Source organism: Streptococcus sp. F2 (genome assembly GCF_056500955.1).
Genome location: NZ_JBWKAI010000019.1, coordinates 1 through 41,911, shown reverse-complemented (window position 1 = coordinate 41,911; position 41,911 = coordinate 1). Strand labels below are relative to the sequence as shown.

General features: G+C 39.6%; 40 protein-coding genes and 1 pseudogene. 37 read left to right on the top strand and 4 right to left on the bottom strand.

Annotated elements, in window-relative coordinates; genetic code table 11:
• Positions 1-424 precede the first annotated feature (424 nt).
• The 11 genes from ACYTR8_RS06985 to ACYTR8_RS06935 all read left to right on the top strand — a co-directional run bounded on the left by ACYTR8_RS06985 (position 425) and on the right by ACYTR8_RS06935 (position 9,721).
• Positions 425-943, top strand: a complete 519-nt coding sequence (locus ACYTR8_RS06985) for an adenine phosphoribosyltransferase (RefSeq protein ID WP_003054649.1) — start codon at positions 425-427, stop codon at positions 941-943.
• Positions 944-1,159: 216 nt separating this feature from the next.
• Positions 1,160-1,843: a DnaD domain-containing protein gene (locus ACYTR8_RS06980; protein WP_111716829.1), complete on the top strand. Its 684-nt coding sequence runs from the start codon at positions 1,160-1,162 to the stop codon at positions 1,841-1,843.
• Positions 1,840-2,496, top strand: coding sequence for an endonuclease III (gene nth / locus ACYTR8_RS06975; RefSeq protein ID WP_111716826.1), 657 nt, complete (start codon positions 1,840-1,842; stop codon positions 2,494-2,496). The genes ACYTR8_RS06980 and nth overlap by 4 nt, the downstream gene beginning before the upstream one ends.
• A gap of 80 nt (positions 2,497-2,576) precedes the next feature.
• Positions 2,577-3,263, top strand: a complete 687-nt coding sequence (locus ACYTR8_RS06970; protein ID WP_479641917.1) for a tRNA (adenine(22)-N(1))-methyltransferase — start codon at positions 2,577-2,579, stop codon at positions 3,261-3,263.
• Positions 3,253-4,041 (top strand): Nif3-like dinuclear metal center hexameric protein, encoded by a 789-nt coding sequence (locus ACYTR8_RS06965; protein WP_443597528.1) that lies wholly within the window; start codon positions 3,253-3,255, stop codon positions 4,039-4,041. The genes ACYTR8_RS06970 and ACYTR8_RS06965 overlap by 11 nt, the downstream gene beginning before the upstream one ends.
• A gap of 17 nt (positions 4,042-4,058) precedes the next feature.
• On the top strand, positions 4,059-4,880 hold the full coding sequence (locus ACYTR8_RS06960) for a ZIP family metal transporter (RefSeq protein ID WP_443597527.1): 822 nt from the start codon (positions 4,059-4,061) through the stop codon (positions 4,878-4,880).
• 10 nt (positions 4,881-4,890) lie between these two features.
• Entirely contained in the window at positions 4,891-6,000 is a 1,110-nt protein-coding gene (locus ACYTR8_RS06955) for an NAD(P)/FAD-dependent oxidoreductase (RefSeq protein ID WP_443597526.1), read from the top strand.
• Positions 6,001-6,058: 58 nt separating this feature from the next.
• Entirely contained in the window at positions 6,059-6,928 is an 870-nt protein-coding gene (rfbA, locus tag ACYTR8_RS06950) for a glucose-1-phosphate thymidylyltransferase RfbA (protein WP_479641916.1), read from the top strand.
• Positions 6,928-7,521 (top strand): dTDP-4-dehydrorhamnose 3,5-epimerase family protein, encoded by a 594-nt coding sequence (locus ACYTR8_RS06945; protein ID WP_111716812.1) that lies wholly within the window; start codon positions 6,928-6,930, stop codon positions 7,519-7,521. The genes rfbA and ACYTR8_RS06945 overlap by 1 nt, the downstream gene beginning before the upstream one ends.
• 243 nt (positions 7,522-7,764) lie before the next feature.
• A complete protein-coding gene (rfbB, locus tag ACYTR8_RS06940; RefSeq protein WP_111716810.1) occupies positions 7,765-8,808 on the top strand; it encodes a dTDP-glucose 4,6-dehydratase in 1,044 nt (347 codons plus the stop codon).
• 250 nt (positions 8,809-9,058) lie between these two features.
• Positions 9,059-9,721: a lysostaphin resistance A-like protein gene (locus ACYTR8_RS06935; protein WP_479641915.1), complete on the top strand. Its 663-nt coding sequence runs from the start codon at positions 9,059-9,061 to the stop codon at positions 9,719-9,721.
• Between the two features lie 89 nt (positions 9,722-9,810).
• On the opposite strand, the gene ACYTR8_RS06930 is transcribed toward ACYTR8_RS06935, so the two are convergent.
• Positions 9,811-10,002, bottom strand: coding sequence for a hypothetical protein (locus ACYTR8_RS06930; protein WP_479641914.1), 192 nt, complete (start codon positions 10,000-10,002; stop codon positions 9,811-9,813).
• A gap of 195 nt (positions 10,003-10,197) precedes the next feature.
• Here ACYTR8_RS06930 and ACYTR8_RS06925 point away from each other — a divergent pair, with 195 nt between their 5' ends.
• From ACYTR8_RS06925 to ACYTR8_RS06915, 3 genes are read left to right on the top strand one after another with little or no spacing between them, the layout of a single operon-like run.
• Entirely contained in the window at positions 10,198-10,677 is a 480-nt protein-coding gene (locus ACYTR8_RS06925) for an NUDIX hydrolase (protein WP_003058929.1), read from the top strand.
• Positions 10,678-10,725: 48 nt separating this feature from the next.
• Entirely contained in the window at positions 10,726-11,907 is a 1,182-nt protein-coding gene (locus ACYTR8_RS06920; RefSeq protein WP_111716806.1) for an AI-2E family transporter, read from the top strand.
• Positions 11,897-13,144, top strand: a complete 1,248-nt coding sequence (locus tag ACYTR8_RS06915; protein ID WP_269761061.1) for a tetratricopeptide repeat protein — start codon at positions 11,897-11,899, stop codon at positions 13,142-13,144. Before ACYTR8_RS06920 ends, ACYTR8_RS06915 begins: the two co-directional genes overlap by 11 nt.
• A 62-nt stretch (positions 13,145-13,206) precedes the next feature.
• On the opposite strand, the gene ACYTR8_RS06910 is transcribed toward ACYTR8_RS06915, so the two are convergent.
• Complete coding sequence (locus ACYTR8_RS06910; RefSeq protein WP_269761060.1) at positions 13,207-14,859, bottom strand: Rqc2 family fibronectin-binding protein; 1,653 nt, start codon at positions 14,857-14,859, stop codon at positions 13,207-13,209.
• 350 nt (positions 14,860-15,209) lie between these two features.
• On the opposite strand from ACYTR8_RS06910, the gene trpX reads away from it, so the two are divergent.
• The 14 genes from trpX to ACYTR8_RS06840 all read left to right on the top strand — a co-directional run bounded on the left by trpX (position 15,210) and on the right by ACYTR8_RS06840 (position 31,621).
• Positions 15,210-16,205 carry a tryptophan ABC transporter substrate-binding protein gene (gene trpX / locus ACYTR8_RS06905; protein ID WP_269760455.1) on the top strand — a complete coding sequence of 332 codons (996 nt, stop codon included), beginning with the start codon at positions 15,210-15,212 and terminating at the stop codon, positions 16,203-16,205.
• Between the two features lie 17 nt (positions 16,206-16,222).
• On the top strand, positions 16,223-17,092 hold the full coding sequence (locus ACYTR8_RS06900) for an ABC transporter permease (RefSeq protein WP_111716730.1): 870 nt from the start codon (positions 16,223-16,225) through the stop codon (positions 17,090-17,092).
• A complete protein-coding gene (locus tag ACYTR8_RS06895; protein ID WP_111716728.1) occupies positions 17,089-17,847 on the top strand; it encodes an ABC transporter ATP-binding protein in 759 nt (252 codons plus the stop codon). Before ACYTR8_RS06900 ends, ACYTR8_RS06895 begins: the two co-directional genes overlap by 4 nt.
• 212 nt (positions 17,848-18,059) lie before the next feature.
• Positions 18,060-19,721 carry a ribonuclease J gene (locus ACYTR8_RS06890; protein ID WP_479641913.1) on the top strand — a complete coding sequence of 554 codons (1,662 nt, stop codon included), beginning with the start codon at positions 18,060-18,062 and terminating at the stop codon, positions 19,719-19,721.
• A gap of 93 nt (positions 19,722-19,814) precedes the next feature.
• Positions 19,815-20,600, top strand: coding sequence for an alpha/beta hydrolase (locus tag ACYTR8_RS06885; protein WP_479641912.1), 786 nt, complete (start codon positions 19,815-19,817; stop codon positions 20,598-20,600).
• Between the two features lie 29 nt (positions 20,601-20,629).
• On the top strand, positions 20,630-20,920 hold the full coding sequence (locus ACYTR8_RS06880) for a hypothetical protein (RefSeq protein WP_479641911.1): 291 nt from the start codon (positions 20,630-20,632) through the stop codon (positions 20,918-20,920).
• Positions 20,921-20,997: 77 nt separating this feature from the next.
• The gene (locus ACYTR8_RS06875; protein WP_479641910.1) at positions 20,998-22,905 is read left to right on the top strand and encodes an ABC-F family ATP-binding cassette domain-containing protein; all 1,908 of its coding nucleotides are present in this window, start codon (positions 20,998-21,000) and stop codon (positions 22,903-22,905) included.
• Positions 22,906-23,189: 284 nt separating this feature from the next.
• Positions 23,190-24,158 (top strand): thiamine pyrophosphate-dependent dehydrogenase E1 component subunit alpha, encoded by a 969-nt coding sequence (locus tag ACYTR8_RS06870; RefSeq protein WP_037584959.1) that lies wholly within the window; start codon positions 23,190-23,192, stop codon positions 24,156-24,158.
• A gap of 58 nt (positions 24,159-24,216) precedes the next feature.
• Positions 24,217-25,215, top strand: coding sequence for an alpha-ketoacid dehydrogenase subunit beta (locus tag ACYTR8_RS06865; protein ID WP_003051182.1), 999 nt, complete (start codon positions 24,217-24,219; stop codon positions 25,213-25,215).
• Positions 25,216-25,394: 179 nt separating this feature from the next.
• Positions 25,395-26,804 carry a dihydrolipoamide acetyltransferase gene (locus ACYTR8_RS06860; protein ID WP_479641909.1) on the top strand — a complete coding sequence of 470 codons (1,410 nt, stop codon included), beginning with the start codon at positions 25,395-25,397 and terminating at the stop codon, positions 26,802-26,804.
• Positions 26,805-27,130: 326 nt separating this feature from the next.
• Positions 27,131-28,894: a dihydrolipoyl dehydrogenase gene (lpdA, locus tag ACYTR8_RS06855; RefSeq protein ID WP_479640279.1), complete on the top strand. Its 1,764-nt coding sequence runs from the start codon at positions 27,131-27,133 to the stop codon at positions 28,892-28,894.
• 230 nt (positions 28,895-29,124) lie between these two features.
• The gene (locus tag ACYTR8_RS06850) at positions 29,125-29,439 is read left to right on the top strand and encodes a PadR family transcriptional regulator (protein ID WP_003051169.1); all 315 of its coding nucleotides are present in this window, start codon (positions 29,125-29,127) and stop codon (positions 29,437-29,439) included.
• Positions 29,436-30,548 (top strand): DUF4097 family beta strand repeat-containing protein, encoded by a 1,113-nt coding sequence (locus ACYTR8_RS06845; RefSeq protein WP_111716715.1) that lies wholly within the window; start codon positions 29,436-29,438, stop codon positions 30,546-30,548. Before ACYTR8_RS06850 ends, ACYTR8_RS06845 begins: the two co-directional genes overlap by 4 nt.
• 83 nt (positions 30,549-30,631) lie before the next feature.
• Positions 30,632-31,621 (top strand): lipoate--protein ligase, encoded by a 990-nt coding sequence (locus ACYTR8_RS06840; protein WP_269760051.1) that lies wholly within the window; start codon positions 30,632-30,634, stop codon positions 31,619-31,621.
• Between the two features lie 104 nt (positions 31,622-31,725).
• Here the strand turns inward: ACYTR8_RS06840 and gatD are convergent, their stop codons facing one another.
• Positions 31,726-32,517: a lipid II isoglutaminyl synthase subunit GatD gene (gatD, locus tag ACYTR8_RS06835; RefSeq protein ID WP_479640277.1), complete on the bottom strand. Its 792-nt coding sequence runs from the start codon at positions 32,515-32,517 to the stop codon at positions 31,726-31,728.
• Positions 32,517-33,860: a lipid II isoglutaminyl synthase subunit MurT gene (gene murT, locus ACYTR8_RS06830; RefSeq protein WP_479641908.1), complete on the bottom strand. Its 1,344-nt coding sequence runs from the start codon at positions 33,858-33,860 to the stop codon at positions 32,517-32,519. The genes gatD and murT overlap by 1 nt, the downstream gene beginning before the upstream one ends.
• 103 nt (positions 33,861-33,963) lie before the next feature.
• Here murT and cdaA point away from each other — a divergent pair, with 103 nt between their 5' ends.
• The 9 genes and pseudogenes from cdaA to ACYTR8_RS06785 all read left to right on the top strand — a co-directional run.
• Positions 33,964-34,815 (top strand): diadenylate cyclase CdaA, encoded by an 852-nt coding sequence (cdaA, locus tag ACYTR8_RS06825; RefSeq protein ID WP_003056621.1) that lies wholly within the window; start codon positions 33,964-33,966, stop codon positions 34,813-34,815.
• On the top strand, positions 34,812-35,768 hold the full coding sequence (locus ACYTR8_RS06820; RefSeq protein ID WP_111716708.1) for a CdaR family protein: 957 nt from the start codon (positions 34,812-34,814) through the stop codon (positions 35,766-35,768). The genes cdaA and ACYTR8_RS06820 overlap by 4 nt, the downstream gene beginning before the upstream one ends.
• Positions 35,769-35,821: 53 nt before the next feature.
• A complete protein-coding gene (glmM, locus tag ACYTR8_RS06815; RefSeq protein WP_479641907.1) occupies positions 35,822-37,177 on the top strand; it encodes a phosphoglucosamine mutase in 1,356 nt (451 codons plus the stop codon).
• Between the two features lie 122 nt (positions 37,178-37,299).
• The gene (locus ACYTR8_RS06810; protein ID WP_111716702.1) at positions 37,300-37,941 is read left to right on the top strand and encodes an N-acetyltransferase; all 642 of its coding nucleotides are present in this window, start codon (positions 37,300-37,302) and stop codon (positions 37,939-37,941) included.
• A gap of 61 nt (positions 37,942-38,002) precedes the next feature.
• Positions 38,003-39,133, top strand: coding sequence for a radical SAM family heme chaperone HemW (gene hemW, locus ACYTR8_RS06805; protein ID WP_479641906.1), 1,131 nt, complete (start codon positions 38,003-38,005; stop codon positions 39,131-39,133).
• A gap of 10 nt (positions 39,134-39,143) precedes the next feature.
• Positions 39,144-39,896, top strand: coding sequence for an acyl-[acyl-carrier-protein] thioesterase (locus tag ACYTR8_RS06800; RefSeq protein ID WP_111716697.1), 753 nt, complete (start codon positions 39,144-39,146; stop codon positions 39,894-39,896).
• Positions 39,896-40,660 (top strand): TIGR01457 family HAD-type hydrolase, encoded by a 765-nt coding sequence (locus ACYTR8_RS06795; protein ID WP_479641905.1) that lies wholly within the window; start codon positions 39,896-39,898, stop codon positions 40,658-40,660. The genes ACYTR8_RS06800 and ACYTR8_RS06795 overlap by 1 nt, the downstream gene beginning before the upstream one ends.
• The gene (locus ACYTR8_RS06790) at positions 40,660-41,289 is read left to right on the top strand and encodes a TIGR01906 family membrane protein (RefSeq protein WP_479641904.1); all 630 of its coding nucleotides are present in this window, start codon (positions 40,660-40,662) and stop codon (positions 41,287-41,289) included. Before ACYTR8_RS06795 ends, ACYTR8_RS06790 begins: the two co-directional genes overlap by 1 nt.
• Positions 41,290-41,748: 459 nt before the next feature.
• Positions 41,749-41,911, top strand: a pseudogene (locus ACYTR8_RS06785) (IS30 family transposase); the annotation flags it as partial.

Sequence of the window (41,911 nt, the reverse complement as noted above, 5' to 3'; positions counted from 1 at the left end):
GTGAATGGCAGACTTGACCGAGATTTTCGTTTAGAAACCCATACCATACGAGGACTTAAGAAGATGAACGTGGCAGTCAGTATGAGTTTTTTGGTTATGATTGGTTTTGCGCTGTCAAAACTCAAAGTAGGACAAAGAGAGCACTTAGGCAGCTGGGTAGTTTAACCGTTCGAAAAAATTGCTGTAACTACAAGGAATTTTTGCGCCCTTTTTCGTGTATTTTCGAAAATCTTCTGCTTTCTAAGTTAGGAAGTAGTAGCTTTTTTATGAATGTAGACTTGTTTTTTGAAATGGCGCAAACTCCTTAAGTGAAATAGTAACTACGGGAATGATTCCGTAAAAGTCTTATTTTACGAAAAAAAGTTTTCGTGATATAATGAAGAGTATTTTATTTTTGGCAGCTTGCCACTAGAAAGAATTAATTATGGATTTAACAAATTACATTGCATCAATTGAAAACTACCCTAAAGAGGGTATTACTTTCCGTGACATTTCCCCTTTAATGGCGGATGGTAAGGCATATAGCTACGCTATTCGTGAAATTGCTCAGTACGCTTGCGACAAAGACATTGACATGATTGTCGGCCCAGAAGCGCGTGGCTTTATCATCGGTTGCCCTGTAGCAGTAGAACTTGGTATCGGTTTTGCACCTGTTCGTAAGCCAGGTAAATTGCCAAGAGATGTGGTGTCCGCTGATTATGAAAAAGAATATGGTCTTGATACCTTAACCATGCACTCAGATGCTATCAAACCAGGTCAACGTGTGATGATCGTTGATGATTTATTAGCAACTGGTGGAACAGTAAAAGCAACTATCGACATGATTGAACAACTTGGTGGTGTGGTTGCAGGTTGTGCCTTCCTTATTGAGTTGGATGGTTTAAACGGCCGTGATGCGATTGGCGACTATGATTGCAAAGTCTTAATGCAATTTCCTGGATAATAAAAAAACACGACTCAAAAAGTACTAGAAGAGAGCATGTAGTAAATGATATGAAAAGTGACAACTTCGAAAGTTTCTTGCTGCAAGATAAGCGTATTGGCTTTGCTCTTTTCGAGTAGAGTATAATAGATTAGTCAACTGAACGAGTTTAGGTCTCTGAAATCAGTGAAGTAGCAAACGATACAGAGATTATCCTAGTCTCTTGATAGAGGAATTATGAGTTTTTTAGAACATTATAAGTCAGGTAACTTGGTCCTTCCAAGTGCCTTGCTTTTTCATTACAAAGATATTTTTAAGAGCTCAGATGATTTTTTGGTCTGGCAATTTTTCTATTTGCAAAATACGACAAAGCGTGATGATTTAGCGCCTAGTCAGATTGCTAATGCCCTTGGTAAATCGGTTGCAGATATTAACAAGGTCATTTCATCTTTGACGAGTCAAGAACTCTTGGATATGAAAACCATTGAGTTGGCCGGTGAGATTGAGATTATTTTTGACGCTAGTCCAGTCTTGGCAAAACTAGATCAACTATTGGCTAGTCAAGCTTCTACCAATTCTGAACATCAAACAGAACCTAATCATTTCAAACAGTTAGTTGATGAGTTTGAACGAGAATTAGGGCGTTTTTTGAGTCCTTTCGAGTTAGAAGATTTGGAAAAATCCCTTCGTGAGGATAAAACAGATCCAGACTTGATTCGAGAGGCCCTCAAAGAAGCTGTTTTCAATGGTAAAACCAATTGGAAATACATTCAAGCTATCTTACGTAATTGGCGAAAAGAAGGCATTGTTAATCTTAGACAAGTAGATGAGCGTAAACGGGCAAGAGAAGATCAGAATGCTTCTCAGGTCAACGTATCTGATGATTTTCTGGCAGCCATGAACCTTTGGAGTGACTCATGAGAATAGGAAAGGAACGCTTACGTAAAGTTTTAGCCTTAATTGCTGAGATGTTCCCTGAAGCTAAAGGGGAGTTGGACTGGGAAACTCCATTTCAACTCTTAATTGCTGTGATCCTATCAGCGCAGACCACTGACAAGGCAGTTAATAAAGTCACACCAGCCCTTTGGGCTAGATATCCTGAAATAGAAGATCTAGCCTCTGCAAATGTGACTGATGTTGAAAATTGTCTGCGAACCATAGGCCTCTACAAAAATAAAGCTAAAAATATCATCAAAACAGCTCAAGCTATGTTAACCGATTTTGGTGGACAAGTGCCAAAAACACACAAAGAACTAGAATCTTTGCCAGGAGTTGGTCGTAAAACCGCTAATGTTGTCTTGGCAGAAGTATATGGTGTGCCAGCAATTGCAGTAGACACTCATGTCTCAAGGGTTGCCAAACGATTGAATGTGTCAGCTCCTGATGCAGATGTGACTGAGATTGAGCAAGATTTGATGGCTAAAATCCCTAAAAAAGATTGGATTATCACGCATCATCGTTTGATTTTCTTTGGCCGCTATCATTGCTTGGCTAAAAATCCAAAATGTGCGATTTGTCCCATCCAAACTTATTGCAAATACTATAAGGATACTTATGGGAAAAAGAAAGCCTAGAAAGCCTAATCTTAGGCTTTCTTTTGTTATGATGAGAATTTTGCTATAATAAAAGCATTACAATTTAGAAAGAAGTCAAGATGGAAAGTCATTTATCAAACCGTTTAGCCCAAGTTGCAGCATATGTTCCTAAAGGGGCCAAGCTTTTAGATGTTGGCAGCGACCATGCCTACCTTCCTATATTTTTAGTGGAGAGCAATCAGATTTCTGCAGCTATCGCGGGTGAAGTGGTCAAAGGACCATATGAGTCTGCACTTAAAAATGTTAGTCAGTCAGGTCTTCGCGATCAGGTTGAGGTGCGTTTAGCTAATGGATTAGCAGCTTTTAAAGAGGTTGACCACGTAACAGCCATTACCATTTGTGGTATGGGAGGGCGTTTAATTGCTGATATTTTAGAAGCAGGTAAGGAAAAATTGCAGGGCATTCAACGCCTGATTTTGCAACCTAATAACAGAGAGGATGATTTACGGACCTGGTTATTAGCTAACGCTTTTAGGATAGTTGCCGAAACGATTATGACTGAAAATGACAAATATTATGAAATTATCGTAGCTGAGTCTGGCAGCCAGAAACTATCAGCCAAAGACTTACGATTCGGACCCTTCTTAAGTCGTGAACAGTCGGCTGTTTTTATTGGAAAATGGCAGCGAGAGCTGGAGAAGTTAGCTTACGCCTTGTCCTGTGTTCCAGAAACTAATCGGGATGATCGCGCAGCTATTCAACAAAAAATCAACCAAATAGAAGAGGTGATCAATCATGAAAGCTAGAACCCTAATTGATGCCTACGAAGCCTTTTGTCCCTTAAATCTCTCGATGGAGGGGGATGTGCGTGGGTTACAAATTGGTAGTCTTGATAAGGATATCCACAAAGTTATGGTTACCTTAGATATCCGTGAACAAACCGTAGCTGAGGCTATTGCCAAAGGTGTTGATTTAATCATTACCAAGCATGCTCCGATTTACAAAGGGGTTAAAGACCTTGTCTCTTCCCCTCAGCGTGATATTCTTCTAGATTTGGTTAAGCATGATATTGCTGTGTATGTCAGCCATACCAACATTGATATTGTACCAGGTGGGCTAAACGATTGGTTTTGTGATCTGCTAGAAATCAAGGAGACGACTTATCTATCTGAAACAAAAGAGGGGTTTGGCATCGGTCGTATCGGAACTGTTGAGCAGCAATCGTTAGAAGAATTGGCAAGTAAAGTCAAACGAATCTTTAACTTAGATGCGGTGCGGCTCGTGCGCTACGATAAAGCAAATCCTTTGGTGTCAAAGGTTGCCATTTGTGGTGGAAGTGGTGATGATTTTTATCCTGCTGCCTTACAAAAAGGTGCAGATGTTTACATTACAGGGGATATTTATTACCATACAGCGCAGGAGATGTTGACAGAAGGGGTAATGGGAATTGATCCGGGGCATCACATTGAAGTGCTGTTTACGGAGAAAATAAGGGAGAAACTCCAAGGCTGGAAAGAAGAGAACGATTGGGATGTCAGCATTATTTCAAGTGAAGCTTCAACCAATCCGTTTAGCCATTTGTAGGAGATTGAGGAATTAAGATGGATTGGCTATTTTCGCAAAATCTAGTATTATTAGCATTTTTAGCAGGACTTTTTACTTGGGGTTGTACTATTTTAGGAGCAGCTATTGTCTTCTTTTTCAGGAACATTAGTCGTAAATTATTAGATATTATGATGGGCTTTGCGGCTGGTGTCATGATTGCGGCATCTTTTTGGTCGCTTTTAGAACCATCTATTGCCTATGCAAAGGCTGACGGTAGGGTTTGGTCTTGGTTTCCAGCGGCTTTTGGTTTTTTACTTGGTGGTCTTTTTATTAGATCCATAGACGCCATTGTACCGCATTTGCATCTCGACAAAGAGGTCTCAGATGTGGAAGGTTTGCAGCCTCCTAAAAAATTGTCTAAGACAGCTCTGTTGTTTTTAGCCATTACGATTCACAATATTCCAGAAGGTTTGGCAGTTGGGGTGACTTTTGGAGCCTTGGCTTACGGTAAGGTCTCAACATCAGCCTTGTTAGGCGCTTTAGGATTAGCGATTGGTATTGGGTTGCAGAACATCCCAGAAGGTGCAGCTTTATCTATTCCTATTCGTGCTGATGGCAAGTCACGTTTAAAAGCTTTTTATTGGGGTGCTATGTCAGCTATTGTGGAGCCAATTGGGGCTGTTGTAGGAGCAGCCTTGGTCTTGTTGATGCTTCCGGTCTTGCCTTATGCCTTATCTTTTGCAGCAGGGGCTATGATTTTTGTGGTGGTGGAAGAATTGATTCCAGAATCGCAGACCAACGGTAACACAGACGTGGCAACCCTAGGGTTAATGCTAGGGTTCGTGATTATGATGGTGATGGATGTCGCATTAGGATAGGATATAACAGATGAAAATAGCCATTATTGGGGCGGGGATTGTAGGATCAACCGCCGCTTATTATTTACAACAAAGTGGTCAAAAAGAAGTTACTCTTTTTGACCATGGTCAAGGACAAGCTACTAAGGCTGCTGCTGGTATTATTAGTCCTTGGTTTTCAAAGCGTCGCAATAAAGTTTGGTACCGCATGGCTCGTTTAGGAGCCGATTTTTATCAAGAGTTAGTCAGCGACTTACAGACTGATGGCTTTGCAACGGATTTTTACCAGCAAAATGGGATTTACTTATTAAAAAAGCAAGAGGAGAAGTTAAAAGATCTTTATCAATTAGCTTTAAGTAGACAAGAAGAATCCTCTTTAATCGGTCATTTGGAAGTAAAAAAACGTGAGGAGATACAAGAAGAGGCATTTCCAGGTTTAGTTGGTTTTGACAGTTGTCTGTACGCTTCAGGAGCTGCTAGGGTTGAAGGGGCTACTTTATGTGAGACGTTACTCAAGGCTAGTGGTTACCCTGTTATTCGGCAGAAAGTCACTCTGAAACAGCAAGGAAGTGGTTATGAGATTGCTGGTCATTATTTTAATCAGGTCATTCTGGCAGCAGGAGCATGGTTACCTGACTTATTGATGCCTTTAGGTTATCAGGTTGATGTGCGACCACAAAAGGGACAACTCTTAGATTATGACGTTCATCATGTCATCAGCGACAATTATCCTGTTGTTATGCCAGAAGGTGAAATAGACCTTATTCCTTTCAATCAAGGTAAGATTTCTGTTGGTGCGAGCCATGAAAATGATAAAGGTTATGATTTGGAGCCTGATTGGCAGGTCTTAGAAAAACTTGAAATGCAAGCTCTCACTTATTTGCCGTTATTAAAAGAAGCTAATCAAAAATCATGTCGTGTAGGGATAAGAGCTTATACCAGTGATTATTCTCCTTTTTATGGTCAGGTTCCAGGATTGAAGAACCTTTATACAGCTAGTGGTTTAGGGTCATCGGGATTAACAGTTGGACCTTTGATTGGCTATGAATTAGCTCAGTTATTGCTAGGATGCGAAGGACTTTTAACGGCTAGCGACTATTCCCCTGAGCCTTACCTTTCGATGTCTACTGGTAAAGCGTGACACTGCTTTCAAAAAATGATAGAATGATAGGGTATATATAAGAATAGGAGCACTACGTATGAAAGGTATTATTCTTGCAGGAGGTTCAGGGACACGCTTGTATCCACTGACTCGTGCCGCATCTAAACAGTTGATGCCCATTTATGACAAACCAATGATTTATTACCCATTGTCAACCTTGATGTTAGCAGGGGTTAAAGATATTTTAATCATTTCGACTCCCCAAGATCTTCCTCGTTTCGAAGAATTGCTAGGAGATGGGTCAGAATTTGGCATTAGCTTATCCTATAAGGAACAGCCAAGCCCAGATGGTTTAGCACAAGCTTTCATTATTGGAGAGGAATTTATTGGTGATGATCGTGTTGCTCTTATTTTAGGAGATAATATTTACCACGGTAATGGCCTCACTAAAATGCTTCAAAAGGCAGCTGCTAAAGAAAAAGGGGCCACCGTTTTTGGTTATCAAGTGAAAGACCCTGAGCGCTTTGGAGTGGTGGAATTTGATGAGAACATGAATGCTATCTCTATCGAAGAAAAACCAGAAGTGCCTAAGTCCCACTTTGCAGTGACTGGGCTTTATTTCTATGACAATGACGTGGTAGAAATTGCTAAAAACATTAAACCAAGTGCGCGTGGTGAGTTGGAAATTACAGACGTCAACAAGGCTTACTTGGATCGTGGTGACCTATCCGTTGAATTGATGGGGCGTGGTTTTGCATGGCTAGACACTGGAACGCATGAAAGTCTTCTCGAAGCGGCTCAATATATTGAAACAGTTCAACGTTTGCAAAACGCTCAAGTGGCAAATCTGGAAGAAATTGCCTATCGCATGGGTTACATCAGTAAAGAAGATGTCCATGAATTGGCGCAGTCTTTAAAGAAAAACGAATACGGGCAATACTTGCTTCGTTTGATTGGAGAAGCTTAATGACAGAAACTTTTTTTGACAAACCATTGGCTTGCCGAGAAATCAAAGAAATCCCAGGCTTACTAGAGTTTGATATTCCTGTTCGTGGGGATAATCGTGGCTGGTTTAAAGAAAATTTCCAAAAAGAAAAAATGTTGCCAATTGGCTTTCCAGAACATTTTTTTGAGGAAGGGAAACTACAAAACAACGTTTCTTTTTCACGTCAGCACGTGCTGCGTGGACTTCATGCTGAACCTTGGGATAAATACATCTCAGTTGCTGATGATGGCAAGGTTTTAGGAGCTTGGGTTGATCTTCGTGAGGGAGAGACCTTTGGAAACGTCTACCAGACAGTGATTGATGCTTCGAAAGGAATTTTTGTTCCTAGAGGGGTTGCTAATGGCTTCCAAGTTCTTTCAGAGACTGTCTCTTACAGTTATCTTGTCAATGACTACTGGGCTCTTGACTTGAAACCTAAGTATGCTTTTGTAAACTATGCTGACCCAAGTCTTGGGATTACTTGGGAAAATCTAGCAGCTGCAGAAGTTTCCGAAGCAGATAAAAACCATCCTCTTCTTAGTGATGTCAAACCACTGAAACCAGAAGACTTATAGGGGAACAACATACTCAGATGATTGGGATTAATCATTTGAGGTGGATATGAGGGGAAGTTAGGCTTCTCTATTTCAGGCAACAAGCCACAACTAAAAATGATGAAAGGAAAGTTCAGTTTCTCTCTTTGAGCTGAACATGGGACTCAAATCTTAGAAAGAGATACCTTTTTAGGAGTAACATCTCCCTTAGAGTTATTTACTTTTAATAGATTTTTTCGGAAACGAAAGGTCCCTTTGTATCTTATGTATAAAAATATTATCGTAACCGGTGGGGCAGGTTTCATCGGTTCTAACTTTGTACACTATGTCTACAACAACCATCCAGAGGTACATGTGACGGTCCTTGACAAATTAACATACGCTGGGAATAGAGCTAATATTGAAGAAATTTTAGGGGATCGCGTTGAGTTGGTAGTTGGAGATATTGCGGATGCAGAATTGGTTAATGAATTAGCCGCAAAAGCGGATGCGATTGTGCATTACGCGGCTGAAAGCCACAATGACAATTCTCTCAACGATCCAAGTCCCTTTATTCACACGAATTTTATTGGCACTTATACCTTGTTAGAGGCTGCGCGTCACTATAATATCCGTTTCCACCATGTATCAACAGATGAAGTTTATGGAGATCTTCCTTTGCGCGAAGACCTTCCAGGACATGGTGAGGGACCAGGTGAAAAATTTACAGCGGATACGAACTACAATCCAAGCTCACCTTATTCTTCAACTAAGGCTGCTTCAGACCTTATTGTTAAAGCTTGGGTGCGTTCTTTCGGTGTGAAAGCAACCATTTCAAATTGTTCCAATAACTACGGACCTTACCAGCACATTGAGAAATTTATTCCTCGCCAAATCACCAATATTTTATCAGGCATCAAGCCAAAACTATACGGTGAAGGGAAAAATGTCCGTGACTGGATTCATACTAATGATCATTCTACAGGAGTATGGGCAATCTTGACAAAAGGTCAAATTGGGGAAACTTATCTGATAGGTGCCGATGGCGAAAAAAATAACAAGGAAGTGCTTGAGCTTATTCTTGAGAAGATGGGGCAACCTAAAGATGCTTATGATCATGTGACTGATCGTGCCGGTCATGATTTGCGTTATGCTATTGACTCTACTAAGCTTCGTGAGGAGCTTGGCTGGGAGCCACAGTTTACTAATTTCTCAGAAGGTTTAGAAGATACCATCAAATGGTATACAGATCACCAAGATTGGTGGAAAGCTGATAAGGAAGCTGTTGAGGCCAATTATGCCAAGACTCAAACAGTTATCCAAAAATAAGATTTAGAGAGAACATACCCCTTAGTGATGTGGGAAGCCCTATCGCTAAGGGGTTTTGCTATTTTGTTTTCCATAGCTCAAATAGTCTTTCTCAATCGTAAAAAGGGAAGAGTAGTAGTTTATTGCTATTGTAATAGTAATATAATACAATAGAGTTCTAGAAGTGAGGAAAATGCGAAGGAGAGAGTATGTTCAAACACCTTTTAAAACAAGATTTAAGTTGGCAAGGAGGAAAAGATTCTCCAATCAAATGGTATTTTGGATTAGGATTACTTATTTTTACCATATTGTGACGATTATTGTTGATCAGTTAGCAGTGGCTCTTATACCGATAGTCTATCAAAATGTGAAACCTGGTACGGTATCCTACCAAGAATTCTTAAACACAACCCCGCTGCCTCTTATTATAGGGCAGGTATTGTGGGCAATCATCGTTTACGGAATTTTTTATGCCTGTGGCATGCGTTTTTTCACTGAAGGAAAATGGCAGAAGTCATTTACCTGGGTGCTATTAGCAGGACTTGTCGCCAACCAAGTTATTCAAATGGTGTCAGAATGGTTACCAATTGGAGAAACTGCTAATCAAGTCCTCTTAAATCAAACTCTTTTTCAAACTTCCTGGCCCAAATTGATTCTTGTATATGTTATCTTAAATCCATTTTTGGAAGAACTTATCATGCGTGGGTTAGTGATGCGATATATCTTGCCTAAGTACCCATATGTAGCAATAATAGTTTCCGCTTGGCTTTTTGCAGGCATGCATTACACCACGAGTTGGATACATAGCTTTTTATATATGGCAAGTGGCCTTGTTTATGCTTATTCTTACTACAAAACCAATCGTTTAATAGTCCCTATCAGTATACATGCGGTCACCAACCTTATTAGCCTTTTATTCATTGCCAATAGTTAAATAAAGATATCAAAAAAGAGGCAAGAACAGCTTTCAAAAACCAGAGATTTTTGAGGCCGTTCTTTTCCTCTTTTTTTGAATAAGATTTCTTATTTGCCAAATAGACCTTTTACTTTCTTGAGAGCATCATTGACCATATCATTGCCTTCCAGCATTGTTTTGGCTTTGTCAAAGTAGTCTCCTAACTCTTTTTTATGGTCCTCAAGAAAGGTTTTAGCAGCTGCAAAATCTTTTTTAGCGATTAACTCCTTGATGTGTTCAAATAATTCTTGTGGGTTCATTTCTTTTCCTCTCTTTCTTAAGTTGCTTTCATTTAATCATAAGACTCTTTTTTTAGCAAGTGTTTGCGTTGAAAGAGTGAGAGGCATCATCTCTTTGTTACCTTGCTTGATTCAACGCTTGTTCCAATCATAAAATAATAGCATATTTTTCAGAGATTGGTATAATAGAAACAAAGATGGAAAGGAAAGAGACAGATGACCCAATTGGCAACTATTTGTTATATTGATAATGGCGAGTCCTTGCTATTATTACACCGCAATAAAAAAGAAAATGATGTCCACGAAGGGAAGTGGATTTCAGTTGGTGGCAAGCTTGAAGCGGGAGAAACCCCAGATGAGTGTGCCCGTCGTGAGATTCTAGAGGAGACCCATTTGACCGTTACAGAGATGGCTTTTAAAGGAATCATTACTTTTCCAGAATTCACACCAGGTCATGATTGGTATACCTATGTTTTTAAAGTAACAGGATTTGAAGGAGACCTCATTTCCGATGAGGAGTCACGTGAAGGCACCCTGGAATGGGTACCATATAATCAGGTATTGGAAAAACCGACATGGGAAGGGGATTATGACATTTTTAAATGGATTTTAGAAGACCGCCCCTTTTTTTCTGCCAAATTTACCTACAATGAAACTAACCAACTTATTGAGAAATCCGTCACCTTTTATGACTGAGTACCATTTACTTACCCTTTAGTTTTCAACAGAAAGGAACATATCTTAATGCCCTTAACACCCAATACCTCTAAAACAGATAGTTTGTTTTATAAGTGGATTTTAAATAATCAAGCAGTGATGGCTCTTGTAATCACCCTTTTAGTTTTTCTAACGATTTTTGTCTTTACGAAAATTTCGTTTTTGTTTACTCCGGTGATTTCTTTTTTTGCGGTCATCATGTTACCCTTGGTCATTTCAACCATTCTTTATTATTTAACCAAGCCCCTCGTTGACTTGATTAATCATTTGGGGCCTAGTCGGACAACCTCTATTTTTATTGTATTTGGCTTAATCATTTTACTCTTTGTCTGGGCGATTTCAGGTTTTGTGCCAATGGTACAGACCCAACTCACCAGCTTTATTGAGGACTTACCTAAATATGTTGGTAAGGTTAATGAAGAAGCCAACAAGCTACTTGAAAATGAATGGCTAGTCAGCTATAAGCCTCAGTTACAGGATATGCTCGCTAATACCAGCCAAAAGGCTCTTGATTATGCGCAAAGCTTTTCAAAAAATGCCATTGACTGGGCTGGTAATTTTGCAGGTGCCATTGCTCGGATTACCGTTGCCATCATTATTTCACCTTTTATTCTCTTTTATTTCTTACGAGATAGTGGCAAGATGAAAAATGGTTTAGTCAATGTTTTACCAATTAAATTACGTGTGCCTATGGCCCGGGTATTGGGGGATATTAACAAGCAATTATCAGGCTATGTTCAAGGGCAAGTAACGGTGGCTATTGTAGTCGGCTTTATGTTTTCTATCATGTTTAGTCTTGTAGGTCTTAAATATTCCATTACGTTCGGGATCATCGCAGGCTTTCTCAATATGATTCCCTACTTAGGGAGTTTTCTAGCCATGATTCCTGTCATCATTATGGCTATGGTGCAGGGGCCGTTGATGTTAGTCAAAGTTCTTGTGATTTTTATGATTGAGCAAACCATCGAAGGCCGTTTTGTGGCACCGCTTGTTCTTGGAAATAAGCTGAGCATTCATCCGATTACGATCATGTTCTTATTGTTGACTGCAGGATCAATGTTTGGCGTTTGGGGTGTCTTCTTAGTCATTCCGATTTATGCTTCTGTCAAGGTTGTGGTGAAAGAATTGTTTGACTGGTATCAAAAAGTTAGTGGCCTGTATGATGAAGAAGTTCTAGTGGTTGAGGAGGTTACTGACCATGTTGAGTAGTGAAAAAATGATTGCTTCCTTGGACCAGCAAGACTTAGCACATGCGGAGAAATATTTTCAAAAGGCTTTGAAAGAAGATGATGCGGAAACCTTGATTGCCCTCGGAGAATATTTAGAAAGTATTGGTTTCTTGCCACATGCCAAACGTCTTTACCTACAATTAGCTGATGACTATCCTGAACTTAATATTAATTTGGCACAAATCGCTGCTGAAGATGATGCTATGGAAGAAGCTTTTCTCTACTTGGACAAGATTCCAAAAGACAGTCCCGATTATTTGTCAGCTCTTTTAGTCATGGCTGACCTCTATGATATGGAAGGGTTGACAGATGTGGCGCGTGAGAAATTACTTCAAGCAGTAGCAATCAGCCCAGAGCCATTGGTTATTTTTGGTTTGGCAGAAATTGACATGTCCTTACAGTATTTTAAGGAAGCTATTGATTACTATGCACAGTTAGATAATCGTCATATTCTTGAATTGACAGGCATTTCTACTTACCAACGCATTGGACGAGCCTATGCCAGTTTAGGTAAATCTGAGGCAGCCATCGAATTTTTAGAAAAAGCAGTAGCGATTGAGTATGAAGATGAAGCTGTTTTTGAACTGGCTACCCTCTTATATGATCAAGAGAATTACCAAAAAGCTAACTTATATTTCAAACAGTTGGAGACCATTAACCCTGATTTTCCTGGTTATGAATATGGTTATGCCTTGAGCCTTCATGAGGAACATAAAACACAAGAGTCCTTGCGTTTGGCCCAGCAAGGACTTCGCAAAAATGCATTTGACAGTCACTTATTATTGTTAGCGTCACAATTATCTTATGAGTTACATGATAGCCAAAATGCTGAAAGTTATCTTCTTCAAGCTAAAGAAGTAGCAGATGATGATGAAGAGATTCTGATGCGACTGGCCACGCTTTATTTTGAAGCGGATCGTTTTGAGGACGTTGTTGCACTTGACAATGATACTATTGACAATGTTTTGACTAAATGGACGATTGCTAAAGCTTATCATGCCTTGGAGCAAGAAGAAAAAACCTTGCCTCTCTATAAGGAAATTGCGGGAGATTTAGCAGAAAATCCAGAATTTTTACAAGACTATGCTTATCTATTGAGAGAATTCGGTGAGCTGACTAAGGCAGTTAAGGTGACTGCCAATTATCTCAATCAAGTGCCTGATGATGTCAATATGCAAGCATTTTTAGACCATCTAAATGATCAATTATCAGAATAACAAAACAGTCCTCTATCTGGGAGTCATTTCCCATCGGAGGACTGTTTTTAGTCTGTTAAGCCTTATGGTAATTTCATGGAGAGGATTTTATCCTCGTCAGGTGTTACACGCAAGGTTCTTTGCCCGGTATAAGTCACAAATCCTGGTTGAGCGCCACTTGGTTTGTGAAGTTTTTTAGCTTCAATCATATCGACTTGAACGAGGTTTGATAATCTAGCTTTAGAGTAATAGGCTGCTAATTCGGCAGCGTCCGTTTTAACCTCGTCACTTGGATCAAGGTTGTCCTTAATAAGGACATGACTTCCAGGGATATCCTTGGCATGGAACCAGAGTTCCCCTTTTTTAGCCATCTTAAAGGTCAGCTCCTCATTTTGAAGGTTGTTACGCCCAACGATGAGAATGGTTTTCCCATCTGTAGCTAGGTATTGCTCAGGCTTTTTGCGTTTGTGTCGTTTGTCACGGTGACGACTTTTCAAAAAGCCAGCTTGATATAACTCTTCCCGAATATCTTCAATATCTTCGATACTTGCTTGGGATAAATTGTAGTCCACGCTCTCAAAGTAAGCAATACTTTGCTTGGTATCGGCAATCAATCCAGATAAGTGTTTGACAGCTTCTTTTAGCTTTTGGTATTTTTTAAAATAACGTTGAGCATTTTGATTAGGTGTTAGTGCCTTGTCTAGGGCAATCTCAAGCTTTTCGCCCGTGTAATAATTGTCTAATACCACGGAGTCTTGGTTATTAGGAACCATACTCAGGTAAGTGGTTAACAGCTCTCCTTTTTGACGGAACAACTCAGCGTTTTCCGTAGCCAAAAGTTCAGCTTCTTGTTTACTTAGTTTGTTGCGATTTTTGTCTAGTTCATTTTGCACACGGTGAATCAAGTCACTCGCTTGCTGATTGATACGGTCACGCTCAGCCTTATCTTGATAAAAGTGATCAAGCATCTCAGATAAAGTCTCAAATGTCACTTGGCTATCTGAGAAAAGAACAGGTGCAAAAGAGGTATTGGTTAAACTTGCTTGAGTAGGTCTAGCAAAAAACTCACGGAACCGTTTTAATTTGTCTGTTGTCAGAAGCTCGGTCAATTCTTTTGCGGTGTCTCGCCCTAAGCCTTGAAAATGGTGTTGTAAGCTTTTAACAGATAGGTCTTGTGTTTGAAGAATTTCAAATAAAGGCACATCAGAAATTGTAAAAGGATTGACAGCACCTGTTTTAGGAGGCTCAATATAGGTAGAGCCTGGTAAAATGGTGCGGTAAGAGTTTTGTGAAAAGCCAACATGTTTAATGGATTCGATGATTTTATTTTCCGAACGGTCCACCAAGATAATATTACTGTGTTTCCCCATGATTTCAATAATTAACGTGGCTTGAATAGCATCGCCAATTTCATTTTTGTTGGACACTTTAAGCTCAATAATACGGTCATTTTCAATCTGTTCTAACTGCTCAATGACTGCACCCTGAAGGTACTTGCGCATAATCATGGTAAAGGTATTAGGGACTTGGGGGTTTTGGAAGTCTGCTTGGGTGATTTGTACCCTTCCAAAAACGGGGTGAGCAGACAATAACAATTTATAATTTTGGCGGTGGTTACGAATGGTTAAAACTAGTTCGCGTTCAAAGGGTTGATTGACCTTTTGAATACGCCCGTAAAGCAAGCACTCTTTTAATTCTTTGGTTAAATGATGTAAGAAAAAGCCGTCAAAAGACATGGTTTCTCCTTTCTGAATTCTAATCTCTTCATTATACCACAAATGCTTGACTAAAAATATGGACGAAAGTGCTTGCAATTTCCTCAATTTAGGTTATAATGTTAAAAAAACAAGAAAGGAAGTCCTGCAATGGCCCAAATACAACATCTAACTAATTGGCAAAGCTGGCATAGATAAGTTGTGTTTATGGATTGGCATAGATACGACTTTTAGAGTACTTCTAAAAAGGTATCTATGCGCTAAGATTGGATTTCACAAGAGCGCCTAGTAGTCATTACTAAGTGCTTTTTCTTTTGAAAAGTATTCTCATCAATCTGTTAACGATATGAAAATGAAATGTGAGGAACAAGATGAAAAACAAGAGTTTAATAGCGACGCTAATCTTACTGACGGTCATGGTGATAGGCTCTCTATTATCAAAAGGCGTGGTAAAAGAAAAAGATGATTTAGCCAGTCAAAAAGACATTAAGATCGGCATCTTACAACTGGTTACCCATGAAGCTCTAGATGACATTGAGCGAGGCATTGAAGATCAACTGCGCAAGCAAACGCCTAAAGGCAAACACGTGACCATTACACTCATGAATGCCGAAGGGGATCAAAGCAAAATTCAAACCATGAGTCGCCAATTAACGCAATCAGAAAATGATTTGGTTATTGGGATTGCCACGCCAGCTGCTCAAGGATTAGCCGCTGCAACTAAGGATATTCCAGTTGTCATGTCAGCTATCTCAGATCCTGTCGGTGCCAAGTTGGTCAAAGATTTGGAAAAACCTGAAGGCAATGTTACGGGCCTTTCCAATAAGGTTCCCGTCAAGCAAACTGTTGATCTGATTAATGAGCTATCACCCGAAGTGAAGAGAATTGGAGTTTTGTATGCTAGCAATGAGGACAATTCTTTGTCTCAAGTGAAAGCCTTCCGCCAGTTAGCTCAGAAAAAAGGTTACCAGGTCGTTCCTTACGCGGTGCCCTCCACCAATGAGGTACCGGCGACCATGTCTGTCATGTTGCGTAAGGTAGATGCTATATTTATTCCGCAAGATAATACGATTGCTAGTGCCTTTTCATCTGTCGTTGCTGCCAGTAAAGTCGCAAAGGTTCCAGTCTACTCTAGCGTGGACACGATGGTAGAAGAAGGAAGCGTAGCCTCTATTTTTCAAAGTCAATATCAATTAGGGGTTGAGACAGCTAATCAAGTACTTCAGCTCCTGAAAGGAAAAGCAGTGTCTGATATCCCTGTTAAAGTCGTTGATGATGGAAAACCATTGATTAATCGAAAAGTAGCAGAAGAACTAGGCATAACGATACCACCTAGACTGTTGAAGACAGCCACTGTTATAGAATAAATGAAGAGAGGAATCCTATGATTATTTCATCAGTTTCACAAGGTCTCTTTTGGGGGATTTTGGGATTAGGTATTTACCTAACGTTTAGAATTTTAAATTTTCCAGACATGACTACCGAAGGTTCCTTTCCTTTAGGAGGTGCTGTTACCGTTACCGCAATAAGTTTAGGGTGGAATCCTTTGGTAGCAACTGTCCTTGGGATGGTTGCGGGAGCTCTGGCAGGTTTATTGACAGGTCTCTTATACACTAAGGGAAAAATCCCAACGATTTTGGCTGGAATCTTAGTCATGACCTCTTGCAACTCTATTATGTTAATGGTGATGGGGAGGGCTAATTTGGGATTACATGAGAGCAGACGTATCCAAGACTACCTGCCTTTTTCAGCAGACGTTAATAGCCTGCTCACAGGTCTAATTGCAGTTGTTGTGGTGATTAGCCTCTTGATTTATTTCCTATATACTAATCTTGGACAAGCCTATATTGCCACAGGAGACAATAGGGACATGGCTAAGAGTTTTGGGATTAAGACCGACCGTATGGAAGTGATGGGATTAGTGGTGTCTAATGCTTTAATTGCTTTATCAGGTGCCTTGGTCAGTCAACAAGATGGCTATGCGGACGTGTCAAAAGGGATTGGGGTTATTGTTATTGGTTTAGCCAGCATTATTGTTGGAGAAGTCCTTTATTCCACAAGTTTAACACTATTGGAACGCTTGATTGCTATTGTCGTGGGATCAATTCTTTATCAATTTTTGATTTCAGCGGTTATTGCTTTAGGTTTTAACACTAATTATCTAAAACTGTTTAGTGCTCTTGTCTTAGCTCTATGTCTGATGGTTCCAGTGTTGAAGCAGCGCTTTTTTAAAGGGATGAGGTTATCACGATGACAGCAATTATTGAATTAATCCATGCGACAGTGGAAGTGAATAACGGTTTTGATGATATTAAAACCATTTTAGACGATGTCTCATTGACGATTTATGAACACGATTTTTTAACGATCTTAGGTGGGAATGGGGCTGGCAAGTCCACTCTCTTTAATGTTATTGCGGGGACTCTCATGTTAACGAGAGGGCAAATCAAGATTCTAGGGCAAGATGTGACGACCTGGCCCGCTGAAAAAAGAGCTCTTTATTTATCACGTGTTTTCCAAGACCCTAAAATGGGAACAGCTCCTCGAATGACTGTGGCTGAAAATCTCTTAATTGCTCGACAAAGAGGTGAAAAACGCTCTTTAGTTTCTCGGAAAATAACAGAGCACTTAGCTAGTTTTGAAGACTTGGTTAAACGAACAGGGAACGGCTTAGAAAAGCATTTGGAAACACCAACCGGTCTCCTATCAGGAGGTCAAAGGCAAGCTTTGAGTTTATTAATGGCAACCCTAAAAAAACCAGAATTATTGTTGCTAGATGAGCATACCGCTGCTCTAGATCCTAAAACAAGTCAGTCTTTGATGCGCTTAACTGATGAATTTGTGACAAGGGATCGTTTAACAGCTCTGATGATTACCCATCATATGGAAGATGCCTTAACTTATGGCAACCGCCTCATTGTGATGAAAAATGGGAAAATCATCAAAGATCTCAATCAAGCTGATAAGGCCCAACTAACTATTGCCGATTATTACCACCTTTTTGATTAATCTTTTCAAACGTGACCATTGGAGAACCTTCATCCAATGGTTTTTTGGATGCTTGTCATGAAGATAATCTGAAAGTACCAAGACTATTTAGCGAAAAACTTCCTGAAATATGATATACTATAAAGGATAGTAGCTTAGCTACATAACAGTAATTCGACTTACTTCGTAAGGACCGTTTGTAATAAAAAAATATAAAATATTAGAGGAGTATCATGACTGATATCAAATTGATTGCCTTAGGAGGGGTCCGTGAATACGGAAAGAACTTCTATTTGGTAGAAATTAACGATTCCATGTTTATTTTGGATGCTGGCCTTAAATACCCAGAAAATGAACAACTTGGGGTTGATTTAGTTATCCCCAATTTAGACTATGTGATTGAAAACAAAGACAAGGTCCAAGGGATTTTCTTGAGCCATGGGCATGCAGATGCCATTGGTGCCTTACCTTATTTATTGTCAGAAGTATCGGCTCCTGTCTTTGGATCTGAATTGACCATCGAGCTGGCAAAATTATTTGTCAAAGGCAATAATAACACTAAGAAATTTAACAATTTCCATGTGGTGGATAGTGAAACAGAAATCGAATTTAAAGATGGCTTGGTGTCCTTCTTTAAAACAACACACTCTATTCCAGAAAGCATGGGAGTAGTGATTGGCACAGACAAAGGAAATATTGTTTATACCGGTGACTTCAAGTTTGACCAGGCGGCCCGTGAAGGTTACCAGACGGATTTACTACGTCTAGCTGAGATTGGGAAAGAAGGAGTCTTAGCTCTTTTGTCTGATTCTGCAAATGCCACTAGCAATGATCAGATTGCTAGTGAATCTGAAGTTGGGGAAGAAATGGACAGTGTTATTGCAGACGCTGATGGCCGTGTGATTGTGGCGGCAGTGGCGTCTAACCTTGTCCGTATCCAGCAGGTCTTTGATTCAGCTGTTGCCTATGGACGTCGTGTGGTCTTAACGGGAACAGACGTTGAAAATATTGTACGAACAGCTCTACGATTGAAAAAATTGATGATTACAGACGAGTGTTTGCTGATCAAACCAAAAGACATGTCTAAGTTCGAAGACCACGAACTTATTATTCTTGAAGCTGGTCGCATGGGTGAGCCTATCAACAGTTTGCAAAAAATGGCAGCGGGACGTCATCGTTATGTTCAGATTAAAGAAGGCGACCTTGTTTACATCGTGACAACGCCAAGTACTGCAAAAGAAGCTATGGTGGCGCGTGTTGAAAACTTGATTTACAAGGCTGGGGGTTCTGTCAAACTAATTACCCAAAACTTACGTGTCTCAGGCCATGCGAATGGACGTGATTTGCAACTGTTGATCAATTTAACGAAGCCTCAGTATCTCTTCCCAGTTCAGGGCGAGTACCGTGATCTAGCTGCCCATGCTAAGTTAGCTGAAGAGGTCGGTATTTTCCCCGAAAATATTCATATTATGAAACGGGGCGATATCATGGTTCTTAATGAGGAAGGTTTCCTCCATGAAGGAGGTGTGCCTGCCAGCGATGTCATGATTGATGGGAATGCTATCGGTGATGTTGGTAATATTGTATTAAGAGACCGTAAAGTCTTGTCAGAAGATGGTATCTTTATTGTTGCTATTACAGTTTCTAAAAAAGAAAAACGCATTATTTCAAAAGCCAAGGTGAACACTCGCGGATTTGTCTATGTTAAGAAAAGTCGTGATATTTTAAGAGAAAGTGCTGAATTGGTCAATAAAACGGTTGAAGCCTATCTCCAAAAAGATACCTTTGATTGGGGAGAATTAAAAGGGAATGTCAGAGATGATTTGTCTAAATTCTTATTTGAACAAACCAAACGACGTCCAGCTATTCTACCTGTGGTCATGGAAGTTCGCTAATGTAAAAGAAGGTTAGGCCTTGATTGCCAGCCTTCTTTGGTTTTAAAGCTATTTGTTTACAAAACATGAGAATCAAGTAAAGGAGCATCTGTTATGGCAAGTATTTCAATTGAATACCATTCAACGATTTTAGAGATGGAGCGTAGGGTTCAGGTTATTTATCCTGATCAATCGGAAATCCCTAAAGAAGAACAAGGGGACAAAGATATTCCAGTTTTATACCTACTACATGGGATGGGAGGCAATGAAAACTCTTGGCAAAAGCGAACGAATATTGAACGCTTATTGCGGCATACCAATTTGATAGTCGTTATGCCTTCGACAGACCTAGGTTGGTATACAGACACGGCATATGGGCTTAACTATTATCAGGCGTTGTCACAAGAGTTACCACAGGTCTTAGCTTCTTTCTTTCCTAATATGACCCAGAAACGTGAAAAAACGTTCGTTGCTGGTCTGTCAATGGGAGGTTATGGAGCCTTTAAGTGGGCGCTCAAAAGCAATCGGTTTTCTTATGCGGCATCGTTTTCAGGAGCTTTGGATTTTTCTCCGGAGACCTTACTTGAGGGACAACTAGGAGAACCAGCCTATTGGCAAGGTGTTTTTGGATCCTTTGAAGACCATAATCTTGAAAGGCATTACCTTAAAACGATGGTAAGCGAGAGTGATCTCAAGACTAAGTTCTATGCTTGGTGTGGTTATGAGGATTTCCTTTTTGCCGCTAATGAAAAAGCTATTGCTGATTTTCGAGCTCAAGGTCTTGACATTGACTATCATAAAGGTCATGGTAAACATGAGTGGTACTATTGGAACCAGCAATTAGAAGTTCTGTTAGAGTGGTTACCGATAAACTACCAAAAAGAAGAAAGGTTATCTTAACCATTTCCTAGTACAACATGAGGTGACGAATGAAACAATTACTGGCAATAATTTTGTGGCTTCCTAAGCTAATAGTGAAACTGTTTTGGCATCTTATCAAAGGGTTTTTACAAACTGTCTTATTAGTAACGATTATTATAGGGCTGATTTATTATTCTAATCACAGTGATTCCGTTTTGGCCAATAAAATCTCGACTGTTACTGAGCAAGTGGTGCAAATTTTTGATACCTTAACACAAAAGCCATCTGCAAAGATGCATCATCAAAGTGATAAAAGGCATCCAACTTTCCTTGCTAGTGCTCAAGAAAATCATCGATGACTTAAAAGAGTTAGATTTCTTTTGGAAACTAGACTGAAAATGTCCTCAAAAGGGCATTTTTTTGTTAGAATGAAAGTATGATTATTTTACAAGGAAACAAGTTAGAACGCTCTTTCTCAGGAGATGCTCTTTTTCAAAACATATCACTGCAAGTTGATGAACGTGACCGCATTGCCTTGGTTGGTCCTAATGGAGCTGGCAAGTCTACTTTACTAAAATTATTGGTCGGTGAAGAAACGCCAACGAGCGGAGAAGTTAATACTAAAAAAGACCTAACCTTGTCTTATCTGGCTCAAAATAGTCGTTTTGAATCAGACAAAACGATATATGAGGAAATGCTCAAGGTTTTCGAAGCATTACGCCAAGATGAAAAGCGTCTCCGTCAGATGGAAATGGATATGGCAACCGTTTCAGGTCAGGACTTAACACGGCTGATGATGGATTATGATCTTTTAGCAGAACGTTTTCGTCAGCAAGGTGGCTTCACATATGAAGCTGAGATTAAAGCCATTTTAAATGGCTTTAAATTTGATGAAAGCATGTGGCAGATGACTATCGCTGAGTTGTCTGGCGGACAAAACACCCGTTTAGCCTTGGCTAAGATGTTGTTAGAAAAGCCAGAACTATTGGTTCTTGATGAGCCAACAAACCACTTAGATATTGAAACCATTGCCTGGTTAGAGAACTACTTGTCCAATTATCAAGGAGCTCTAATCATTGTGAGTCACGACCGTTATTTTCTGGACAAAGTGGCGACCGTGACCTTAGATTTGACGCCTAACGGCTTAGATCGGTATAGTGGTAACTATTCTCGTTTTATGGCCTTAAAAGCTGAAAAACTAGTAGTCGAAGAAAAACAGTTCGATAAACAACAAAAAGAAATTGCCAAGCTAGAAGATTTTGTTCAAAAAAACATTGTCAGGGCCTCTACCACAAAAAGGGCTCAGGCTAGGCGTAAGCAATTGGAAAAAATAGAGCGTTTGGACAAACCCACAAGTGGGCGTAAATCTGCTCATATGACATTTCATGCAGAAAAACCATCAGGAAATGTTGTGCTAAGAGTTGAGGAAGCAGCCATTGGTTATGGAGACCAAGTCTTGTCCGAACCTATTAAAGTAGATATCAATAAGTTGGATGCTATTGCCGTTGTAGGGCCAAATGGTATTGGTAAATCAACCTTGATCAAGTCGATTATTGGACAATTGCCTTTGCTCAAAGGACAACTCAAGTATGGTGCTAATGTCGAAACAGGTTATTATGACCAAACTCAATCGCATTTGACGCCAAGCAACACGGTTTTGGAAGAATTATGGCAGGACTTTTCAACCACGTCAGAAGTCGATATCAGAAACCGATTAGGAGCCTTTCTCTTCTCTGGAGATGATGTCAAAAAATCGGTGTCCATGCTATCAGGTGGAGAAAAAGCCCGTCTTCTTCTTGCGAAATTATCTATGGAAAACAATAATTTTCTTGTTCTGGACGAGCCGACTAACCATTTGGATATTGATAGCAAGGAAGTGCTCGAAAATGCTCTGATAGATTTTGATGGCACGTTACTTTTTGTCAGTCATGACCGCTATTTTATTAATCGTTTAGCGACCAAAGTGTTAGAAATTACTGAAAATGGTTCAACACTTTACTTAGGTGACTATGATTATTACCTTGAGAAAAAGGCAGAGCTAGAAGAATTAGCCCGCCTAGCAGCAGGAGAGGACGTTGAGGAAACAGTAGAAGCCTCTGCCACTGATTATCAGCTACAAAAAGCTAATCAAAAAGAGCGTCGTCGCTTGGCTCGCCGATATGAGGAGATTGAAGCAAGATTGGAAACCATTGAAGAGCGTATTGGTGCTATTCAAGAAGACATGCATGCTTGTAATGATACAATTCAGTTAATGACATGGCAAGAAGAGTGGGACCAATTAGATCAAGAACAACAACTTCTCATGGAAGAATGGGAAAGCATCGCTGAACAAGTAGAATCATAAAAACAAGCTTTAGCATTTTTGCTAGGCTTATTTTTATCGCTTTGAAACTTGTTTGAAGCGGTAAAAGAGGTTTTAAAATGACACATTTTTTGAAGCAAGATTGGTGAAAACGGAAACTGTTATATATTATTTTGCAATTTGTTAGTACAGTTTTGTTTGTGACTTCACAAACTATTACAATTCCATAAAATCAGACAAGATAAGGAAGAAAGCGATTTAATTATTTGCAAATTGTGAAAAAAAGTTTTATCATAGGAAAGTAATATGATAATATGGAGGCCAAAATGGTAACAGTTTCTAAAGAACAACATTTGGATATGTTCCTTAAAATGGAACGTATTCGTGAATTTGATTCACGTATTAATAAACTCGTCCGTCGTGGATTTGTACAAGGGATGACTCACTTCTCTGTTGGTGAAGAAGCAGCTAACGTTGGTGCAGTGGCTCACTTGACTTACGATGATATTATTTTTTCAAATCACCGTGGACATGGTCAATCAATCGCAAAAGATATGGACCTTAACAAAATGATGGCTGAACTTGCAGGTAAAGCAACTGGTGTTTCTAAAGGACGCGGTGGCTCAATGCACTTGGCTGACTTTGAAAAAGGAAACTATGGTACCAATGGTATCGTTGGTGGTGGTTACGCTCTTGCAGTAGGTGCAGCGCTTACCCAACAATATAAAGGAACTAACAACATTGCTGTTGCTTTCTCAGGCGATGGTGCTACTAATGAAGGATCATTCCACGAGTCTGTCAATATGGCTGCAACATGGAAACTTCCTGTTATTTTCTTTATCATTAATAACCGTTATGGAATCTCCATGAGCATTAACAATGCGACAAACACACCGCATTTATACACACGTGCAGAAGCTTATGGTATTCCAGGATTCTACTGTGAAGATGGAAATGACTTGATGGCTGTCTATGAAACAATGGGCAAAGCTGTTGAGCATGTTCGTGGCGGAAACGGCCCAGCTATTGTTGAGGTAGAATCATACCGTTGGTTTGGTCACTCAACTGCAGATGCTGGTAAATACCGTACTAAAGAAGAAGTTGATGAGTGGAAAGAAAAAGATCCAATGATCAAATATCGTACTTATCTGACAAGCGAAGGCATTGCCACTGATGACGAATTGGATGCCATTCAAGCACAAGTCAAAAAAGAAGTTGACGATGCTTATGAATTTGCACAAAATAGTCCAGATCCAGAACTTTCAGTAGCCTTCGAAGACGTTTGGGTTGACTAATATCACCTTGTCAGTAAGAAGCAATCGTATTTGAATAATAAATGGAGAAATAAAAATTATGTCAGAAACAAAATTAATGGCTTTGCGTGAAGCAGTCAACCTTGCTATGACTGAGGAAATGCGCAAGGATGAAAACATTTTCCTTATGGGTGAAGACGTAGGGGTATACGGAGGAGACTTTGGTACTTCTGTTGGAATGATTGAAGAATTTGGTCCTAAACGTGTTAAAGACACACCAATTTCAGAAGCAGCTATCTCTGGTGCAGCTATTGGTGCAGCGATTACAGGACTTCGTCCAATTGTTGACGTTACCTTTATGGATTTCCTTACCATCATGATGGACGCTATCGTGAATAACGGTGCTAAAAACAACTACATGTTTGGTGGAGGCCTTATTACCCCTGTAACATTCCGTGTAGCATCAGGTTCTGGTATTGGTTCCGCTGCGCAACACTCACAATCTCTTGAAGCATGGTTAACTCATATTCCAGGGATTAAAGTTGTCGCTCCAGGTAATGCGAACGAAGCAAAAGGATTATTGAAATCAGCTATCCGTGATAATAACATTGTTCTTTTCATGGAACCTAAGGCTCTTTATGGTAAAAAAGAAGAAGTTAATCAAGATCCTGACTTCTATATTCCACTTGGTAAAGGTGACATCAAACGCGAAGGTACTGACTTGACAATCGTTTCTTATGGTCGTATGTTGGAGCGTGTTCTTCAAGCGGCTGAAGAAGTTGCAGCAGATGGTATCAATGTTGAAGTTGTTGACCCACGTACCCTCATCCCACTTGATAAAGAATTGATCATTGAATCTGTTAAGAAAACAGGTAAATTAATGCTTGTCAATGATGCTTACAAAACAGGTGGATTCATTGGGGAAATTGCAACCATGATTACTGAAAGTGAAGCCTTTGATTACCTTGATCACCCAATCGTTCGTCTTGCAAGTGAAGATGTTCCAGTACCTTATGCACGTGTACTTGAACAAGCGATCTTACCAGATGTTGAGAAAATCAAAGCTGCTATTGTGAAAATGGCAAACAAAGGCAACTAGGCGATAAGACATATGGTTTAGGACAGACCTTATCCCTTAGTCATTTCTTAGATAGATAAGACCTATTGTAAGAAAGGCTACATCGTCTTATCCCTTGTCACAACAGCTTCGTCACTCTTACTTTAGGTAACAAGACGGAGCTGTTGATGGCGCTTATAAAATCGTGAAAGGATGTAGAAATGGCATTTGAAATTATTATGCCTAAGCTCGGCGTTGACATGCAAGAGGGCGAGATCATCGAGTGGAAAAAACAAGAAGGTGATACCGTCAATGAAGGTGATGTCCTTCTTGAAATCATGTCAGATAAAACCAATATGGAACTTGAGGCAGAAGACTCAGGTGTTCTATTGAAAATTGTTCGTCCAGCTGGTGATACTGTACCTGTAACTGAAGTTATCGGTTACATTGGTGCAGAAGGTGAATCAGTAGATACTATTGCTTCAAGTGAAAAAACAACAGAAATTCCAGTTCCTGCTTCAGCAGATGCGGGACCAACAGTAGCTCCAAAAGAAGATGTGGCCAGTCCAGCTCCTCAGGTAGCAGCGACAGCTATTCCGCAAGGAAATGGTGGAAAAGTTCGTGCTACTCCAGCTGCACGTAAGGTTGCAGCAGAAATGGGTATTGACCTTGGCCAAGTTCCAGGAACAGGACCAAATGGGCGTGTCCATAAAGAAGATGTTGAGAACTTTAAAGGTGCTCAACCGAAAGCTTCACCACTTGCTCGTAAAATCGCTGCTGATAAAGGTATCGACTTGGTGACTGTTTCAGGTACTGGCTTTAACGGTAAGGTCATGAAAGAAGACATCATGGCTATTCTTGAAGCTGCTAAACCAGCTGAAGCAAAAGCACCAGCAGCTAAAGAAGAAAAAGTTATTGAGCTTCCAGAGGGTGTGGAACACAAGCCAATGTCAGCTATGCGTAAGGCAATCTCTAAAGGTATGACAAACTCTTACCTTACTGCGCCTACCTTTACGCTTAACTACGATATTGACATGACAGAAATGATCGCCCTTCGCAAGAAGTTAATTGACCCAATCATGGCTAAAACAGGCCTTAAAGTCAGCTTCACAGACTTGATTGGTATGGCAGTGGTTAAAACGTTGATGAAACCTGAGCATGAGTACATGAATGCTTCCCTCATCAATAACGCTAATGATATTGAATTGCACCGCTTTGTGAACCTGGGTATTGCCGTAGGTCTTGATGATGGTCTTATTGTTCCAGTTATCCATGGTGCAGATAAGATGAGCTTGTCAGATTTCGTGCTTGCTTCAAAAGATGTGATTAAAAAAGCGCAAACTGGTAAGTTGAAAGCAGCTGAAAAGTCTGGATCAACCTTCTCTATCACAAACTTGGGAATGTTTGGTACGAAGACATTTAACCCAATTATTAACCAACCAAACTCAGCAATTCTTGGTGTTGGAGCAACTATCCCAACTCCAACGGTTGTGGATGGTGAGATTGTTGCCCGTCCAATTATGGCGATGTGCTTAACCATCGACCATCGCTTGGTAGACGGTATGAACGGTGCAAAATTCATGGTTGACCTCAAGAAATTGATGGAAAATCCATTTGAATTGTTAATCTGATCAATCAGTTTTAAAAAAGAAAAGCATTGATTAATAAAAGGGATTTTGCTAAGTTTAGGCTTGGTGCCCTTTTCTCAAAAATATAGAAAGGATGTAGAACGAGGAGATCTCATGCAAATGAGTGACAAGCAATTGAACCCGAGCGGAAAGCTCGGATAAAAGTGGTAAAAGTTGGCTAATCTTAGCGTCATAGACGTCTGAACTTTCCTCAATTTTTGTTTCGGAAAGTCCGAGTCGTCCTGACGTGGGTGCTTCAACGAGATCAAAGATTTCCGACTTACCGCAAAAATTCAATCGCTTTCTTCTCGCTCTTGGTATCTTAAATTATGGCTGTTGAAATTATTATGCCGAAACTCGGTGTTGACATGGCAGAAGGTGAAATCATCGAGTGGAAAAAACAAGAAGGTGATACTGTCAATGAAGGCGATATTCTTCTTGAAATCATGTCAGATAAAACCAATATGGAACTTGAAGCAGAAGACTCAGGTGTTCTTCTTAAAATTACACGTCAAGCCGGTGAAACAGTACCTGTAACAGAAGTTATCGGTTATATCGGTGCAGAAGGTGAATCAGTTGAGGTTTCTAGCCCCGCTGCTTCAGATGTGAATGTTGCTCGTACAACAGAAGATTTAGAAGCTGCCGGACTTGAAGTGCCAAAAGCACCAGCTCAAGCTGCTTCAGCTGCACCAAAAGCTGCACTTGCTGATGATGAGTATGACATTATCGTTGTCGGTGGTGGACCTGCAGGTTATTATGCAGCTATTCGTGGTGCTCAACTTGGTGGTAAAATTGCAATCGTTGAGAAATCTGAATTTGGTGGAACTTGCTTGAACGTAGGATGTATTCCAACCAAAACTTACCTTAAAAATGCTGAAATTCTTGATGGTATCAAGATTGCAGCAGGACGTGGGATTAACCTTGCCTCAACTAACTATACCATTGACATGGATAAAACAGTTGACTTCAAGAACACTGTTGTTAAAACATTAACAGGCGGCGTTCAAGGTCTTCTAAAGGCTAACAAAGTCACTATCTTTAACGGGCTTGCTCAAGTAAACCCTGATAAGACAGTTACTATTGGGTCAAAAACCATTAAGGGTCGCAATGTTATCCTTGCTACAGGTTCTAAAGTATCACGTATCAATATCCCAGGTATTGACTCTAAACTTGTTTTAACGTCTGACGATATCCTTGACCTCCGTCAAATGCCAAAATCACTAGCAGTTATGGGTGGTGGTGTTGTTGGTATCGAGCTTGGACTTGTTTGGGCATCTTACGGTGTGGATGTTACCGTTATTGAAATGGCTGACCGCATTATCCCAGCTATGGATAAAGAAGTATCTCTTGAACTTCAAAAAATCCTTTCTAAGAAAGGCATGAAGATCAAAACATCTGTTGGTGTCTCTGAAATTGTTGAAGCAAATAACCAATTGACCTTGAAACTTAACAATGGTGAAGAAGTTGTCGCTGAAAAAGCCTTGCTTTCTATCGGACGTGTACCACAAATGAACGGTCTTGAAAACCTTAACCTTGAAATGGATCGTAACCGTATCAAAGTTAATGACTACCAAGAGACATCAATTCCAGGTATCTATGCACCAGGTGACGTTAACGGAACTAAAATGCTTGCTCATGCTGCTTACCGTATGGGTGAAGTGGCTGCAGAAAATGCTATGCATGGCAACACCACTCGTAAAGCTAACCTTAAATACACACCAGCGGCTGTTTACACACACCCTGAAGTGGCAATGGTTGGTTTAACTGAAGAACAAGCTCGTGAGCAATATGGCGATGTGCTTATCGGAAAAAATAGCTTTACTGGTAACGGACGCGCGATTGCTTCAAATGAAGCACATGGTTTTGTTAAAGTTATTGCTGACGCCAAATACCACGAAATCTTAGGTGTTCATATTATTGGACCAGCTGCAGCAGAAATGATTAACGAAGCAGCAACAATTATGGAATCAGAATTAACAGTTGATGAATTACTATTGTCAATTCATGGTCATCCAACTTTCTCTGAAGTGATGTACGAAGCCTTTGCAGATGTTCTTGGTGAAGCTATCCACAACCCACCAAAACGCAAATAATTGTCGTCAAATCTTATATCAGAATAAATAAAATAGCTGTAGACTCATTAGTCTACAGCTATTTCTTATGGAGAAGACGATGTCATCCAATACTCTCTAAAAACTTTCCAGCACTAAGAACTCAATCAAGTTAGAGAGCTTGTTTTAGCTTGACAAAAGCTCATGATAGAGTTATATTTTATATATATTTAAATTAAGCATATAAATAAAATAAATCTATGGAGGTGACCATGTATTATCCAGTACCATCCCCTGTGATTGAGTTCTTAGTATTGGGAATGGTAGGGCAAAAAGCTTCTTATGGCTATGATATCTGTCAGCAGTTGCGGCAATTAACCCCTATCAAGGAATCTACCCTTTATCCTATTTTAAAGAAAATGGAGTTAAATGGGTGGCTATCGACATACACGGAAGCTCATCAGGGGAGACAACGGAAGTATTACCAACCAACTGAGAAAGGGTATGAACAGTTGTTATTTTTGGAGAAGGAATGGCTGCGTTATTCGGCAGCTATCCTAGCTTTGGCAAAAGGAGAAACAAAATGATGAGGCAAGATTTTTTACAGGTATTAGAGCATGACCTAAGCAGTTTACCTGTTCAGGCTAGAGAAGAAGCGTTAGCCTTTTTCACAGAGTATCTGGCAGAAGTAGGAGAGTCCAGTGATGCTCTTGCTGAACTTGGTGATCCCCACCAAGTTGCTCAAGACCTGTTATCAGAGATGAAGGCACAAGGCATTCCCATGGAGATGAGAGAAGTTATGGTGCTTGAAGATAGCAAGGTTGTAGTGACCAAAAAAGTTTCCGTTTTCTTAGAGGATATTGACCTCATGATCAGAGAAGCTGACGTTACTCAGCTAACTTTAGATTATCCTTCTAACCTCTCGACCTTTCTTCAGATAGAACAAAGGGATGAGCAATTTAGTATTAAACAAGTAAAGCCTAGACCAAAACAAAACTTCAGTTTTTTGAACCTAGTAACTAACAAGGTTCCTGATTTTCTATTACATAAACTTACCTTATTAGTTCCCAAAGGACTGACTCTTACAGATCTTACTATTCATCTGGTATCGTCTGATGCCAGCCTAGAAGGTCTTGAGGTCAAAACGTGTCAGCTTACCCTAACCAATGGTGATATTAGAGCAAGAGCTCTTTCTGCTGAGCAATTATCAGGTTTTTTAGCCAATGGAGATATTAGTTTCTTGAATTGTCATTTCCAAGACCTAAAGCTGGAATTAACTAATGGTGATATGAGTTGGCAAGAAAGCCAGAGTGCTAACACTCACCTTATCTGTTATAATGGCGACATTGGACTGACTAACGGGACTTACTCAAATCAACTCATCATTGATAATCAGAATGGGGATACGCACATCCATCAGAGTCAATTATGCCAAGTCGAAATGAGACTAGCTAATGGTGATGTGGCACTTGAAAATAGTACTTTTGAATACATGCTTTTAGAGATGGCTTGTGGTAATGCTGATGTTAGACTTTTACCTCGAGATCAGACAGAAGTAACTATTGATGTGACAACAGATTTTGGAAATTGTCATATTTTTGGTCAACAATCTACAAGTTGCCATTACTATCGTGAAGGGCCCCATCCTCGTCAATTACTCATCACCAATGCTTTTGGGAACATTACCCTCAGTTAGTTGGTCTAGAAAGCTTGTCATTTAGGCTTGTTTTCATTATACTAGAGAAGTAGATTACATATTTTTGAAAGGACTTTTTTCCTATGAAATACATCGTTAACAAAAGTCACAATCCTGCCTTTAACATTGCTCTGGAAGCTTATGCTTTTAGAGAACTAGTGGAAGAAGACGAATTGTTTATCCTTTGGATCAATGAGCCAGCTATTATTATTGGCAAACATCAAAACACCATTCAAGAAATCAATAAAGAATACATTGATGAACATGGTATTCATGTTGTGCGACGTTTATCTGGTGGTGGTGCGGTTTACCATGATTTGAATAATTTGAACTACACCATTATTTCTAACAAAACAGCTGAAGGGGCTTTTGATTTCAAAACTTTCTCACAACCTGTGATTGCGACTTTAGCTGATTTAGGTGTGACAGCTAATTTTACAGGTCGTAATGATATTGAGATTGATGGCAAGAAAATCTGTGGTAATGCTCAAGCCTATTACAAGGGTCGCATGATGCACCATGGTTGCCTTTTGTTTGATGTGGATATGACCGTTCTTGGCGATGCTCTTAAAGTAAGTAAGGACAAGATTGAGTCTAAAGGAGTGAAGTCTGTTCGTGCTCGCGTGACCAATATTTTAAATGAATTACCAGAAAAAATTACCGTTGAGGAATTTTCAGATAAAATCTTGGCTAAAATGAAAGAAACTTACCCAGATATGACAGAATATGTCTTGTCAGAAGATGAGTTAGCTAAGATTGAACAATCTGCCAAAGAGCAATTTGGTAGCTGGGACTGGACTTATGGGAAAGCTCCAGAGTACACTATTGAACGCAATGTTCGTTACCCTGCAGGTAAAATCTCAACCTTCGCAAATGTTGAAAATTCTATTATTAAAAACCTTAAAATCTATGGTGATTTCTTTGGAATCAAAGATGTTCAAGATATTGAGAACCTATTAATTGGTTGTAAATATGAGTACCGGGATGTTCTTGAACGTTTGCAAACGATTGATACGACTCAATACTTCTCACGTATGACCGTTGAAGAAGTTACTAAAGCTATTGTTGCTTAATGGTTTTAAGCACTGAGAAACGTTGTAAGAAGGAAAAACAATAAAACTCCTAAGCGGGATATGTCCTGCTTAGGAGTTTTCGTTTGATGATATGAAAGAAGAACTTAAGCTTTATCAAAGGCAGCTTTACTTTTAATGTCGGCATATTCTTCAGCGACTTCTTGTTTCAGTATATCATCATAGCTAGGTAGTGCAATAGCTGATCCGTACTTTTCTTTGAGAGCTGTTGTTACGAGACGGTAAGCAAGGTTCACGTTGCGTGATAAGATAGGACCGTGGAAATAACTGCCGTAGACGTTTTTATAGTGAACACCTTCAGTTTGGTCTTCCTTATTATTACCATTGCCATAAACCACTCGTCCAAGTGGCTTCTCGTCATCGGATAAAAAGGTACGTCCTTGATGATTTTCAAAGCCATAATAGGTTTCGTTAAATACCTCATTATGGATTTTAATGTCTCCAATAAAACGATTTTGGTGCTGATTAAGGGTGTAGTGTCCCAAAATTCCAAGTCCATCAATTTTAACCCCATTAGCTTGGACATAGTATTGCCCTAGCAATTGGAAGCCACCACAGATGGCAAGCACCACTTTATTATTAGCAATGTAATCCGCTAAAGCAACTTTTTTGCTAGGCAAATCCTTAGCAACGATGGTTTGCTCATAGTCTTGTCCACCACCAAAAAAAACAAGGTCGTAGTAATCTTGGTCAAAGGCATCATTCAGAGAAACAATATCAACGGTAACTCTAGCTCCAAGTTTTTCAGCGACATACTTGAGCATCAAGACATTCCCATTGTCACCGTAGGTATTCATCAGGTTTCCATAGAGATGAGCAATGTTTAGGTCATAGAGGTAGTCAGTGTTTTCTGGAGATTTTAGTGAAGTGTAAGTCATTAGTTCATCTCCTTTTCAACCACATGGCGGTCGGCTAGCAAGCTACGGAATTCTAACATTGCAGTATAGGTTGCTAAAATATAAGCATGTTTGCTTCCTTGTTTTTCAATAGCTTCCATGATTTGCTCGAGCTTTTCAGCTTGTTTTATCTTAGTGTCGTCAAATCCTGTGACTCTAAGTCTTCTGGCAATTTCAGAGTGACGGACACCACCAGCATTAATCTCAGTGATTGGCATTTGTGTAATGAGTTCGAAATTAGCATCCCAAATCCAGCTGGTATCAATTCCATCAGCGTAATTGGCATTTAATAAAACTGATAAGCTAAATGGGTAATCTGCCAATTGAATCATTTCCAGTGCCTGACTGGCTCCAACAGGATTTTTGATAAGCACAAGGGTGCAGGATTTATCTCCAATCTTAAAGGTTTCTTGACGACCGAAAACGGCCTTGCTTTTGTTAAAACCAGCCTTAATTTTCTCGGGAGAAACACCGAAAAATTCAGCAACAGAGACGGCAGCAAGGGCATTGTAAATATTATATAAACCACCGACATTGATTTTGTAATCTTGGCCATCAATGATAAACTCAGAACTGTGATTGGTAATCGTCGTGAGTTCAGTTAATCGATAATCCAACTGTGGTCTCTTGAAGCCACAATTTAAACAAATAAAGTCTCCAAGATTGGCATAGGTATTGAGGTGGTATTGTAGGATATGTTCGCATTTAGGGCATAGGATGCCTTCAGTGTTGTAATGAGCCAATTGTGGGGCATGCTTAGCAGTATCAAAACCATAATACTGAACCGGATTAACTAAGTCTTTTGAAGAGAAAATAGGACTGTCACCGTTGGCTAAGATAGTTGCTTGAGGTGCCTTGCTTGCTCCATCGACAATCATTTGATAAGTGGTATAAATCTCCCCATAGCGGTCCATTTGATCTCTAAAAATATTGGTGTAGACAAAGAGACTTGGTTTGAGGTAATTAGTAATCTTTGGAAGACTTGCTTCATCAATTTCCAAGACAGCAATGTGTTTACCAGATTTTCCTTTTTTAGCTGATAAAAAAGCCGCGGTAATCCCCGTAATCATATTAGCACCGCTCGGGTTGGTAAGTACATCGCCAAATGCTTCTTTCAAGATGCCTACGGTTAAAGCTGTTGTTAATGTTTTCCCATTGGTACCTGTGATGACAACAATCTCATAATCTTTTGAGAGGCTATCTAAAATATCTTTATCGAAGGCTAGTGCTAAACGGCCGGGATAAGTAGAACCGCGCCCTAGTTTCTTTAATATCAATTGAGCTGTTTTGCCGGCACTGAGACCGAGTAATGACTTCATTTTCATGTTTATATTTTAGCATAAGTTTCTCAATTTTAGATAGAGAAAAACGTTACGAATCATGATATAATGTTAATGATATCTATTTTTACATAGAAATGAGAGTTGTATGAGTAATTTATCTAGTATTGACACCAAGTTTTTATTGAGTTTATTTTCTGATCCCTGGATGCTAGCGGTGCATCTCTTGGATATTTTGATTGTGGCCTACCTGATTTATCGTTTTATTAAGGCTTTGACAGGTACCAAAATCATGTCCTTGGTGCAAGGGGTTATTTTCTTTTTGATTATTCGGTTTATAGCGGAATGGATTGGTTTCACCACTATTACCTATTTGATGAATCAGGTTATTACGTATGGGGTTATCGCTGGGGTTGTGATTTTTGCTCCAGAAATCCGTGCAGGACTTGAAAAATTTGGTCGCTCTACACAGGTCTTTTTACAAAAGCAAACGGTTAGCAGTGAAGAAGCCTTAGTAGACGCATTAATCAAGTCTGTCGCTTATATGGGTCCTCGAAAAATCGGTGCTTTGATTGCTATTGAGCAGACTCAAACCTTACAAGAATACATTGCCACAGGAATCCCTTTAAATGCAGATATTTCCAGCCAACTCTTAATCAATATTTTTATTCCTAACACTCCACTGCATGATGGTGCAGTCATTGTTGGCCATAATAAAATAGTAGCAGCTAGTGCTTACCTACCTTTGTCAGAATCCATGACAATTTCTAAGGAATTTGGGACAAGGCACCGAGCAGCAATTGGTCTATCTGAAAACTCAGATGCCTTAACTATTATTGTTTCAGAAGAAACAGGAGCCACCTCGGTTGCCCGTAAAGGACAATTTTTACATGATCTGACTGCAGACGAATTTGAGACTGTTTTGCGAACTTATTTAATCAGTGAACCAACGGTGACTTTACCATGGTACAAGAAAATTCTAGGAGGAAAAGGCAAATGAAACGATTTTTAAATAGCCGCCCTTGGTTAGGGCTAGTTTCGGTCTTTTTTGCCATTCTGTTATTTTTGACTGCTGCGTCTAGTAACCATAATAATTCTGGTTCGCAAACCTATAGTCCGATTGAAACCTATACGCATAGTCTCAAAGATGTTCCTATTGACATGAAATATGACAGTGAAAAATACTTTATCAGTGGCTACTCTTATGGCACTGAAGTTTATCTGACATCGACTAATCGTGTTAAATTGGATTCTGAAGTAAATAGTGATACTCGCAGTTTTAAAATCGTTGCGGATTTAACAAAGAGTCATCCAGGCACTGTCACAGTAGACCTGAAAGTGGAAAATTTACCTTCTGGGGTAACCGCTACGGTATCACCGGATAAGATTTCAGTGATTATTGGTAAAAAAGAATCCAAAATGTTTCCAGTTCGAGGAGCAGTTGATGCTAAACAGATTGCCAATGGTTATGAAATCAATAAAATTGAAACAGGGATTGATAAGGTTGAAGTAACCAGTGATGAATCAACCATTGCTTTGATTGATCATGTTGTGGCAAAATTACCAGATGATCAGGTCTTGGATGCTAATTACAGTAGTCGGGTAACGCTTCAAGCTGTTTCTGCTGATGGAACGATATTGGCTAGTGCTATAGATCCAGCAAAAGCTAACTTGTCTGTCGGGGTTAAGCGGATTACTAAGTCTGTACCGATTAGGGTTGAAGCGGTTGGTGTAATGGATGACCGGTTATCAGATATTCAATATAAATTGTCAAAACAGACTGCTCTTATTTCAGGAAGTCGAGAGGCCCTAGAAGCCATTGACGAAATTGTAGCAGAAGTCAACATCTCTGATGTCACAAAAAATACGAGTAAGACTGTGAGTTTGTCATCTAATCAGGTTTCTATTGAGCCATCAGTAGTAACCGTTCAGTTGACAACCACTAAAAAATAATGGATAATAGCTAGGAAAATTGAATGGAGGAAGCCATTAGGCTTATATAAATTATGGGAAAATATTTTGGAACAGATGGTGTTCGTGGAGAAGCAAATGTTGAGCTGACACCTGAGTTAGCTTTTAAACTGGGCCGCTTCGGTGGCTATGTTTTGAGTCAACATGAGACCGAAAGACCTAAAGTTTTTGTGGCGCGTGATACCCGTATTTCAGGAGAAATGTTGGAGTCAGCCTTGATTGGTGGTCTACTATCTGTTGGTATTGAAGTTTATAAACTTGGTGTTTTAGCGACACCTGGTGTCTCTTATTTAGTTAGAACTGAAAAAGCAAGTGCTGGTGTGATGATTTCTGCGAGTCATAACCCTGCGCTTGACAATGGCATCAAATTCTTTGGGAGTGATGGGTTTAAGTTGGCTGATGACCAAGAATTAGAAATTGAAGCTCTCTTAGATGCTCCGGAGGACACGCTTCCTCGCCCGAGTGCAGAAGGGCTTGGAACCTTGGTAGATTATCCAGAAGGACTTCGTAAATATGAAAAGTTCTTGGTAACAACAGGTACTGACTTAAACGGTATGACAGTTGCCTTAGACACTGCTAATGGAGCTGCTTCAGTGTCAGCACGTGATGTCTTTTTAGATTTAAATGCAGAAATTGCTGTCATTGGTGAAAAACCAAATGGTCTTAATATTAATGACGGTGTTGGTTCAACGCATCCAGAACAACTTCAAGAGTTAGTTAAGGAAACAGGAGCAGATCTTGGTTTAGCCTTTGATGGCGATAGCGACCGTCTGATTGCCGTGGACGAAACTGGCGAGATTGTTGACGGTGATCGTATTATGTTTATCATTGGTAAATACTTGTCAGAAAAAGGGATTCTTGCTCACAATACCATTGTCACAACGGTGATGTCTAACCTCGGTTTTCATAAAGCTTTAGATAAACAAGGTATTAATAAAGCAATTACAGCAGTTGGGGACCGCTATGTGGTTGAAGAAATGCGTCGCTCAGGATACAATCTCGGTGGTGAACAATCAGGACATGTCATTATCATGGACTACAATACCACTGGAGATGGTCAGTTGACAGCTATCCAATTAACCAAGGTAATGAAGGAAACTGGAAAATCACTTTCGGAATTAGCTGCTGAAGTAACCATTTACCCTCAAAAACTGGTTAACATTCGTGTGGAAAATAGCATGAAAGAACGTGCTATGGAAGTTCCAGCTATTGCGAACATCATTGCAAAAATGGAGGATGAAATGGCTGGTAATGGTCGTATTCTCGTGAGACCAAGTGGTACAGAACCTCTTCTTCGTGTCATGGCAGAGGCGCCAACAGATGCTGAAGTTGATTATTATGTCGATACTATTGCTGATGTCGTCCGTACAGAAATCGGATGCGATAACTAACGAGTTGAATACAAACAAGAAACCTTATTTCTAAGGCTTCTGTCAACAATTGGAAAGAGGCTTGGGGCGTTTAGCTCAAGTCTCTTTTATAAATTGCTAAAGTAGAAGAGAAAGGATATCGGATGACAAAACAGCAAATCGAAAAACTAGCGGACTTACTGCCTCCTTTTGCAGCCAAACTTTACTTAGACATGATTCCTGAATTTCAGGAAGGTTATGTTTCATATGTTTATCAAACCCAAAAAGAAGATACTCAAAACCGTCGCATCAAGCAGTTAACTAAAAGTTTTGCACGCTTGCTAGACACGCCTTCGTTTTATGTTATGCCCCTTTCCGCACAAGTAGTCAGACAGCTATTAAGGGATGAAGAAATAGCTTGTCACTCTTTATCCAGCGTAGGGGCTATTCAGGCCTTTGAAGCTGCAGTTGAGGATGAAAAAGAAGTTTTGCAGTTACTTCGTAATGGCTCTAGACTGGCTTTGCTTGTGTTAGAAGAAGCAAATGAAATCGTTCATATGGATTTAGGCATACTGACCAAGGGAGAGCAAAAGGTCATATCACCAGCTATGTTAACTGCTATTGAGGAGCATCTTTTGGCAGCTACTGAGAGAAACGCTTTACAGCTAACCGTTACAGTTGAGCAAGGAGCAGCACGAACCTTTTACCAAGCCCATGGTTTTCATCAAAAGGCTGATGATTTGGTTTTTAAACCAACTGACGGTAAGTTGATTTGTCAAATGGTTAAAGACCTCTTTAAAGCATGAGTAAAGCGTAGAAAGGTATTCTTAGTGAGGCATTTGGTCTCTAAAGTGGTATAATAAGAACATGTCAAAAAAACCTACCTCAGCTTATGTGCATATTCCTTTTTGCACACAAATTTGTTACTATTGTGACTTTTCTAAAGTCTTTATCCAAAATCAACCTGTTGATGCCTACTTGGAAGCGCTGATTCAAGAATTCGAATCCTATGACATTCATGACTTAAAGACTCTTTATATTGGAGGGGGAACGCCAACGGCGATTACTGCAGCTCAGCTGGAGTATTTATTAAGTCACCTTGAACGAAACCTCAATTTAAGCTATCTTGAAGAGTTCACTATTGAGGCCAATCCTGGTGATTTAACCCCAGATAAAATTGAAGTGCTTAAACAATCAGCTGTCAATCGGATTTCGCTTGGGGTGCAAACCTTTAATAATAAACAATTAAAGCAGATTGGCCGTAGCCATAATGAAGAACAAATTTATAGCACCATCGCTAATTTAAAAGCTGCAGGCTTTCACAATATTTCCATTGATTTAATTTATGCTTTGCCAGGTCAAACCTTAGCTCAAGTCAAGGAAAATGTTGCTAAAGCTCTGGCACTTGATATTCCCCACCTGAGTCTTTATAGCCTTATTTTGGAACATCACACCGTTTTTATGAACAAAATGCGACGTGGTAAACTTAACTTACCAACGGAAGACTTGGAAGCGGAAATGTTTGAATATATTATTTCAGAAATGGAAGCTAATGGTTTTGAGCATTATGAAATTTCCAATTTTACCAAACCTGGTTTTGAAAGTCGTCATAACTTGATGTATTGGGATAATGTGGAATATTTTGGATGTGGTGCAGGGGCTTCGGGTTACCTTAATGGCATTCGCTATCAAAATAGGGTACCGATTCAGCACTACCTTAAGGCAGTTGAAGCAGGGAATGCTAGACTAAATGAAGAAGTGCTGCGCAAAGAGGAAATGATGGAAGAGGAACTCTTTTTAGGATTGCGTAAAAAGACAGGAGTTTCCATCCAGCGATTTCAAGAAAAATTTGGTATTTCTTTTGAGGAGCGCTATGGAACTATTGTTAGGGATCTTCAAGACCAGGGACTGCTTGTCAAAGATGATGCCTTTGTCAGAATGACTAAAAAGGGTCTTTTCTTAGGTGACTCTGTTGCTGAGCGGTTTATATTAGATTAGGAGAGTTATTATGGGATTAAGTTATCGCGAGGACATCAAACTTCCTTTTGAGTTGTGTGATGTTAAATCAGATATTAAGTTTCCACTTCTCTTGGACTATTGTTTAACGGTCTCTGGGAGACAATCTGCCCAATTAGGACGAAGTAATGACTACCTTTTAGAGCAATACGGCTTAATCTGGATTGTGACGGATTATGAAGCAACTATTCATCGCTTGCCTCGCTTCAAAGAAACCATTACCATTGAGACACAAGCCATGTCTTATAATAAATTCTTTTGTTACCGACAATTTTATATTTATGACCAAGAGGGACAACTTTTGGTAGATATTCTAGCTTATTTTGCTTTGCTCAATCCAGAAACTCGCAAGGTAGCCTCTATTCCGGAAGATTTAGTAGCACCATTTGAAACTGATTTTGTTAAAAAATTACGTCGTGCTCCTAAAATGCATCTCTTAGAAAAGCCCATTGACCAAGATTATCGTGTACGCTATTTTGACATTGACATGAATGGTCACGTTAACAACAGTAAATATTTAGATTGGATGTATGATGTGTTGGGGTATGAGTTTCTAAAGGCTCATGAGCCTTTACGCATGACTTTAAAATACGTCAAAGAAGTCTCACCAGGTGGTCAAATTACCTCCAGTTATCAGTTAGATCAATTGACTTCTTATCATCAAATCACAACAGCTGGGCAGCTGAACGCCCAAGCCATGATTGAATGGCGAGCGATTAAACAAACAGAAAGTGAGACAGACTAGTGCCTTATAAGGGTTATTTAATTGATTTAGACGGAACAATTTACCAAGGGAAAAACCGTATTCCAGCAGGGGAACGGTTTATCAAACGCCTACAAGAAAAAGGTCTTCCCTATTTATTGGTGACTAATAATACAACACGCACACCTGAAATGGTCCAAGACATGTTGTCTAAACAGTTTAATGTTGAGACAGGCATTGAGACTATCTACACAGCTACTATGGCGACCGTCGATTACATGAATGACATGAACCGTGGCAAAACAGCTTACGTTATTGGAGAAAAAGGTCTCAAATCAGCTATTGCAGCCGCAGGCTACGTAGAAGAACTTGAGAATCCCGCTTACGTAGTGGTTGGGTTAGACAGTCATGTAACCTATGACATGCTAGCTACCGCTACCTTAGCCATTCAAAAGGGAGCCCTCTTTATTGGGACTAATCCTGATTTAAACATCCCGACTGAACGTGGCTTGATGCCAGGAGCAGGTGCATTGAATGCCTTATTAGAAGCTGCCACACGTGTGAAGCCTATTTTTATCGGAAAACCCAATGCTATCATTATGAATAAATCACTAGAAGTCCTAGGAGTCAAACGTTCCGAAGCAGTGATGGTTGGGGATAATTACTTGACTGATATTATGGCAGGCATTCAAAATGATATTGCAACCATTCTGGTGACAACAGGTTTTACGAGACCTGAAGAAGTACCAACATTACCAGTGCAGCCAGATCATGTCCTATCTAGTCTTGATGAGTGGGAATTGTGATGGTAGAAAATATTAAATTATTTTGTAGTTGGCTATGGTTATTAGCGTTAGCTATTCTCATGACAATCTATTCAGCTTGGCTATGGTATCCTCTTGAGGTGGAGTACCTAAAATTAGAACAAGTTGTTTTTATGAGCAAGGATGCTATCTTGCATAACTATAACGGACTGCTCAATTACCTCACTAATCCCTTTGAGACAAGTTTGACGTTTGCTAGTTTTAGATCATCGACAGATGGGCTCAAGCATTTTGCAGACGTCAAGTGGCTTTTTCACCTCACACAAGTCATCTTCCTAGGTCTCCTTTACACAACGGTTAAGGATTTTAAGCAAAGATTCAAAACTAAAAGTTTCTGGTCCATTCAAAGGCCTATAATGATAGCAGCTTTGTTTCCTCTTATGATTGGGTTAATGGCTAGTGTTATTGGATTTGAAAACTTTTTTATTCTTTTTCATAAGGTGCTTTTTGTAAGAGATAGCAATTGGCTCTTTGACCCCTTGAAAGATCCTGTGATCTGGATCCTTCCAGAAGTCTTTTTCTTGCACTGTTTCCTTTTCTTTATGACCGTTTACGAAATCATCTTGTGGAGCTTAGTAGGTTTAGCAAGATGGCAGCGACCAAAGATATAGTAACAACTAAAAGTTAGGAATTCATTTTTCAAAAAATAAAAAACAAGCGCTTTGAAAACGCTTGTTTTTAGTTTATCGACAAGGTAAAATAAAGATACAAAAAGCACCGACTCGGTGCCACTTTTTCAAGTTGATAACGGACTAGCCTTATTTTAACTTGCTATGTTGTTTTGAATGGTTCCAACAAGATTATTTTATAACTTTTATAACAAATAATCAAGTAGAAATTCAAAGAAATTTACCAGCTATAAAACAATACTTAATACTATAGAATGATAACAAAATAAACTACTTTTTAAAAGAATTTTGTGTTATAATCAATTTATTATTAAGTATTGGGTGGTTTTTTCGAAGAGACATTTTGAAAAAGCCTAATTTGTAAAATTAAGCTAGACAGAAAAAAGCCATTTATGTTAGGCTCAGATAAACACCACATTTGTCTGAAAGGAACTAACATAAATGACCTATACTCATCTTACCACAACCGAGCTTGTAATGATAGAGGCTTATTACAAAGAAGGAATAACTGTTAGCAATATTTGTCAATCCCTCAAAAGATCAAGACAAACAATTTATAAGGTCATTGCTTATCTCAAGGCTGGTCACACTGCCTATGATTACT

Coding starts and splice junctions, on each gene's coding strand:
- ACYTR8_RS06985 (WP_003054649.1), top strand. CDS start 425: ATGGATTTAACAAATTACATTGCATCAATTGAAAACTACCCTAAAGAG.
- ACYTR8_RS06980 (WP_111716829.1), top strand. CDS start 1,160: ATGAGTTTTTTAGAACATTATAAGTCAGGTAACTTGGTCCTTCCAAGT.
- nth (WP_111716826.1), top strand. CDS start 1,840: ATGAGAATAGGAAAGGAACGCTTACGTAAAGTTTTAGCCTTAATTGCT.
- ACYTR8_RS06970 (WP_479641917.1), top strand. CDS start 2,577: ATGGAAAGTCATTTATCAAACCGTTTAGCCCAAGTTGCAGCATATGTT.
- ACYTR8_RS06965 (WP_443597528.1), top strand. CDS start 3,253: ATGAAAGCTAGAACCCTAATTGATGCCTACGAAGCCTTTTGTCCCTTA.
- ACYTR8_RS06960 (WP_443597527.1), top strand. CDS start 4,059: ATGGATTGGCTATTTTCGCAAAATCTAGTATTATTAGCATTTTTAGCA.
- ACYTR8_RS06955 (WP_443597526.1), top strand. CDS start 4,891: ATGAAAATAGCCATTATTGGGGCGGGGATTGTAGGATCAACCGCCGCT.
- rfbA (WP_479641916.1), top strand. CDS start 6,059: ATGAAAGGTATTATTCTTGCAGGAGGTTCAGGGACACGCTTGTATCCA.
- ACYTR8_RS06945 (WP_111716812.1), top strand. CDS start 6,928: ATGACAGAAACTTTTTTTGACAAACCATTGGCTTGCCGAGAAATCAAA.
- rfbB (WP_111716810.1), top strand. CDS start 7,765: ATGTATAAAAATATTATCGTAACCGGTGGGGCAGGTTTCATCGGTTCT.
- ACYTR8_RS06935 (WP_479641915.1), top strand. CDS start 9,059: ATGGTATTTTGGATTAGGATTACTTATTTTTACCATATTGTGACGATT.
- ACYTR8_RS06930 (WP_479641914.1), bottom strand. CDS start 10,002: ATGAACCCACAAGAATTATTTGAACACATCAAGGAGTTAATCGCTAAA.
- ACYTR8_RS06925 (WP_003058929.1), top strand. CDS start 10,198: ATGACCCAATTGGCAACTATTTGTTATATTGATAATGGCGAGTCCTTG.
- ACYTR8_RS06920 (WP_111716806.1), top strand. CDS start 10,726: ATGCCCTTAACACCCAATACCTCTAAAACAGATAGTTTGTTTTATAAG.
- ACYTR8_RS06915 (WP_269761061.1), top strand. CDS start 11,897: ATGTTGAGTAGTGAAAAAATGATTGCTTCCTTGGACCAGCAAGACTTA.
- ACYTR8_RS06910 (WP_269761060.1), bottom strand. CDS start 14,859: ATGTCTTTTGACGGCTTTTTCTTACATCATTTAACCAAAGAATTAAAA.
- trpX (WP_269760455.1), top strand. CDS start 15,210: ATGAAAAACAAGAGTTTAATAGCGACGCTAATCTTACTGACGGTCATG.
- ACYTR8_RS06900 (WP_111716730.1), top strand. CDS start 16,223: ATGATTATTTCATCAGTTTCACAAGGTCTCTTTTGGGGGATTTTGGGA.
- ACYTR8_RS06895 (WP_111716728.1), top strand. CDS start 17,089: ATGACAGCAATTATTGAATTAATCCATGCGACAGTGGAAGTGAATAAC.
- ACYTR8_RS06890 (WP_479641913.1), top strand. CDS start 18,060: ATGACTGATATCAAATTGATTGCCTTAGGAGGGGTCCGTGAATACGGA.
- ACYTR8_RS06885 (WP_479641912.1), top strand. CDS start 19,815: ATGGCAAGTATTTCAATTGAATACCATTCAACGATTTTAGAGATGGAG.
- ACYTR8_RS06880 (WP_479641911.1), top strand. CDS start 20,630: ATGAAACAATTACTGGCAATAATTTTGTGGCTTCCTAAGCTAATAGTG.
- ACYTR8_RS06875 (WP_479641910.1), top strand. CDS start 20,998: ATGATTATTTTACAAGGAAACAAGTTAGAACGCTCTTTCTCAGGAGAT.
- ACYTR8_RS06870 (WP_037584959.1), top strand. CDS start 23,190: ATGGTAACAGTTTCTAAAGAACAACATTTGGATATGTTCCTTAAAATG.
- ACYTR8_RS06865 (WP_003051182.1), top strand. CDS start 24,217: ATGTCAGAAACAAAATTAATGGCTTTGCGTGAAGCAGTCAACCTTGCT.
- ACYTR8_RS06860 (WP_479641909.1), top strand. CDS start 25,395: ATGGCATTTGAAATTATTATGCCTAAGCTCGGCGTTGACATGCAAGAG.
- lpdA (WP_479640279.1), top strand. CDS start 27,131: ATGGCTGTTGAAATTATTATGCCGAAACTCGGTGTTGACATGGCAGAA.
- ACYTR8_RS06850 (WP_003051169.1), top strand. CDS start 29,125: ATGTATTATCCAGTACCATCCCCTGTGATTGAGTTCTTAGTATTGGGA.
- ACYTR8_RS06845 (WP_111716715.1), top strand. CDS start 29,436: ATGATGAGGCAAGATTTTTTACAGGTATTAGAGCATGACCTAAGCAGT.
- ACYTR8_RS06840 (WP_269760051.1), top strand. CDS start 30,632: ATGAAATACATCGTTAACAAAAGTCACAATCCTGCCTTTAACATTGCT.
- gatD (WP_479640277.1), bottom strand. CDS start 32,517: ATGACTTACACTTCACTAAAATCTCCAGAAAACACTGACTACCTCTAT.
- murT (WP_479641908.1), bottom strand. CDS start 33,860: ATGAAAATGAAGTCATTACTCGGTCTCAGTGCCGGCAAAACAGCTCAA.
- cdaA (WP_003056621.1), top strand. CDS start 33,964: ATGAGTAATTTATCTAGTATTGACACCAAGTTTTTATTGAGTTTATTT.
- ACYTR8_RS06820 (WP_111716708.1), top strand. CDS start 34,812: ATGAAACGATTTTTAAATAGCCGCCCTTGGTTAGGGCTAGTTTCGGTC.
- glmM (WP_479641907.1), top strand. CDS start 35,822: ATGGGAAAATATTTTGGAACAGATGGTGTTCGTGGAGAAGCAAATGTT.
- ACYTR8_RS06810 (WP_111716702.1), top strand. CDS start 37,300: ATGACAAAACAGCAAATCGAAAAACTAGCGGACTTACTGCCTCCTTTT.
- hemW (WP_479641906.1), top strand. CDS start 38,003: ATGTCAAAAAAACCTACCTCAGCTTATGTGCATATTCCTTTTTGCACA.
- ACYTR8_RS06800 (WP_111716697.1), top strand. CDS start 39,144: ATGGGATTAAGTTATCGCGAGGACATCAAACTTCCTTTTGAGTTGTGT.
- ACYTR8_RS06790 (WP_479641904.1), top strand. CDS start 40,660: ATGGTAGAAAATATTAAATTATTTTGTAGTTGGCTATGGTTATTAGCG.